Origin of the sequence: Rhodanobacter glycinis (genome assembly GCF_900114325.1) — a bacterium.
GTDB lineage: Bacteria > Pseudomonadota > Gammaproteobacteria > Xanthomonadales > Rhodanobacteraceae > Rhodanobacter_A > Rhodanobacter_A glycinis.
The window spans coordinates 282,188-339,524 of sequence record NZ_FOSR01000003.1; the positions used below are offsets into that span (position 1 = coordinate 282,188).

Here is a 57,337-nt window from a genome sequence, read left to right on the forward strand (position 1 = left end):
GATCACGGCATACACTGGGCCCACCTTGACCTGCAGGAGCCCGCGTCATGCGCATCCGTCCGCGTCACCTTCCGTGCCTGATTCTGCTCGCTGCCGTCACCTTGCCGGTGGCTGCCTCGGGCACCCAGTTCAAGGACCTGCTCAACAAGGCCAAACAGGCGACTCATCTCTCCGACAATTCGCAGGCTGGAGCCAACCTGCCCACCAGCGACATCGCCGCCGGTCTCAAGGAGGCCTTGGCGAAAGGCACCACCAACGCGATCAACAGCCTGGGTCGCAACAACGGTTTCTGGAACAATCCGAAAGTGCGTATTCCGCTGCCCGGCAAGCTGGAGCAAGTCGCCAGCCTGGCGCGCAAGATGGGCATGGGTGCCAAGGTGGATGCGTTCGAGTTGAGCCTCAATCGCGCCGCGGAAAAAGCCGTGCCGCAAGTGGCGGACATCTTCGGCGATGCGATTCGCAAGATGACCTTGAGCGATGCGCGCGGAATTCTCGGTGGCGGCGATCACGCGGCCACCGACTACTTCCGCCGCGTGGCCGGTCCGGCGCTCACGGCACGCATCAGGCCGATCGTGGACAAGGCCACCAACAGCGTCGGCGCCACCGAAAAGTACAAGGCGCTCACCGCCAGCACCGGTGGTGTCGGTGGCGGCGCACTGGGCGGGATGCTCGGTGCGTTGGGTGGACATCACGGAAGCAAGAGCAGCAGTCCGCTGGACCTGAATGACTACGTGACCGAAAAGACCATCGATGGCCTGTTCACCACCATCGGCGAGCAGGAAAAATCCATTCGCGACAATCCCGCCGCCCGCAGCACCGACCTGTTGAAGAAGGTGTTCGGCGGCGGCTGAACGGATCGCGACGTCACATAGCGATCTGTGCAGGAGCCCGCTCGCGGGCGATGTTTTTGTTTTCCGCTTACGGGAGCGCCAGAGCAAGAGCATCGCCCGCGAGCGGGCTCCTACGGGTTCCTGCACCTGTACGGCCGGGCGTTCACGGATCAGTACGCCGGCATGACGCCGTTCCGGCTAAAGTCAACGAAGTCCCCACCCGCGCACGACGAGGTTCCGATGATTCGCGAGATCCTGAAAATGGGTGACCCGCGCCTGCTGCGCGTGGCGCCACCGGTACCCGATGCGATGATCGGCAGCGCCGACCTGGACGCGTTGATCGCCGACATGTTCGACACCATGCACGCCGCCGATGGCGTGGGGCTGGCCGCGCCGCAGATCGGCGTGGACCTGCAGCTGGTGATCTTCGGTTTCGAGCATTCCGAGCGCTATCCCGATGCACCGGAAGTGCCACAGACGATCCTGCTCAATCCCGCCATCACCCCGCTTTCGCAGGACATGGAAGAAGGTTGGGAAGGCTGTCTTTCGGTGCCCGGGCTGCGCGGTGCGGTGAGTCGCTACACCTTGATCCGCTACCAGGGCCTCGATCCGAAAGGCGCGAAGATCGATCGCACCGCCGAAGGCTTCCATGCCCGCGTGGTGCAGCATGAATGCGACCACCTGATCGGTCGGTTGTATCCGTCGCGCATCACCGATTTCGCGAAGTTCGGTTTTACCGACGTGTTGTTTCCGGGACAGTTGCCGGCGGACGACTGAATGGTGCGCCGGAGTCGGGCCCATCCGGTGGGAGCCGAGCTTGCCGGCTGGTTCGCATGGCGCCAGTTCCCCGGCTTTCGAGATTCTGATACGGAGTCGCATCGAACATGAGCCGTTTTGACAAACCCGTGGTAGGCAGCAGCGTCGACTGGAGCGACCCCCAGTTGCAATCGCTGCTCAGCAAGACCGAAGGCTGGAGCCTGGACAATCGCGGCGTGTTTTCACCGGTGGCGTGCGAGCTGCACGTGGGCTGGGGCGCCGGCACGGGCCGACCCGCCACGCTGGTGTTCGAGCGCGGCAAGGTGATGGTGATCGAGGCTGATTTCGTCATTCCCCGCGACGAGCATGTACGCGTCGACCAGGTGAAGGCCGGCGTGCCTCGCTCGACCTGGGGCGTGGTGGTGGACCGGCGCACGGGACATCGTGCCGACGACCATGCCAAGGGCATCGAGGTGTACTGGGTGCACGCGCGCTGAGGCCATCGGGCCGCTTGGTGGTAGTCGGACCTGGTCGTGACGTGGACCACATGTCGCGTGTACCGCGTTTCGGCGGTGCGGCCGGACAGGCGGGTATTCGCGCTGGAACGATCGGCTGATCGCATGCCCGGGTGTCGTCGATTTCAGCAGACGCCAGTTCCCTGCCGGGAGTCGCCGGCCGACTCACTGAACGCAGGCGAAGATTTCGGGCAAGGCAGCCAAGTATTTCGGGTTTTCGGGCATATGCAACGCGCATTGGACCGCTGCACGGCGTAGTCTGCAGGGACTGGCATGAACGAAGGTCTCCGCAATGAAAAAAGATGACGTCAACCACGTGCGGATCGTTTCAGCCGACATCAGCTCCGAATCATTGAGCGGCATGGTCATCTTCCGGCCGCACTGCGTTCCGCGCACCAGCCACGATGCCAAGGCGGTGGCGGAACGCTGGTATGCCTTGCGTCCCGGCGAAGTGCGCAGCTTTGCGCGCGCACTGCTGGATGCGGCCGATACGCTGGATCAGAAGGCCAAGTCACTGCAGGCTGCGCGGATCGTGGAGAGCTGATCGCAGCAGCTGTCGCCGATTGTTCAGCCGTGGCGGTGCCGGTTGATCGTGTCGCGTAGCGTTTGTGCCGCCGCGCGTGCCGCCGTGGCGAAATCCTCGCCACTTCCGGCATAGAGAATGGCGCGCGACGAGCTGATCATCAGGCCGGTGCCATCGGCGGTGAGGCCATGGCGCAGCACGGCTTCCACGTCGCCGCCCTGGGCACCGATGCCGGGCACCAGCAGCGGCATGTCACCGACGCGGGCACGGACTTCGCCCAGTTCTTCCGGCCAGGTGGCGCCGGTGACAAGCGCGCAATTGCCATTCGCATTCCAGTCGCGGGCGATGGTTTCGGCCACGCGCAGGTACAACGGCGCGCCGCCGCAATCGAGTGCCTGGAAATCCGCGCCGCCGGGATTGGATGTGCGGCAGAGCAGGATCACGCCCTTGTCGGCATGATCGAGGAACGGCTGGATCGAGTCGCGACCGAGATACGGGTTCAGCGTCACCGCATCGGCCTGGTAGCGCTCGAACGCTTCGCTGGCGTAATGCTTTGCGGTGCTGCCGATGTCGCCGCGCTTGGCGTCCAGGATCACCGGTACATCCGGGTGGTGTTCGTGGATATGCGCAATCAGCCGTTCCAGCACGTCTTCGGCGCGCAAGGCGGCGAAATGCGCGATCTGCGGCTTGAACGCGCAGGCCAGGTCGGCGGTGGCATCGACAATGGCGGCACAGAAATCGAACACCGCATCCGGCGCATTTCGCAGGTGGGCGGGGAATTTCGCCGGTTCCGGATCCAGGCCCACGCAGACCAGGGTGCCATGCTCGCGCCAGCGCTTTTGCAGGGTGTCGTGGAAGCGCATCGCATGGATCTCCGGCAGGGAACGGGCCGTATAGTCTAGCGAAGCGGCCCGTTCGCGTGCTCCTTCGCCCGGTGGGTGCGTGGACGTGCCCGGGCCCTGTGCAAGGTCCCCGAAGGGTGTGTGAACTCCCGTCCAACGGGCCTATACGCGGATGTTTGCTCTGCACGGTGCCGCGGCGACGTCCGTTTCGCCGGCCGTCGGCGATGATCGGCGAAACGGTGGCTGCAGCCACTGATGGCCGTCAAGGTGGCTTCCCGCGGTCATCTTCGGTGGATCAGCCCTTCGCGGAGGGGGCCGGTTTCCGCATGGGGTTCCGGTTTTTTTGCGCCGCAGCGTGACATCTTTCGCCGTCGGCGTACTAATTGGCTCCAGGGAGCTTAGATCGATCCAAATTTATCGTGATCCAGATCATGCCGCAGTCCGAAAGACTCGCATGGCTGGATCGGTCCGAGGTGGGGAGGGGCAGGGCACGCCGACGCGTGTCGCCATGGCCACGACTTTCCGCCAGACAGATTCGAGGAGAGGTGGAAAGCCGCATGAAACCTGAATTCGCCCGCATTTCCGCGATGGCACGCCCGGACACGACCCGTGTACGGGTGTGGATCGCGATGCCTGCCGTCGCTTCCGGTGGCGCAGCGGACGACCGCCAGCGGCTTTTCCTGCACCCAGTCCGATCATTCGCCGTCGCGCAAGCGCGGTCCTGAAACATCCGGTGTCGATGCTGAGCCGCCGGAGCGCTGGTGGGTAAAATTTAGATCGATCCAACTTCATGAAAAAAGCAAGGCAACAACCGCAAGAATCACGCTTCCAGTTGCATGTGATCAAACGGGGGATCACCGCATCGAATCCGGAAGAACGCACATCAAATGGGGATCAAACAACATGACTGACCTGCTGCATGTCTCTACCCGCAAGCCGTTGTATACCGCGCTCGCCCTGGTGACCTTGTCATTCGGCGGCTACATGGGTGTACCCGAGGTTGCCTTTGCCGCGCAGACCACGCCTGCCGCGACACCGGCGACCACGCCGCCCGCCCAGGCGACCGACAGCGCGAATGCGAAAAAGAAGGCCGACAAGAAAAAGGGCAACGACGCCAACAATCCGGCCAACCTCGCGGCGGTCATCGTCACCGGCTATCGCCAGTCGATCGATCAGAACCTGCAGGACAAGCGCTATTCGAACTCGATCGTCGAGGTCATCAACGCGCAGAACATCTCGCAGTTCCCGGCCAAGAACATTGCCGACGCGCTGGCCCACGTACCTGGCGTGGTCATCACGCGCGAATCCGGCGAAGGCAAGACGGTCAGCATCCGCGGCCTGGCGCCCGAGCTCACGCTGACCGAATTGAACGGCAACTACGTGGCTTCGGCCGACACCTCGTCCGGCCTGACGCGTTCGTTCAATTACACCCTGATGCCGGCCAACATGTTCTCGGACATCAAGCTCTACAAGAGCCTGGAAGCACGTCTGGACGAAGGCGGCATCGGCGGCAATGTCGACTTGCGCACACGCCGTCCGCTGGAGATGGCCGCCAATGACGGTTTCGTCTCCGTCAATGGCGCGGGTGCCGACAACAACAGCAAGATCAAGCCGCAGGTGTCCGCCTTGTGGTCCTGGAAAAACAAGGACGAGACGTTCGGCTTCCTGGTCGCCGGTTCCTACCAGGAGCGTCACGACACCGATTACACCGCCAATGCGTCGAGCTGGCACTGGTGGTCCAACAACTGCACCGATTACGCAAGTTGCACCGCGCCGCCGACGAACGTGAGCGGCCAGGCCTACGGCCCCGACGTGGCGCCCAACCTGGCCCTGTGGCCGGGTGGTGGCGTGGTCGACCAGTCCGGCAAGGTCTACTCGGGTTACTGGATGCCGCAGCAGTTCAGCACCAGCCAGAACCAGCTGAGCCTGAAGACCAAGGGCCTGCAGGCCACCGTGCAGTTCAAGCCCACCGACCATTTCCTGCTGACCGGCAACTACTTCCGCTTCCAGCATCAGCAGACACAGATAACCAATACCCTGGAAGTGCCCGAGTGGGGCCTGCCCAGCAATCACGACTTCACCGACCAGCAAGGCCGCCTGCTTGCGCCGAACGGCCTGACCTTCGATCCGTCGGGCACCGTGGTCACCGGCGCCAATTACGTGTTGCCGCCGGCCGGCGTCGGCTGCAACGCGACGACGAATCCCAGCACCGGTGCGCAGCGTCAGGCGGTGAATGTCTGCTCCACCGAGATTCCGTGGCTCAACGGCAATTACTCGGTTGAAAAGGCGACGTCGCAGACCGTCAACCTCGAAGGCGAGTGGGACGGCAGTGGCAACCTCAGCGCCACGTTCAACGTCGGCCGCACCTGGGCAACCGGCGGCCCGTCGATCGAGCTGGGCATGGCTGCCAAGCCGCGCAACTTCGTCAACGGCCAGTGGGTGGACGGCAGCACCGGCGCCGCATGGACGCTGAATGGCAAGCCGACCATCATGGTCTCGCCCAACGTGTTGCAGAACATGCTGGCAGGCCAGGGACAGGTGGATCTGGGCTCGACCGGCTCCGGCATGGTCAACACCAGCACCTCGCAGAACTTCGCCCAGGCAGACTTCACCTGGGCCTTCGACGACAGCTGGATGCAATCGCTGCAGTTTGGCGTGAAGTACCGCGACAACCACGCCGAACAGCAGAGCAACGAATTGCGCTGGTACTGCAAGGGCACCACGCTGCAGTTCCAGACCTGCGACCCGAATGCCGGCCAGTTGCCGGCGGGCTTCCTGCTGCCGAATGCGCTGAATGGCAACAACGAGGCCTTCAACGACAACCTCTTCCCGGCGATCAATTTCCCGGCTTACTACAACCACCTCAACTCGACCTACGATCGGGTGCTCTACAACCACCCCGAAAACAAGTCGTCGATCCAGGAGAAGATTGCCGCGGCCTACGTCCAGGCGAACTTCGCCACGGATTCGTTGCGTGGCAATGTCGGCCTGCGTTTCGTCAGCACGCAGCAGGACATCACGGTGGCCGACGAGATCACCACCAACAATGCGGTGTATTACCACGATGCGAGCGGCAACATCCTGATCTGCCCGGCCAGTGGCGTGAACGCCGGTGGCGGACCGTGCGCACCGGGTGACTTCCAGTATCTGCCGCGCGAACAGTCGGTGATCCAGTCGTTCACCAACGCGACCACCAGCAAGCGGTACAACAAGCTGTTGCCCAGCTTCAACATCGCCTGGACGCTGCCGAACAACTTCGTGATCCGTGCCGCCGGTTCGCAGGCGATGGCTCGTGCCAACTACACCGACCTGGCTCAGCTGGGCAGCCTGACCAACAACACGCAGGCCTACTACAACGATCGCAGCCAGTTCGGCGCACCGCCTCCGGGCTGGTACGGCAGCGGCGCCAATGCGGACCTGAAGCCGTTCACCGCCACCCAGTTCGACCTGGCGGGCGAGTGGTACTACGCGCCGGAGTCCGTCATCGGCGTGGACCTGTTCCAGAAGAAGGTGAAGAACTTCGTCGTGCCGGTTACCGTCAACAACATCAACGTGGATGTGGGCGGCACGCAGCAGAACTTCCTGCAGTACAGCACCAACGCCAATGGCCGTTCGGGCACGTCCAAGGGCGTGGAGCTCTACACGCAGCACACCTACGAGTCGGGCTTTGGCTACATCGCCAACTACACCCTCAACAAGACCAGCGAAACGCCGGTTTCGCTGGGCGATACGCAGGTGGGCAAGTCGGAGCTGATCGGCAGCGCCAAGTACGCGGCGAACGTGTCGCTGTTCTATCAGAAGAACGGCCTGCTGCTGCGCGCCTCCGACAACTGGACGGGCCGCACCATGCAAGGTCTGTCGTCGGGTCTGCCGGTCTATACGCGGCCGTACCACCAGATCGATCTGAACGGTGACTACGAGTTCAACAAGCACTTCACGGTGACCGCGTCGATCATCAACCTGACGAAGTCCCTGGAGCGCTCCTACCTGGGTGGCGATACCTCGGCGCGACTGAACCAGCTGGAATACGCCGGACGCCAGTACTACGTGGGCGTCACGTACAAGTTTGGCGATGGCAAGTAAGTAGCAAGGCGCGGGCGCGGGGTCAGGCCCTCCCCCCTGACCTCGCGCGGATGCCGGGCCTCCCATGGGGGAGGCCCGGCATACCGGCAAGGCATCGAGCGGACGGCTCGATGAAAAATGGCCCACGTATCCCGACCCGGTCTGCGCGTCATCCGCCGCAGTCTCCGGCCGCCATGCGTCGGCTCCGGGCCCATGCATGGAGAAGGGCACACCTCCATCTTCCCACCGGAAAAACCATGAACACATCTGCAGCGAACCCCCGTTGCCGCACGTCATCGATCCGCAATCGCTCCAGCGCGCTGGCAGCCATGCTGGTGCTCTTCGCCCTGGGAGGCGCGAGTGCGATTCACGCGCATGACGACAAGGGATCGCAGCAGGCGATGCAGTCCGTCGACGAAGCCAACCCGCTGGTGGGCACCGCGCCGCTGGACAAGCAGTCACTGATCGGCAATGCACCGCCTCCGGGCGAGCCGCTGTATTCGGGCATGGATTCGCCGGGCGCGCGTTTGCCGCACAGTGCGGTCGAGGCAGCGCCGGTCAACAACAATCTCGATCTCAGCTATCCCACCGGCGTGGGCACGCCTTACTACTATCCCAACCCGACGATGATCGGTTTCACCGGCGGTGGCGGTTCGACCTACGGCGGTGGCGCCGAACCGATGATCATGCCGGTGGTGGGCGACTGGACGGTGCCGCCGGACTACGCGCAGTCGTATTACGACAAGACGCGCGAGAAAGCCTCGCCCGGCTACTACTCGGTCTGGCTCAACACATTCCGTACCCGGGTCGAACTGACGGCGACGCAGTGGACCAGCCTGATGCGCTTCACCTTTCCGGCGAGCCATCGTTCCAACGTCATCATCAACCTGCGTCGCCTGGGCGGCAACGTGGAAGTGGTCGGCGATCGCACCATCCGTGGTGTCGATGCAGGCTGGCATGGCAGGAAGGGTGAGTGGTTCGTCGCCGAGTTCTCGCGGCCGTTCGCCAGCTTTGGCACCTTTCACGCCATCCCCAGCCATGACGACTGGGGTATCGGCGACAAGGACGTGCAGGCCAATCGGCGCGTGACCTCGGGCAGTTACGCGGGCGCCTATGTGACCTTCGATACGCAGGCCGGCGAGCAGGTGCTGGTGAAGATCGCCCATAGCCCGACTGCCGCCGAAGCCGAGCAGCGACTGCACGAGGAAGACCCGGACTGGGACTTCGCCCGCGTGCACAAGCAGGCGCGCGAGGCGTGGGCGAAACTGTTTGACCGCGTCCAGGTCACCGGCGGCACGCCGAAGCAGCGCATGCTGTTCTACTCGACGCTGTACGCATCCTTTGCCAGCCCGCGACTGGTGGCCCGCAAGGGCCAGCGGTTCACCGACGTCGACGGCCAAGTCCGGGTGGCGAAGTACGACCGCTACGGCACCGTGCCGTTCTGGGATACCGGCCGCAACCAGATCGTGCTGCTGATGCTGCTTGAGCCGAAGATGGTGCAGGACATCATGCGCTCCGAGCTCGACATGGCACGCGAACGCGGCTACATGGACACCTCGTTCCATGGCGACAATGCGGTGTTCCTGTATGACGGCGCGTGGCAGCGCGGCATTCCGTTCGACTACGCCGCCGCGTACGTCTACCTGCGCAAGAACGCGACCGACCCGAACGGACCGCGCCATTATCTGGCCGAGTACGAAAAGAACGGCTGGATCTCCGACATCGTGCCACCGGGCAATCCCAGTCCGCCGTATGCCGGCGGCAAGGCCGGCGTCGCCACCACGCTGGAATACGCCTGGGACGACCACGCGATGGCCAACATGGCACAGCGGCTCGGCAAGACGGCCGACGCGAAGATGTTCATGGGTCGTGCGGCGAACTACCACAACGTGTTCGACGCGTCGGTGGGCTTCATGCGCGGCAAGACCGCGGACGGCAAATGGATTTCGCCGTTCGATCCCGACGAGCCGTACTACAACTTCATGTCGAAGGAAGGCTCGGGCTGGTCCACGCTGTGGCTGGTGCCGCAGGATGTGCAGGGCCTGATCGACCTGCTCAGCGGACGCGCAGCATTCAACGCCAAGCTCGATACGTTCTTCACCAAACCCTACCGGCCCAAGGGCATCTGCCGCGATTGCACCGGCGTGATCGGGCAATACGTGCAAGGCAACCAGCCCGACCAGCAGGCAGCCTACCTCTACGACTGGAGCGGCCAGCCGTGGAAGACGCAGGCGCTGGTACGGCGCATCCTCGCCGAGATGTACGGCAGCGATGCCAGCGGTTACGCCTTCCCCGGCATGGACGACCAGGGCTCGACATCGTCCTGGTACGTGCTGAGCGCGATGGGCTTCTATCCGGTCGATCCGTCCATGCCTGACTACATCATCGGCAGCCCGATCTTCGACACGATGAGTCTGAAGATGGGCAACGGCAAGGTGCTCAAGATCGTCGCGCGCAACAACTCGACCACGAACAAGTACATCCAGTCAGCCACGCTCAACGGCAAGCCGTGGAACAAACCCTGGTTCAGCCAGGCGGACATCGCCAACGGCGCCACGCTGGTGCTCACGATGGGACCGACACCGAACAAGGCCTGGGGCGCCGACCCGGCCGATGTGCCGCCGTCGATGACGGCGCAGGGGCATGGTCGCCAGTGACCTGACATCTTCCGCGAGCGGGCTCCTACACTGGCGGAAGACGCTCTCCATCTCGCTTTTTCTCCACAAGGAGTTGCACCATGCGTCTACTGCCGCGACTTTTCCTGATATCCGGACTCGCGCTTGCTTCGGGCATGGCCTGTGCCGTGCTGCCGCCGGGCACGCATGACCTTCGCGTGATGACTTTCAACGTGCGTTACGGCGAGGCCAAGGACGGCATCAATGCCTGGCCCAAACGCCGCGACCTGATGGTGCAGGTGATCCGCTCGGAGCACCCCGACATCCTGGGGACGCAGGAGCTGCTCTCGCCGCAGGGCGACTATCTGCAGCAACACCTGCCCGGCTACAAGTGGTTTGGCATGGGCCGCAACGGCAACGAGATCAACACGAACGACAACGAGCACATGGGCGTGTTCTACGACACCACGCGCCTGAAAGTGCTCAAGTCGGGCAACTTCTGGTTTTCCGATACGCCGGACAAGCCGGGCAGCATGAGCTTCGGTCAGCCGATGCCGCGCATGGTCACCTGGGCGGAATTCCAGGACTTGCGCAGCGGCAAGACGTTCTACTACTACAACACGCACTTCCCGTATCAGGATGGCGCCCGGACCGACGCGATCCGCGAGCGCTGCGCCGCGGAAATCCGGAAACGCCTGGCCAAGCTGCCGGCGTCACTGCCGTTCATCCTGACCGGCGACTTCAACACCACGCCCGACAGCAAGACGCATGCCGTGTTGACCCAGGTTCTGCACGACGCGCGCATCTCGGCGCCCCGGCATGAAGGCCCGGAAGGCACCTTCCACGGTTTCACCGGACATGCGACCGACCGCATCGACTGGATTCTCTATCGCGGCGTGAAAGCCGACGACGTCCGCACCATCACCACGCACCACGGCAAGGTCTATCCGTCCGACCACTTCCCCGTGGTCGCGGATTTCAGCTGGTAGGGGTCGGTACCATCACGCTGGCCTGCATCCCTTTCCCGCAGGAGGGGGCAGCATGCTCGAAAACCATCTAGGAGCGCACCCTGTGCGCGAATGCTGTTGGCTTCGATCAGACATCAGAGCATTCGCGCACAGGGTGCGCTCCTACAAAAACGGTCGTTACAAGCGGGTGTGCAGAAGGGGGAGTATTTGCTGCTCCCTTATCATGGATAGGGCGACCGGATCGGCCGCTCCTACCAGCATCAGTCAGGCCAGCTTCTTGTACTTCACCCGGTGCGGCCGTGCGCCTTCGTCGCCCAGGCGGCGCTTCTTGTCGGCTTCGTACTCGTTGTAGTTGCCGGGGAAGAATTCGACGTGCGAGTCGCCTTCGAAGGCGATGATGTGGGTGGCGATGCGGTCGAGGAACCAGCGGTCATGCGAGATCACCATCGCGCAGCCGGGGAATTCCAGCATCGCGTCTTCCAGTGCGCGCAGGGTTTCCACGTCCAGGTCGTTGGACGGCTCGTCGAGCAGCAGCACGTTGCCGCCCTGCAGCAGGGTCTTGGCCAGGTGCAGGCGACCGCGTTCGCCGCCGGACAGGTTGCCGACGATCTTCTGCTGGTCGGTGCCCTTGAAGTTGAAGCGGCCGATGTAGGCGCGCGACTGGATCTCGAAGTTGCCGATGGTGAGGATGTCCGAGCCGCCGGAGACTTCCTGCCACACGTTGTTCTTGTCGTCGAGCATGGCGCGCGACTGGTCGACGTAGGCCAGCTTGACCGTGTGGCCCAGCTTCACTTCGCCGGTATCCGGCTGTTCCTTGCCGATGATCAGTTTCATCAGGGTGGATTTGCCGGCGCCGTTCGGGCCGATCACGCCGACGATGGCGCCCGGCGGTACCTTGAACGACAGATCGTCGATCAGCAGGCGGTCGCCGAAGGACTTGCTGACGTTCTTGAACTCGATCACTTCCTGGCCCAGGCGCTCGCCCGGCGGAATGAAGATCTCGTTGGTCTCGTTGCGGTGCTGGTACTCGACCGAGTTCAGCTCCTCGAAGCGGTTCAAGCGCGCCTTGCCCTTGGACTGGCGGCCCTTGGCGGCCGAGCGCACCCACTCCAGTTCCTTCTCGATCGCTTTCTGGCGCGACTTCTCCTGGTTCGCTTCCTGCTTCAGGCGCTGATCCTTCTGCTCCAGCCACTCGGTGTAGTTGCCCTTCCACGGGATGCCGCGGCCGCGATCCAGTTCGAGAATCCACTCGGCGGCGTTGTCGAGGAAGTAGCGGTCATGGGTGACGGCCACCACGGTGCCCGGGTAGTCGTGCAGGAACTGCTCCAGCCAATCCACCGACTCGGCGTCCAGGTGGTTGGTGGGCTCGTCCAGCAGCAGCATGTCCGGCTTGGACAGCAGCAGGCGGCACAGCGCCACGCGGCGCTTCTCGCCGCCGGACAGCGGTCCGATCTTCGCGTCCCACGGCGGCAGGCGCAGGGCGTCGGCGGCCACTTCCAGCTGGCGCTCCAGCGCGTGGGCGTCGTTGGCGGCAAGAATGCCTTCCAGCGCTTCCTGCTCCTTGGCCAACTTGTCGAAATCCGCGCCTTCCTCGGCGTATGCCGCATAAACCTCTTCGAGGCGCTTCTGCGCGTCGAGCACTTCGGAAACGCCTTCCTCGACGGACTCGCGCACGGTCTTTTCCGGATCGAGCTGCGGTTCCTGTGCCAGGTAGCCGACCTTGGTGCCGGGGTTGGCGCGTGCTTCGCCCTGGAAGTCGGTATCCACGCCGGCCATGATCTTCAGCACGGTGGACTTGCCCGCGCCGTTGACGCCAAGCAGGCCGATCTTCGCGCCGGGGAAGAACGACAGCGAGATGTCCTTGATGATCTGGCGCTTGGGCGGGACGATCTTGCTGACCCCGTTCATGGTGTAGATGTACTGCATGTCGACTCCGGAGGCTGCACTGCGGCGGGCACCCGGCTGGGTGCCGCACAAACCCCCATTATAGCGGTTGCCGCGATCGACCGGCGCCCGCCTTTTGCCATGCCGCCGCACGGCACAAGCCATCTCTGCCAGTGATTCTGCCTGCTCAGCGGACTGGGGCAGGACACATGAACAGGAGCGTGGAACGGGGCGGGGTGCGGCTGGCGGCATTCGATCGCTGGCTGGGCTGGCGATCGATGGCGCGCGGCCGACTCGCCGTCTTCACCCATGAATTCGTCTGTTTTGGCCTGAAACAGGCCTCTGCCTGCCTGTTCGGCGGGCTGATGGTGGCCTTGCTGCTGGTGAGCTGGCGCTGGTATCCACGCGATGCCTGGCTGGCGCGCTACGATTTCCTCACCTTGGCCGCCGTGGCGATCCAGTGCGGCTTGCTGCTGGCCCGGCTGGAAAGTCGCGAGGAGGCGAAGGTGATCCTGCTGTTCCACGTGGTCGGCACGGCGATGGAACTGTTCAAGACCGCGGTGGGCTCGTGGAGCTACCCGGAACCCTCGCTGCTGCGACTGGGCGGCGTGCCGCTGTTTACCGGCTTCATGTACGCGGCCGTGGGCAGCTACATCGCCCGTGCCTGGCGGTTATTCGATTTCCGCTTCAGCCGGCACCCGCCATTTGGGGCGACGGTGGCGCTGGCCGTGGCCATCTACCTCAATTTCTTTACCCATCACTACCTTCCGGATGCCCGGCCGGTGCTGTTTGTGGCGGTGGCGGTGCTGTTCGGCCGTTGCCAGGTGCACTACCGGGTCCGACGGATACACCGGCGCATGCCGCTGCTGTTGGGCTTCGTGCTGGTGGCGCTGTTCATCTGGGGGGCCGAAAACATCGGTACATACAGTCACGCATGGTTGTATCCGGCGCAGCGGCACGGTTGGCACATGGTCCCGCCCGGCAAGCTGGGTTCGTGGCTGCTGCTGATGATCATCAGTTACGTGATGGTGTCGGTGCTGCACCGGCCGAATCGGGTGCCGGTGGCCGCAACCCGGCGGCGGCGCTACACTTTCGGGATTAACCTCCACCACCCACCCGCAGAGGCTCGAATGTTCACCAAGGACTGCACGATCGCCGGTTATGACGACGAACTGGCCAAGGCCATCGCCGACGAAGGACGCCGCCAGGAAGACCACGTCGAGTTGATCGCCTCGGAGAATTACGCCAGCCCGCGGGTGATGGAAGCACAGGGTTCCAAGCTCACCAACAAGTATGCGGAAGGCTATCCGTCCAAACGCTACTACGGTGGCTGCGAGTACGTGGACGTGGCCGAGAAGCTGGCGATCGAGCGCGTGAAGCAGCTGTTCGACTGCGATTACGCCAACGTGCAGCCGCATTCCGGTTCGCAGGCCAACCAGGCGGTGTACTTCGCATTGCTGCAGCCGGGCGACAAGATCCTGGGCATGAGCCTGGCCCATGGCGGCCATCTCACCCACGGCGCCAAGGTCAACATTTCCGGCAAGCTCCTCGACGCCGTGCAGTACGGCGTGGATGACAACGGCATCGTCGACATGGACGAGGTCGAGCGCCTGGCCGTGGAGCACAAGCCGAAGATGATCGTGGCCGGTTTCAGCGCCTATTCGCAGGTGATGGACTGGGCGCGTTTCCGCGCCATCGCCGACAAGGTCGGCGCCTACCTGTTCGTGGACATGGCGCACGTCGCCGGCCTTGTGGCTGCGGGTGTGTATCCCAGCCCGTTGCCGCACGCCCACGTGGTCACCTCCACCACGCACAAGACCCTGCGCGGTCCGCGTGGCGGCATCATCCTGGCCAAGGGTGCGGGCGAGGAGATCGAGAAGAAGCTGCAGTCGATCGTGTTCCCTGGCATCCAGGGTGGCCCGCTGATGCACGTGATCGCGGCCAAGGCGGTGGCGTTCAAGGAAGCACTGGAGCCGGCCTTCAAGGCCTACCAGACGCAGGTGGTGAAGAACGCGCAAGCGATGGCCAAGACCATCATCGCGCGCGGCTACAAGATCGTTTCCGGTGGTACCGAGAATCACCTGATGCTGATCGACATGATCGGCAAGGGCGTCACCGGCAAGGCCGCGGAAGCCGCGCTGGGCAAGGCGCACATCACGGTCAACAAGAACGCCGTGCCGAACGACCCGCAGAAACCCTTTGTCACCTCCGGTCTGCGCGTGGGTACGCCCGCCGTCACCACCCGCGGCTACCAGGAAGCCGATTGCGTGGAGCTGGCCGGCTGGATCTGCGACGTGCTCGATGCGCCGGAAGACGAGGCGGTGATCGCCGCCGTGCGCGCCAAGGTCGAGGCGCAGTGCAAGAAATTCCCGGTGTACGGCTGAGAGCTGGAAGTGAGTGAAGAGGAGTGAGAAGTGAGAGAAGGCCGCAGCTTCTGATGCTTTCCTCTCGCTCCTCACTTCTCTACCCTCACTCCTGACCCATGCATTGCCCCTTCTGCCAGCACGAAGACACCCGCGTGATCGATTCGCGGCTTGCCGAGGACGGTGCCACCGTTCGTCGTCGTCGTGAGTGTCCGCAGTGCGGCGAGCGCTTCAACACCTTCGAGACGGCGGAGTTGAAGTTGCCCGCCATCGTGAAAAGCGGCGAACGGCGGGAGTCGTTCGACGAACGCAAGCTGCGCATCAGCTTCGAGCGTGCGTTGCAGAAGCGGCCGGTAAGCAGCGATGCGGTGGACACGGCGGTACGCGAGATCATCAACGACCTGCGCCGCAGTGGCGAACGCGAAGTGGCTTCGCGTCAGGTCGGCGAACTGGTGATGCGCGAGTTGAAGAAGCTCGACCAGGTGGCTTACGTGCGTTTCGCCTCGGTGTATCGCAAGTTCGAGGACGTGCAGGCCTTCCGCGAAGAGATCGAGAAGCTCGAGCGTGATCTGCCGGAACTGGAGAAATTGCAGCTTTCGCTGCTCGGCGGCGACCAGGGTACGGCGTCGCGTCGCCCCCGCAAGGGCTGACGGCTTTCTTCTCCTCTCCACATGAGGAGAAGGATGGGTGAAAGGACGTTCTCGCCTCACCGTATGCTCGAAGCGCACTCCAGTGCGACACTATCGCCAGCCCGTCCCCTCACCTCGGTCCTCTCCCCGGAGGGGAGAGGAAGACAAGCATGACCTTCACCGTCGTCGATCACCTGCACATGGCGCATGCACTGCGTCTGGCCGAGCGTGGACTGTTCACCACCCAGCCCAATCCGCGCGTAGGTTGCGTCATCGCGCAGGGGGCCGAGGTGGTAGGAGCCGGATTCCACCAACGCGCTGGCGAACCGCATGCGGAAGTGTTTGCGCTGCGCGAAGCTGGCGAGCGTGCGCGTGGCGCCACTGCCTACGTCACGCTTGAGCCTTGTGCCCATCACGGCCGCACGCCGCCCTGCGCCGATGCGCTGGTGGCTGCGGGCGTGGCCCGCGTGATGATCGCGGCCGAAGACCCGTTCCCCAAGGTGGCCGGGCGCGGCATCGAAAAGCTGCGCACCGCTGGCATCGTGGTGGAAAGCGGTTTGCTGCGTGACGAGGCACGAGAGCTGAACATCGGCTTCTTCAGCCGCATCGAGCGTGGTCGCCCGTTCGTGCGGGTGAAGCTGGCCATGAGCCTGGATGGCCGCACCGCGCTGGCCAATGGCGAATCGAAGTGGATCACCGGTGCCGCCGCGCGCGCCGACGTGCAGCGCTGGCGCGCACGCAGCAGCGCCATCCTCACCGGCAGCGGCACCGTGCTGGCCGATAACCCCCGCCTCACCGCTCGATTGAACGAAGGTTTTTCCCTCTCCCCCATGGGGAGAGGGCAGGGTGAGGGGCGGGTGCTCGCGACAGACTCGCCTGATGCCGAGGCCATGGCCTCCGTTCCGCCCCTGCGCGTCGTGTTGGACCGTCACTTGCGCACTCCGCCCGACAGCCACGTGCTGGACGACTCGGCGCCGACCCTGTTGTTGCACGGTGTCGCCGCGGCTTGCCCGGACGATCGTTTTTCGCAGGTCGAACGCGCGGTTGTCGCGGAACGGAATGAGGCATTCGACCTGTCTGCGGTCCTCGCCCTGCTGGCCGCCCGCGACGTCAACGAAGTGCACGTCGAAGCCGGTCCGACCCTCTGCGGCGCGCTGTTCGCCGCGGGCTTGGCCGACGAACTGCTGCTCTACGTGGCGCCGATCCTGCTCGGTGACAGCGCGCGTCCGTTGCTGAAACTGCCGCCGTTGGTCGACATGGCGGCGCGCTGGTGCTTGCAACTGTACGACCAGCGCATGCTGGGGCAGGACCAGCGCCTGCGTTTTCGCCCGGCGAGCTGAGCGGGACGATCCGGCCCCGTGCGCCGGACGCAGCGTTCTCCGGCAGGACACAAGCGGCCGCGGTGGTAGTGCTAGACTGCGCAAGCCGGCTTCTGCCGGCATCAGTACGACGTCTTCAGGGCGGGGCGAAATTCCCCACCGGCGGTAGGCCTTTCGAGGCGAGCCCGCGAGCGCCTTCGCCGCAACGCGAGGGGTCAGCAGATCCGGTCGAATGCCGGAGCCGACGGTTGGTAGCGGGTGACCGCTGCCTCATAGTCCGGATAAAGAGAAGACGGTTCGACACGCGGCCTTGCGGCTTCGCGTCGGCCTCATGCCTTGGGGCGTTCTCGCATTCAACGCGGAGAACGTTTCATGATCACGATTCATCCGAAAGTTCCAGCCACCGCCCAGCGGGAGGTGCGCTGATGTTTACCGGCATCATCCAGACCGTGGGCCGCATCGCGCGGCTTGAACCACGTGGCGGCGACGTGCGCCTGCATGTCGACAGTACCGATCTCGATCTGACCGACGTGCAACTCGGCGATTCCATCGCGGTGTCCGGCGTGTGCCTGACCGCGGTGACGCTGGAGCCGCACGGCTTTGGCGCCGACGTCTCCAACGAAACCCTGGCGCTCACCACGCTGGGCGCGCTGAAGCCCGGCGATCCGGTGAACCTGGAAAAGGCGCTGCGCCTGGCCGACCGGCTGGGCGGGCACATGGTTTCCGGCCATGTCGACGGCCTCAGCAAGGTGGTTTCGATCACCCCGGACGGCCGCTCGCAACGCTGGACCTTCGAGGTGCCGGCGGCGCTGGCGCGCTATATCGCCGCCAAGGGTTCGATCTGCATCGACGGCACCAGCCTCACCGTCAACGAGGTTTCCGGCCTCCGTTTCGGCGTCAACCTGATTCCGCACACGGTCGAGCACACCGCCTTCCGTGCACGACGTGCGGGCGACGCGGTGAACATCGAAGTGGACGTGGTGGCGCGCTATATCGAGCGGCTGCTGTCCGGCGGCGAAGCACCGAAGCTGGACGAGGCGTTCCTCAAGCAGCACGGCTTCGCCTGAAAGCGGGGAGCGAGTGGAGAGGAGTGAGGAGTGAGAGAAAGCCTCGCGCGTGCAGCCTTTCTCTCACTCCTCACTTCTCGTTTCTCACTCCTTCAACAGCGAGCGGCATCAACCTTTCCCGGAATACACCCATGTCCTTCAATACCATCCCCGAAATCCTCGAAGACATCCGCCTCGGCCGCATGGTCGTGATCCTCGACGACGAAGATCGCGAGAACGAGGGCGACATCGTCATGGCCGCCGAAAAGGTGCGCCCGGAAGACGTCAACTTCATGGTGCGCGAGGCGCGCGGTCTGTTGTGCCTCACGCTCACCGAGCAGCGCACGCGCCAGCTCGGCCTGCGCCCGATGGTCAGCGACAACACTTCGCCGTACCACACCAACTTCACCGTCTCGATCGAGGCGGCCGAGGGCGTTACCACCGGCATCTCCGCGCATGACCGCGCACGCACCATCCAGGTGGCGGTGAACACCGACGCGAAGCCGCAGGACCTGGCCCAGCCAGGCCATGTCTTCCCGCTGACCGCGCAACCCGGCGGCGTGCTGACTCGCGCCGGCCACACCGAGGCTGGCTGTGACCTTGCCGGCCTGGCCGGGCTGGAGCCTTCCGCCGTGCTGATCGAAGTGCTGCACGAGGACGGTTCGATGGCACGCCGTCCCGAACTGGAGATCTTCGCCAGGAAGCACGGTTTGAAGATCGGCAGCATCGCCGACCTGATCCGCTACCGGCTGGAAACCGAAAAGACCGTGCAGCGCGTGCACGAGGAAGCCGTCGAGACCGAATTCGGCGCGTTCCGCCTGGTGGCCTATCGCGACGTGATCCGGCGCGGCCTGCATTTCGCGCTGGTGCGCGGTGCGGTGGACGACGGCGCACCCGTGCTCACCCGCGTGCACGTGCGCAATACCTTGTCCGACGTGCTGCACCTGAAGCGCGACGATCTTGGCCTCACCGTCACCTCGGCCCTGCGCCGCATCGCCGATGAAGATCGCGGCGTGCTGCTGGTGCTGTCCGGCGAAGACACTTCCGAAGCCCTGCTCGCGCATCTGCAGCGCCAGCCGCTGCAAGTGGCACCGGAAGATGCCCAGCAACAGGAGTGGCGCCAGCACGGTCTGGGCGCGCAGATGCTGGCCGACCTCGGCGTGCACCAACTGCGCGTGCTCGGCACGCCGCGCAAGCTGGTGGGGCTGGGTGGTTTCGGGCTGGAAGTGGTGGAGCACGTCTGACGCACTGCCGTACATGATGTGTGTAGGAACCCGCTAGCGGGCGATGCTCTTGCTCTGACGCTCCCGTAAGCGGAAAGCAAAAGCATCGCCCGCCAGCGGGCTCCTGCCGCAGCAATGGCTGCATTGGCCGACGCAGGACATGGTTTGGCCATGCAGCGACATGCTTGTCGCCGCATAATCCGGGTTTCTTCCATCGAGCGAGTCCATGCCCGCCATCCAGATCCAACTGATTGCTCCGTCGGGCTATCCGCATGATCGCGCCGCACTGGCGCGGGGCGTGGAACGGCTGCGCGGAGCCGGTTGCGCGCTGAGTGGCCTGGACGTGCTTGATCGCAGTGAGCTGCGCTTCGCCGGCAGCGACGCCGAGCGGTTGGCCGATATTAACCACCTGGCCGATTTGTCGACGCTACCGGACCTGGTACTGACTACCCGCGGCGGTTATGGGGCCTCGCGACTGCTGCCGCATTTGCGCTACGACGCGTTGCGCGAGCGCCTCGCAGAAACACCGGTTCCGCTGGTCGGCCACAGCGATTTCACCGCCTTGCAATTGGCACTGCATGCAAAAAGCGGTCTGTGCACTTTCAGCGGCCCGCTGCTGGCGGACCTGGGAACGGATGCCCATGACGACGACTTCAGCTGGCGGCACTTCTGGTCCACGCTGACGTCAGCGTCGACCGCGCTGGCATGGGCGGACGCAGGCGTGGCCGACGTCGACGCCAGCGGGCCGTTGTGGGGCGGCAACCTGGCCGTGTTGTGCAGCCTGCTTGGTACGCCGTATTTCCCCGGTGCAAAGGGTGGCGGGATCGACGGCGGCATCCTGTTTGTCGAGGATGTCGGCGAGCCGCCGTTCCGCATCGAACGCCTGCTGTACCAGCTGCATCTGTCCGGCGTGCTTGGCCGCCAGCAGGCGCTGGTGCTGGGTGGCTTCAGCCATTGCCGGCCCGGCCCCAACGACAACGGCTACGATCTTGCCGCGGCGTTTGCGCAGATCGAACGAGTCGCGGGCATTCCGGTGGTGCATGGCTTGCCGCACGGCCATGGCGCGCGCCAGCTCACCCTGCCGTTTGGTGCGCCGGCGCGGTTGCGGGTGGAAGGCGGGTCTGCGCGGCTGGATTTCCATGGCTATCCGCATTTGCCGCTTGGCTCCTCCCCAGCCGTCCCCGGCAGGCAGGGGAGGGAGCAAGGGCAAGCAGGATCAACGCCAAACCCGTAAAATGGCCGGTCTGCATGGGCCGTGCGTCCAACCAAGGAAATCCGCAATGAAGATCATCGAAGGCGATTTCGCCACGCCCAAGGGCCGTTTTGCCATCGTCGCCGGCCGTTTCAACGGCTTCGTCGTCGAGCCGCTGGTGGCCGGTGCCCGCGACGCGCTGGTGCGCCACGGCGTGAAGGACACGGCGATCGACCTGGTGCGCGTGCCGGGCGCGTGGGAAATCGCGCTGGCGGCGCACAAGTTGGCGAATTCCGGCAAGTACGCGGCGGTGATCGCGCTGGGTGCGGTGATCCGCGGTTCCACCCCGCACTTCGACTACGTGGCCGGCGAATGCGCCAAGGGCCTGGCCCAGGCCGCTTACAGCGCCGGCGTGCCGGTGGCGTTCGGCGTGCTGACCACCGACAGCATCGAGCAGGCGATCGAACGATCCGGCACCAAGGCCGGCAACAAGGGCGCCGACGCCGCCATGGCCGCGCTGGAAATGGTCAACCTGTACGGTCAGCTGTGATGAACAGCCGTCCCGAGGGTATCGATCTCGCCGCGCGCTCGCGCGCCCGGCGCCGTGCATTGCAGGCGCTGTACGCATGGCAGTTGAGCGGCAGCCACATGAACGCGGTGATCGACCAGTTCCGCCACGAACAGGACATGGAGATCGCCGACCTCGAATATTTCGAGGACCTGCTGCACGGGGTGGAGAAGAACGTCGACGCGCTCGACGAAGCGCTGCGCCCGCATATCGACCGCGAAGTCGCCCAGATCGATCCGATCGAGCGCGCCGCCCTGCGCCTGGCCGCGTATGAATTGAAGTTCCGTCCCGACGTGCCGTACCGGGTCATCATCAACGAGGCCATCGAAGTCACCAAGCGCTTCGGTGCCGACCATGGCCACAGCTACGTCAACGGCGTGCTGGACAAGCTGGCGACCGAACTGCGCGCGGTCGAGAAGCGCGGCTGATGCAGCACGCCAGCGCGGGGTCCGCCGTGGATGGCCTGGTGCCGGTGCTGGAAACCGAGCGGCTGCGCCTGCGTGGCCATCGCGCTGAAGATCACGAGGCACTCGCCGCGATCTGGGCCGACCCCGAAGTGATCCGCTACATGGGCGGTACGCCGTCCAGCTGGCAGGAATCGTGGATGCGCCTGTTGCGCTATCCCGGGCTGTGGGCGCTGCTCGGCTACGGTTTTTGGGCCATCGAAGAGAAGGCCAGCGGACGCATGATCGGCGATATCGGCTACACCGATTTCAAGCGCGAGATCGAGCCGCCGCTGGATGGCATGCCCGAACTCGGCTGGGCACTCGCCCGGGACACGCAAGGCAAGGGCTACGCCAGCGAAGCGCTGGCCGCCGTGCTGGCCTGGGGGCGGGCCCACTTCGGGGCGCACCGCGCCACCTGCATCATCGATCCGGACAATGCCGCATCCATCCGGCTTGCTACCAAGGCGGGGTTCCGCTTCTCACACGCAACCACGTATCGCGGCGACCCCACCCACGTGTTCGTCCGCGACGAAGCCTGACGACACGACGCCGATGGAATTCCGTCTGATCGATCGCATCCGCGAACTCACCGACCAGCCGCGCGACGACGTGAAGCTGGGCATCGGCGACGATGGCGCCGTGCTGGCCATGCCGGCCGGGCAGGAACTGGTGATGGCCATCGACACCATGGTGGAAGGCACGCATTTCCTGCCCGGTACCGCAGCGGCCGACCTGGGCTGGAAATCGCTGGCGGTGAATCTGTCGGACCTGGCTGCGATGGGTGCCGAGCCGGCCTGGGCCATGTTGGCGCTGACCTTGCCGCGCGCCGACGGAGATTTTGTCGAGGGTTTCGCCGAAGGCTTCGCGCAACTGGCCGGGCGGTATCGATTGGCCCTGGTCGGCGGCGACACCACCGGCGGGCCGTTGTGCCTGAGCGTGGCCGTGCACGGTTTCGTGCCGCCGGGACAGGCGTTGACCCGTGCCGGTGCGCGGATCGGCGACGAAGTGATGGTTACCGGCACGCTGGGCGATGCGGTGGCCGGGCTTTTTGCGTTGCGCGATCCGCCGCACGACGACGCGCACCGCGCCGCGTTGCGCCGGTCATTGATCGACCGCCTGACCCGGCCGGAACCGCGGGTTGCCGCGGGTATCGCCTTGCGTGGGCTGGCCACGGCCTGCGTGGATATCTCCGATGGCCTGCTGGCCGACCTCGGCCATATCTGCGAAGGCAGTGGCGTGGGGGCAGAGCTGGAGGCGGCGCAATTACCGCGTTCAGCCGCACTGCGCGAACTGCATGGCGACGATGAGTCGCTGCAACTGGCGCTGGGCGGCGGCGACAACTACGAACTCTGCTTCACCGTGCCGCCCGAACGGGTGGCGCAAGTGCAATCGACACTGGCCGGCATCGGCTGCCCGGTGACGCGGATCGGGCGTATCGTCGACGGCGCTGGCGTCCACGTGCGCGCGGCGGATGGCAGCCCGCAGGCCATCACGATGAAAGGCTGGGAGCATTTCGCATGAGCGCCAGGAAAACACTGAGCCCCGACCAGCGCCGCGCCTTGCTGGCCACGCCGGCCGGCTGGCTCGCCTGCGGTTTCGGTTCCGGCCTCACGCCCAAGGCACAGGGCACGTTCGGTTCGCTGGCGGCGTTGTTGCCGTGGCTGCTGCTGCGCCAGCTTTCGCTGCCGTTGTATGTGCTGGTGCTGCTGCTCGGATTCGGCGTGGGCGTGTGGGCCAGCAACGTGGCCAGCCGCGCGCTTGGCGTGGCCGATCACCGCAGCATCGTATGGGACGAATTCATCGGCCAGTGGATCGCCCTGATCCCGTTGCTGCTCCCGGCCTTCCAGCCAAGCTTCCAGTCAACGAGTCTGACGACGTGGAGTCCGGCGACGTGGTGGAGCGTCGCCGCCGGCTTCGTGCTGTTCCGCCTGTTCGACGTATGGAAGCCGTGGCCGATCAGCTGGCTCGACCGCCGCGTCAAGGGCGGCCTCGGCGTGATGATCGACGACGTGATCGCCGGCATCTTCGCCGCGGTGGTGCTGGGGATCGCGCTGCATTTCCTCGGCTGAATTCGGCCTCGGGACGGCTTCTTTGACACTCCCGGAAATACCTTTCGACGCTGGGTAGGAGCGCACCCTGTGCGCGAACGCCCTGACGCCCGATCGAAGCCAAAAGCTTTCGCGCACGGGTGCGCTCCTACCAGACTCGTCACTTTTCGTTGTGTCCCGGTCCGTAGCGATGGTCGGGGCCACGGTAAGCCGCTACCCGGGCCAGCTGCGGCGTGCCATAGCCGAATTCCAGCGACAGGCGTAGTTTGCGGGTGCGCACCGGGTCCATCCGGGTGAGCTTCTTGTGGCCGATGGTGGTGCCCCAGCACAGCGGCTTCCAGGCATCGTTCTCCCAGTGTTCGACGAGGTGGTTGGCGATGTTTTGCCCGTGAGCGATCGCTTCGCCCAGTTCCAGCGTGTCGAACTCGATTTCGCGGGGCAGCTCGAATTCCAGCCAACTGTCGCGGGCCGTTGAAGCCGCGCTCCAGTACGTGTCCGGGTCGGCGTCGAGCACATGCGCGGGAAGGTTGGGCGCGACGCTGCTGCTGGCGCGCACGTGGGCGCCGCGCAGCAGGTTGTGGGCGAACAGCGCCTCGCGTTGCGCGGTGAAGCCTTGCAACGTGGCAATGTCTTCGCTTTCGAACAGGCCGTCGCGATTGGGCGGCACGTTGAGCAGCAGTTTGCTGTTATGGCCGACCGAACTGAAATACAGCGCCATCAGGTTGTCCGGCGTGCGCACCTGGTCGTTCTGGTCGGCGTGCCAGAACCAGCCGGGACGGATCGACACGTCCGATTCGCCGGGCCGCCATGCACTCCCATGCGGATCGCCGTGGCCGAGCAGGTCGCCGACCCAGGGGCGGTCGTAGCCGGGGTAGGGCACGCTGGCGGGGTCGACGGTGGACCAGCAGGTGTCGGCGGCCTTGCCTTGCTCGTCGCCGATCCAGCGCACGTCCGGTCCGGCGTCGGAAAACATGATCGCGTCGGGCTGCAGTCGGCGCACGGTGGCGTGGATGCGCGGCCAGTCGTAAGCCTGCTTGCGGCCGTTCGGGCCTTCACCGTTGGCGCCGTCGAACCACACCTCCACGATCTTGCCGTAATGCGTCAGCAGTTCGGTGAGCTGGGCGATGTAGAAGTTGTTGTAGGCCTCGCCGGTGCCGTAGCTCTTGGCGTTGCGATCCCATGGCGAGAGATAGAGTCCCGCACCGAGGCCCTCGGCATGGCAGGCATCGACGAACTCGCGCACCACGTCGCCCTTGCCGTGTTTCCACGGGCTGCTCGCCACCGAGTGCGTGGTGGTTGCCGTGGGCCACAGGCAGAAGCCGTCGTGGTGTTTGGCGGTGAGGATCATGCTGCGGAAGCCGGCGGCCTTGGCCGTGCGTGCCCATTGCCGCGCGTCGAGCTTGCGCGGATTGAAGATCGCCGGTGATTCCGTGCCGTCGCCCCATTCCTTGCCGGTGAAGGTGTTCACCGTGAGATGCACGAACATCGCCAGTTCTTCGCGTTGCCAGCGCAGTTGTTGTGGGGAAGGGCGAGGTCGTGCGCTCGTCGGTGCGGGTGTCGTTGCGGCGGCGGTGGCCAGGCGTGAGCCACTGGCACCCAATACGGCGACGGCCGAGCCGGCAAGCAGAAAACGGCGACGATCCATGCATCTCTCCCGAGTTGGCTGCCCGCGGGGTTGCGACGGACACTCGGTGGAATATAGTCCGATTTAATCGACCCAAAAACCGCATGAGCATCGGTCGGGCGTGGACGACAACGTCTTTGCCCGGCATGCTCGCCCGTTACCTGTATCGATGAAGGATTTCCCCATGCAATACCGTCGCCTTGGTCATTCCGGCCTGCAACTGTCCGCGCTGTCGTTCGGCGCCTGGGTCACCTTCGGCCAGCAGGTGGGGCGTGCGCAGGCGCGCGAACTGCTGGCGCTGGCCTACGACAACGGCGTCAATTTTTTCGACAACGCCGAGATCTACAACCATGGCGAAGCCGAGCGGGTGATGGGCGACGTGCTGGCCGACCTGCGCTTTCCGCGCGACAGCTATTGCGTGTCCAGCAAGGTCTACTTCGGCGCGGTGAAGGACCCCAAGCCGACCCAGCGCGGGCTGTCGCGCAAGCACGTGATCGAGGCCTGCCACCAGGCACTGGAACGCCTGCGCATGGAGCACCTGGACCTGTATTTCTGCCATCGCCCCGATCCGGATACACCGATCGTCGAGACCGTGGCGGCGATGGACATGCTGGTGCGCCAGGGCAAGGTGATGTACTGGGGTACCAGCGAATGGCCGGCCGAGGCGATCCTCGAAGCGCATCGCGTGGCGAAGGAAAACCATCTGGCCGCGCCGACCATGGAGCAGCCGCAATACAACCTGCTGCACCGCGAGCGCGTGGAAGTGGAATACGCCTCGCTGTACGACAGTTGCGGCATGGGCACCACGATCTGGTCGCCGCTGGCCTCCGGCGTGCTCACCGGCAAATATAACGACGGCATCCCCGGCGATGCGCGTTTGTCGCAACCGGGTTACGAATGGCTGCGCGAGGAAGTGTTGGGCAAGGGCGATCGCATCGCCAAGGTGCGCCGCCTGCAACCGATCGCCGACGAACTGGGCGTAAGCCTCACCCAACTGGCCATCGCCTGGTGCCTGCTCAACCCGCACGTCTCCACCGTGATGCTGGGCGCCAGCAAGCGCGAACAACTGGAGCATAACCTGGGCGCGCTGGAGATCCTGCCGAAGCTGGACGAAGCGGTGCAAAAGCGCATTGAGCAAGCAGTGGCCTGAACCGGGATCGAGCCCGGACCTTGGCCTGGCTCGCGGTTTTTTTGAGTTTGCGGGCGTGGTGGTTTTTCAACCTCCATTGCAAGATGACCCTGCGAGCGGCTCGCGGATGATGCGATCAAACCTGACGGATTTCGGCATGCATGACTGACGAACTGGCCATTGAAACCCATGGTCTGACCAGGCACTACGGCAAGGTCGAGGCGGTGCGTGGCCTGAGCCTGGCGGTGGAGCGTCAATGCATCACGGGGTTCCTCGGGCGCAATGGTGCCGGCAAGAGCACCACGATCAAGATGCTGCTCGGCATGATCCGTCCCACGGCCGGCACCGGCCGGGTGCTGGGGTACAACATCGCCGATCCCGCGCAGAGTCTGCAGATTCGCCGACGCATTGCCTACGTGGGCGAAGACAAAGGCTTGTACGGCTACATGACCGTTGCCGAACTCATTCGTTTCACGCGCTCGTTCTATCCGGATTGGCAGCCGCACATCGAGGCGCGCCTGCTCAAGGCATACCAATTGCCGCCGGGGCGCAAGGTCAAGGCGATTTCCAAGGGCATGCGCACCAAGTTGGCCCTGCTGCTGGCGCTGGCGCGACGGCCCGAACTGATCATCCTCGACGAACCTTCGGAAGGACTCGATCCGGTTTCCATCGAGGAGCTGTTGCAAACCTTGCAGGAGGTGCGGGCCGGCGGTACCAGCGTGTTCTTTTCCTCGCATCAGCTGAGCGAGGTGGAGCGGATTACCGACCGTGTGCTGATGATCGATCACGGGCAACTGGTCATGAATACCCGGCTCGGCGACCTGCTCGACAACTACCGCAACATCGTCATGGAGTTCGGGGCGCAGGCCCCGGTGCCGACGGCGTTCGCGCTTGCGGGAGTCGAGCGGTTGCGAATCAAGGGGCGGCAGGTCTGGGTGCTTGCCAGCTCCAACGTCGAGGGCATCGTGGCCCATGCGCGTACGCTTGATGCCACCGTGCAGGTGACGCCCGTGAACTTGCGCGATGTCTTCCTCGACCTCGTCCGGGAAGCGCCCTGATGCTTTGGTACAAGATGTGGCGGGAGAGTCGGGTTCGCTTCGCCATCAGTGCGGTGGCCTTGTTGTGGATGTGCGGCGCCGTGGTGCTGTTGCAGCAACAAGTGCGTGCGCATGCCGATGAACCCTTGAGCTATGTGCGCTATATCTGGCATGCGGTTTACAAGGCCAACGCACTGGATCTGTACATCCTGCTGGTGATCGTGCTCGGGCTCGGCGGCGTGCAGCAGGAGCATGCCCAGGGTACGGCTGGATTTACGCTGTCACTGCCGCTAAGCCGGTGGCGATTGGTCGCCACCCGGGCCGTCACGGGATGGGTCGAGGTAGCAGTGCTCGCGCTGTTGCCGGCATTGCTGATTCCGTTGCTGTCGCCCTGGGTTGGGCAAACCTTTCCGTTCCTGCGTGCCTTGCAGTTCAGCGTGCTGTGGGCCGGTTGTGGCATGGTGATCTTTGCGCTGACGTTTTTCTTCTCGACCGTTCTGGCGGGGGCCTACTCGCCTGCGATCGCTTCGGTGGCGGCGGTGGTCGGGTGTTCCATGTCTGCGGGGCTGCCGCTGTTTGAGCGCTTTCCGGCGCTCGATTTGATCGACACCATGCACGGCGCGCAGCTGCTGCTCTCCCCGGGCAATGCATCGCTGGGCGCCTTTGCCGTTCCACTGCCTTGGTTGTCGCTGGGCCTGTATGCATTGCTGGCCTTGTGTCTGACCGGAGTGGCCGGCGTCATCACGGCGCGTCGGGATTTTCCATGAATGCCATGATGCCTTTGCTGTTCAAGGCCTGGCGCGAGAGCCGGGGGCGGTTCCTGCTCAGCGTCACGCTGCTGGCGACAATCTGCGCTGCCGGCGTCATCTTTCGCGGCAGCCTGATGAAGGTGTTTGTCCCGAACGCGTCGTTTGTCGGCGCGCCCTATGTGGGTTACATCTACCGCCTGGTCTACGGCGGCGCGGCGCGCGGCTTGTTTACCATCCTGGTCATGGTGCTTGCGTTGGGCGGCTTGCAGCGCGAGCGCCTGCATCGAGTGGTGGGATTCACGCTGGCGCTTCCCGTGAGTCGTGCGCGGCTGGCAGGTGCGCAGGCGCTGCTTGGACTGGGGCAGGTGGCGGCTCTGTCGGCGCTGCCCTTGATCGTGCTGGGCGTGGGCTCACGCCTGGCGCACGTGTCGTATCCGTTGGAGCAGATGTGGCGCTTCGGCCTGCTATGGCTTGCCGGCGGGGTGGTGTTTTTCGCCGTGGCGTTTCTGGCTGCGACGCTGTTTCGCAGCGAATATGCCGCATTGGCCGTGTCGTTCGTTTTCATGATTTTTTATCCCGTCACGGTGATGTTCCCTCCGCTGAATCGGTATCCGTTGAATCTCCACCACATCATGTCCGGCTTGGCCATGCCGTATTTCGATGCGCGTCGTGCGCTGCTGGTGGGGGCGCCGCCGTGGATGTTGCTGGTTTCGATGATGGCGGTGGCCGGTGCGTTGATCGTGCTGGCGGTTCAAATCACCAGCCAACGCGATTATTCGTAGCGATGGGTGCGTCGCTGGGTGCGGTGGAAAGCATCGCGGCTGAAACCATTGCTGCGCCGGAAGGGCAAGGAATGCAGTGGCACGGGCCGCGGTGCGGGAGATGTCGCGGAAAGCCTTGACACTTAAATGAGAATCATTATCATCAACTCCGCCCCTGACTGATGCGGAGTCCATCCATGTCGCTGTCCACTACCTTGAGCCTTCCCCTCGAAGCGGCCAGCTTGCCGCGTTCGTTCCGTCTGTTGTCGCTGAAGCGTTCCCCGACCCGCGAGGCGGAGAACGACATCAGGCGCATTTCCAGCCAGTCGCTGTTGGCTGGCGAGCGCGAGCTGGTGATCCAGCACCAGGGCAACGAATACCACCTGCGCCTGACTCGCAACGACAAGCTGATCCTGACCAAGTAAGTGCATGGCGGGCAGGGATGCCCGACTCTTCGCATGGCACGGCTCTGTGCCGCGCCTCTTCCTTCTTCCTTCCCCGACCAAGCCGATACCGCCCCCAGCGGTTGCCAGCCGGGCCATCCATGCATCCGTGGAGGTTTCCATGTTCGGCTGGCTGGCAACTCATCCCGTGGCGCTGTGTCGGCGTGCCTCTGCGCCACCGGTGCAGCGACGCTGCTTCCGCATGTCGCCCCTGCAACTGACCGAACATCTGCCGCGGCTGGGGCAGGTGCTGTACGTGGCCGATGCGCGTCCACTCGCGGCGCTGGACGAGCCGCCTCCTGGCTGGCTGGTGGAACAGTGCGAGCTGGCCCCGTTGCTGCACACGCATTGGTTGATGGCCGCCAGCGTGGTCAGTGACGACGGTCCGCGCGAATGGCTGGAATGCCTGGATCGTCGCGGCAATGCCTGTGCCCGGCTGCATCTGCTGCCCGATACCGATTATCTGGCGTGGGACGCCTTGCTGGCAGCGGCTGCACCGACGCCGGAAGCTGCGCGTGGACGCCACGCATTGCGCGCGGGCGATGCCTGCGTGACACGTTTTCGTCGCCGCCATCTGGCCGGGCTGCTGGCATTGGGGCGCGCGGCGGCCACGCCGATTTCGGCCCTGGGGCGGGATATTGCACTGCGCATTGCGCAGGCCGAAGCGGTGAAGCTGCAGTGGCCCGCGATCGGCTGAGATCGGCTTTCGCTTTCCCTGCGGAACATGTGCCGCCGTCCAGCCTTCAGGCTAGCGGCGGCCATTCGATCAAGTCGCGGGTACCGGCTCTGCTGTTGCAGCGATGACCGGCATGCCGAGCCGGCGCAGCAGGCGATAGTGCGACGCGATGCCGGCAGCGAACGTGCGGTTCTGCAGGTAGGGAATGCCGAACTCGTGGCAAGTCTCTTCCACGACGCGCGAAATCGCCGGGTAGTGCACGTGGGAGATGCGCGGAAAGAGGTGGTGTTCCACCTGGAAGTTCAGACCGCCGACCAGCCAGCTGAGTACACGATTGTCGCGGGCGAAATCCACGGTGGTTTCCAGCTGATGAATCGCCCACGGCGTGTCCATCTGCATGCGGTCGGCCCCTGGCTCCGGAAAGGCCGCCTCTTCCACGACATGCGCCATCTGGAACACCAGTGCCAGCAAGATGCCGGCGACCGCAGCCGTCACCGTGTAGAAAAGCAGCACCACGCCAAGCGGGTGAAAGACCAGTGGCAAGCCGAAGGCGAGCGTGAAAAACACCAGCTTGCCGAGCACGAATATCACCAGATCCCGGCCACGCGGCCGCGTAAACGGACGCTCGCCGATGGTGCCGGTGATGATGTCGCGGAAATCGCCATACAAGTGCCAGCGGATCGCGGTGACACCGTACAGCGGCCACAGATAGAAGTGCTGCCAGCGATGCCATGGCCGTCGCGGCTGTCGTGGCGACAGCCGCCCCAGCACGCCGAGGTCGATGTCGCTGTCGTGGCCGGCAACGTTGACCCAGGTGTGGTGGAAGCGGCCGTGCTTCCACTGCCAGAGGTAGGAGCTGCCGCCGACCATGTCCAGCGTGACCGCCGTTGCCTGGTTGATCCAGCGGTGCTTCGAATACGCCTGGTGGCCGCCGTCGTGCATGATGTTGAAGCCGATTTCCGCCATCGCCACCCCGAGCACGATGCTCAGTGGCGAGGCCTGCCATCCGCGGGTGGCGAAGAACACCAGGGCGATGTAGGAGAGCGCGAATACACCAAGGATGATGGCGGTTTTCAGGTACATCCGCGCGCTGTCGCGCTGGCTGTGTCCCGTGCGCTTGAGCTCGGCATCGACGCGCCGTCGCAGTTCCTGATGGAAGGCGTTGTCGCCACTGAATTTCAGTGGCTTCTCACGGGCACTGGAGGGGGCGGCGACAGGGTCCCCGCGATGTGGCGAATCGAGGGGCATGAGAAAACCTGACGGACGATATGCGCTGATCATACCTTGTGGCGCATAACGTGCGTGTTACGCATGTCGGCACGCGCCGGAAGCATCATGTCCATCGCGTGGCGGCTGCGGCATCGCTCGGGCAAGCCTCGCGATGTGCTTGCCGGGGAGCCGTCCCGGCCACGGCGGGTCAGGCGACCGGCAAGCGTTCTTTCCCTTGTCCGATGCCGGTACGGCGGACGTCCGGCTGTCCGCGAGAGTGTCCGCGGACGCCGAATGGTGCCCGGGGTGGTTTTCCAAGTGGATGATCTGAAAGAATTTTATGGGCGACGTCAGGCTGGCACGCGGATTGCTGTAGTGGGTGTGGGGTCGCACGGTATGCGGCCGGGACTGCATCATGATTCGCGACACCTCCGCTCAAGACCGCATGGTCGAGGTCAAACCCAACCGCAAGCGCCGCTTGCTGTTCATCGGTATCGGCGTGGCCGTGCTGGTGGTGCTGGGGCTGGCGATGCCCGGCATCCTGCGGCTGTTTTCCGCCCAGTCGTCGGTCAGCGCGTCGCGCCTGGCATTCGCCACGGTCGAGCGCGGCCCGTTCGTGCGCGACATTGCTGCCGAGGGCAAGGTGGTGGCGGCCAACAGCCCCACGCTGTATGCCACGTATGGCGGTGCCGCCGTGCTGAAGGTGCGTGCCGGCGACACCGTGAAGAAGGGCCAGATCCTCGCCGTGATCGACAGCCCGGAGCTGCACAACAAGCTGGCACAGGAACAGTCCAAGGCCGATGCGATGCAGGTGGATTACCTGCAGGCGCAGGTGGATGCGCGCACCAAGCGCGGCGACCTGCAGAAGTCCTTCGACAACGCGCGCATCGACGAGAAGAGCGCCGAGACCAATCTCGACCGTGAGCAGAAGGCGTTTGCCGCCGGTGCCGCCACCGGGGTGGAAGTCGACCAGGCCAAGGACGCGCTGGAGAAGGCACGCATTGCGCTGTCGCATGCCAAGTCCGACCTGGGCATGAACAACGATAGCCTGAACTTCAACATCCAGGCGAAGAAGCTGGCGCACGACAACCAGATGCTGGTGGTGCAGGACCTGCAGCGCCAGGTGAACGACCTGGACGTGCGCTCGCCGGTGGATGGCCAGGTCGGCCAGTTGTTCATCGCGCCGCAGGCCACCGTGGCCAAGGACGCCCAGTTGCTCAGCGTGATCGACCTGACCGCGCTGGAAGTGGAAGTGAAGGTGCCGGAAAGCTTCGCGCGGGATCTGGCCATCGGCATGACCGGCGAGATCAGCGGCAACGGCCACACCTGGAAGGGTCTGGTCAGCGCCATCTCGCCGGAAGTGGTCAATGGCGAAGTGGCTGCCCGCGTGCGCTTCGATGGCGCCACCCCGAAGCAGCTGCGCCAGAACCAGCGCCTGTCCGTGCGCATCGTTCTGGATCATCGCGACAACGTGCTCACCGTGCAGCGCGGCTCGTTCGTGGACGAATCCGGCGGCAGCTATGCCTACGTGGTGAAAGACGGCATCGCCACCAAGACACCGATCCGCGTGGGTGCGTCGAGCATCGACAAGGTGGAGATCCTGCAGGGCCTGAAGGAAGGCCAGCAGATCGTGATCTCCGGTACCGATAGCTTCAAGGGTGCTGACCGCGTGGCGATCAGCCGGTAACGATTTTTCCTTCTCCCTCCGGGAGAAGGTGCCCGACCTGCAGGCGCAGGATGCGCCTGCGGAACAGCGAAGCTGGCCCCGCAGGGGCGAGCGACAGGGATGTCGCGAGTAAGGGCGGATGAGGGTTCGGACGAAGCGCAGTGTTTCGTTCCAGCCGGACCCTCACCCCAACCCCTCTCCCAGTGGGAGAGGGGCTCCAAAGATCCACCACCACCAAGGAACGCCAACCATGCTGAAGATGACCCACCTGTCCAAGGTCTACCGCACCGAAGTGGTGGAGACCTACGCGCTGCGCGATTTCAACATCGACGTGAAGGAAGGCGAATTCGTCGCCGTCACCGGTCCGTCCGGCTCGGGCAAGACCACCTTCCTGACCATCGCCGGCCTGCTGGAAACCTTCACCGGCGGCGAGTACCACCTCGACGGCATCGAGGTGAGCAACCTCAACGACAACGCCCGTTCGAAGATCCGCAACGAGAAGATCGGCTTCATCTTCCAGGCGTTCAACCTGATTCCCGACTTGAACGTGTTCGACAACGTGGAAGTGCCGTTGCGCTATCGCGGCATGAAGGCGCCCGAGCGCAAGCAGCGGATCATGGACGCACTGGAACGCGTGGGCCTGGCCTCGCGCGCCAAGCACTACCCGGCCGAACTGTCCGGCGGCCAGCAACAGCGCGTGGCGATTGCCCGTGCACTGGCCGGCAGCCCGCGCCTGCTGCTCGCCGACGAACCGACCGGCAACCTGGATACGCAGATGGCCCGCGGCGTGCTGGAACTGCTGGAAGAAATCCACCGCGAAGGCGCCACCATCGTGATGGTCACGCATGACCCGGAACTGGCCGCGCGTGCACAGCGCAACGTGCACATCATCGATGGCCAGGTGGTCGATCTGGCCGAAGACCCGCGCTTCCACGGCAGCGTGGTGGCCGCGCGAGAAAACACCAACCCGGCCTGAGTGCCGGCATTGCCCGTCTCCGTGATCCCCGTCTGCGAGAACCACCCATGCGTGTGAAGTTGCTGCCCGTTCTGCTCCTGCTCGCCGTCGCCCCGTTTCCGGGGCACGGCGAGGACTTGATGGACGCCTACCACCAGGCCGTTGCCAACGACCCGGTGCTGGCGACCGCCAATGCGCAACGCCTGCTGGTGGCCGAAGGCGTGCCGGTGGCGCGCTCCGCGTTGCTGCCGCAGTTGTCCGCCGGGCTGGAGCTGGACCAGATCCACAGCGGCGGGAACAGCCAGACCACCGACGGCAACGGCAACATCGTCAATACCGGCGGCGGTGGCCATACCCGGGATCGCAGCCTCAGCGGCACATTGAGCCAGCCGATCATCAACCTCTCCGCCTTCGCCAACCTGCGTGCCGCGCATGCCGCCAGCGACGCACAGGACCAGACCTATCGCGCCGCCCTGCAGAACCTGTACGTGCGCGTGGCCTCGGCCTACTTCAACGTGCTGGTGGCGCAGGATTCCGTCGACATCAACAGTGCCTACGAGAACGCCTACAAGCAGGAATACGACCAGACCAGCACGCGCTTCAAGAATGGCCTGGCGATGGCAGCGGACGTGGCACAGTCGAAGGCGTACTACCTGTACATCAAGTCGCAGCGGATCAGCGCGCAAGACCAGTTGAAGGATGCGCGCAGGGCGCTGGAGCAGATCACCGGCCAGCCGGTCGGCACGCTCAAGAAGTTGCGTGACGATCTGCCGATGCAGCCGCCCAAGCCTGACGATGCGAAAGCCTGGGTGGATGCGGCGCTGAAGACCAACCCGGTCATCCTGGCCGGCCGCTACACGGTCAGTGCCGACGAGCACAAGGTTTCGGCAGCGCGTGCGCAACACCTGCCCACGCTCAGCGCCGGGGTCGGCTACAACAAGTTCGGACAGTGGTCGAACGCCATGCCAGGCACCTCCGCCTACGGGCCGGCAACTACCACGGTGGGGCTTACGCTCACCGTGCCACTGTTCAGCGGTGGTCTCACCCATGCGCAGGTGAAGCAGGCCATTTACCAGCGCGATGCCGACCAAGGCACGCTGGAAAGCCAGCGGCGCCAGGCCGCGCGCGACGCCAACAATTACTTCAACCTGGTGGTGGACGGCATCGAGCAGGTGGACAGCGCACGAGGATCGGTGGAGGCGGCGAAGAAATCGCTGGCCTCGATGCGTGCCGGCTACGCCATCGGCACCCAATCGCTCACCAACGTGGTGTTCGCCATCCAGACGCTGGCCAACGTGCAAAGCCAATACACCGTCGTGCGCCACCAGTTCATCCTCAACAAGCTGCTGCTGAAGCAGGCCGCCGGCACGCTCGACGTGCAGGACCTGCAAGCCGTCAACGGGTTGCTGCAATGAACGGCACATGCTTGCCAAGCCCTGTCCGCAGCTTCCCCTCTCCCTCCGGGAGAGGGTGCCGGCAGGCGGGTGAGGGTACGGGTGAAGCGTGGCGCCTCACTTCGGCCGAACCCTTACCCCAACCCCTCTTCCGACGGGAGAGAGGCATGAGCGCGAGGAGCTAGGAATATGTTTGCCTACTACCTTGAACTTGGCCTGCGCAGCCTGCGCCGCAATCCCGCGCTTACCGCACTGATGGTGATGGCGATCGGTTTCGGCGTGGCTGCGTCGATGACCACGTATTCCGTATTCCGCGCGGTGTCGGGCAACCCGATCCCCGACAAGTCGGCACAGCTGTTCACGCCGCTGATCGACAACTGGGGGCCGCAGCAGAACAACCAGGGCGAGCCACCGGATGCGCTGGATTACGTGGATGCGACGGCGTTGATGCGTGCGCATGAAGCGAAACGCCAGACCCTGTTGTATCAGGTGCAGATGTCGGTGATGCCGGGTGGCAATCGCGATCTGCCGCTGGCGGCGAATGGCTACGCCGTCTACGGCGACTTCTTTCCGATGTTCGAAGTGCCGTTCCAGTACGGCAGTGGTTGGAGCACGCAGGATGACAAGGCGCGCAGCGCGGACGTGGTGATCAGCGACGAGCTCAACCAGAAGCTGTTCGGCGGGGTGGACAGCGTTGGGCGCACGATCAATCTCAATGGCCACGATTATCGTGTGGTGGGCGTAACCCGGCACTGGAACCCCAAGCCGCGCTTCTTCGATCTGTTCAACACCGGTGGCTTCAAGGATGCCTCGGACTTCTACATGCCGTACACCCGTGCGCTGGACCTGAAAATGCGCAGCGTGGGCAGCAACAGTTGTCGTGGCAAGATCACCTACACCACGTGGGAAGATTTCCTGCAGAGCAATTGCGTGTGGGTCACTGCATGGGTGGAACTGGATAACCCCGCCGCCGTCGCACGCTATCGCCATTTCCTCGAAAGTTATGCCGCCGATCAGCAAAAGGCCGGTCGTTTCGCCTGGGCGCCCAACGTGCGACTGCACGACGTGATGCAGTGGCTCGACTTCCGCCAGGTGGTGCCGCCGGAAAGCCGCATCTCGCTGCTGGTGGCGCTGGGCTTCTTCGTGATCTGCCTGGTCAACACCATTGGTTTGCTGCTGGCGAAGTTCATGCGCCGCGCCGGCGAGATCGGCGTGCGTCGCGCACTTGGTGCGTCGCGCCGGGAGATCTACACGCAATACCTGATCGAGGCGGGCACGGTGGGTCTGGCCGGCGGCGTGCTGGGGTTGCTATTGACGGCTGCCGGGGTGGCTGGGGTGGGTGTGCTGTTTCCGCCGCAGATCGCGAAGCTGGCGCATCTCGACTTCTCGCTGGTGGGACTGACCCTGCTGGTGGCAATTCTTGCGACTGTGCTCGCGGCGTTTTACCCGGCCTGGCGCGCGGCGCACGTGCAGCCGGCCTGGCAGCTGAAGTCGAACTGAGAGGGCGGTGATGAACATGCAGATCAAACCCATCCTCATCGCATTGCGCCGGCACAAGGCGGGCACCTTTCTGATCGCGTTGCAGATCGCACTGACCCTGGCGATTGTCTGCAACGCGCTGTTCATCATCCACCAGCGGCTGGCCAACCTGTCCGAGCGCAGCGGCGTGGATGAGGCCAATGTGTTCGTGATCCAGAACCAGTGGGCCGGCGATCGGACGCAGCAGCAAATCGACGCGCAGATGCAGGCCGACGTGCTTGCGTTGCGACAGCTGCCCGGCGTGCGCGATGCCGCTCCCATCAGCGGCGGCTATCCATTGCGAGGTGGTGGTTGGGACAACTTCGTCACGATGACGCCCGATCAGGTCAAGCCGACCACTGATTCGGCGGTGTACCTAGGTGATGAGCATCTGCTCGATACGCTGGGATTGCGGCTGATCGCGGGGCGAAATTTTCGTTCCGATGAAGTGCATGGAATGGGTACCGAGCAAGTGATCATTCCCCCCGTAGTCATCGTGAGCAAAGCCTTGGCTGAGCGGTTGTTTCCCGATGGTTCGGCGTTGGGCAAGAGCTTTTATGCCATGGGTAGCACGCCAAGCACGATCATAGGCATCGTCGATCTCCTGCATCGACAGGGCGCGTCGCAATGGGACAAGGCCCATGCCGGGCAATCACTGATCTGGCCAGCGCGACTGGATGATGTGGCTGGCACCTTCTACGTGGTGCGCGCCAAACCCGGCCAACTCGCCGCCGCGATGCGCGAAGCACCCAAGGCGCTGTACGCACAGAGCCGCATGCGCATCATCGATCCGAAGGACGGCATCCAGGACTATGCCGAGATCCGCCATCGCGTATTCGACAGCGACCGCGGCATGGCCATCCTGATGGGCATCATCAGCGCGGTGCTGCTGGCGATCACTGCGGCGGGCATTGTCGGACTCACCAGTTTCTGGGTGGGCCAGCGGCGCAAGCAGATCGGCGTGCGTCGTGCACTCGGCGCTACCCGTCACGACATCCTCAGTTACTTCCTTACCGAAAACCTGTTGATTGGCATCGCCGGCGTGGCCGTGGGGACGGTGCTCGCGATCGGCATCAACCTGTGGATGGTGACGCGCTTCGAGATGGACCGGATGTCGATGGCCTACGTGGGTGTCGGCGTGATCGTGCTGTTGTTGTTGGGCCAGGGCTCGGTGCTGGCGCCGGCGCTACGCGCCTCGCGCGTGTCGCCGGTGGAGGCGACGCGTTCGGTATGAAATTTCCCCTCTCCCCTTGGGAGAGGGTGCCCGCAGGGCGGGTGAGGGTACGGGCGAAGCGCGATGTTTCGGCCTCGTCGCACCCTCACCCCAACCCCTCTCCCGACGGGAAAGGGGCGTTGCCATCTGGAGAGACGGAATGTTTGGCTATTACCTTGAATTGGCAATACGCAGCCTGAAACGCAGTCCCGGCCTTACCGCGCTGATGGTATTGGCGATCGGTTTTGGCGTCGCCGCGTCGATGACTTCGTGGTCGGTGTTCCGCGCCGTGTCGGGCGATCCCATCCCGTGGAAATCCTCGCAGCTGTTCGTGCCGCAGATTGACACGTGGGGGCCGAACGGTCGCAGCGCCGATGGCGATCCGCCCAATGCGATGGACTATACCGATGCGGTGGCGCTGATGCGCGACCACCGGGCCAAACTGCAGTCGGCGATGTATGAGATATCGCCCTCGATCGTGCCAGCCGATGCGGCCAAGCATCCGATCAATGTCAGCGGCCACGCGGTGTACAGCGAGTTCTTCCCGATGCTCGACGTGCCGTTCAAGTACGGCACCGGCTGGAGCGCCCGTGATGACCAGAATCGCGCCCAGGTGGTGGTGATCAACAGCAAGCTCAACCAGAAGCTGTTCGGCGGCGCCAACAGCGTGGGCAAGAGCATCAACCTCGAACGCCAGGATTACCGCGTGGTCGGCGTGCTGAACGACTGGAACCCGCAGCCGCGCTTCTACGACGTGGTCAACAGCGGCGGTTTTTCGACGGAAGGGGACGCGGTGTTCATGCCGTTCCAGACCGCCATCCAGGCAGCCATTCCGAACGATGGCAACACCAATTGCAATGCGGTGCCCAAGGAGTCGGGTTTCGTCGGGCTGCAACATTCCTCCTGTGTGTGGATCGCCTACATGGCCGAGCTGGACAGCGCATCGGCGGTGACGGCCTACCGCAATTATCTCAATGGTTATGCACGCGACCAGCAGCAGGCGGGGCGCTTCAGTTGGGCGCCGAACAATCGCCTGCGCAACCTGCCGGCATGGCTGGATAGCCAGCACATCGTGCCCAGCGATACCAAGGTGTCATTGCTGGTGGCGTTCGGTTTGCTGCTGGTGTGCCTGGTGAACACGGTGGGCCTGTTGCTGGCCAAGTTCCTGCGCCGCAGCAGCGAGATCGGTGTGCGCCGCGCGTTGGGTGCGCCACGTGCCGCGATCTATACGCAGTTCCTCACCGAAGCCGGCATCGTCGGCGCGGCCGGAGGCGTGCTTGGCCTGCTACTGACGGCGGTGGGCGTGGCCAGCGTGGGCTGGGTGCTGCCCAAGGACATCGCCGCGCTGGCACGGCTGGATGTCTCGTTGCTGCTGCTGACCCTGCTGGTAGCGGTGATCGCGACCATGCTGGCCGGCCTGTATCCCACCTACCGTGCCTCGCGCGTGCAGCCCGCGTGGCAGTTGAAGAGCAATTGAGGATGACGGCCATGACTTTTTCATCGCTCTCGCCATCTGCAGGAGCCCGCTTGCGGGCGATAAAGCAGGATGGAGAAAAGCATCGCCCGCCAGCGGGCTCCTACGGTTCGAACTGCGCCCCGTCGGTCCCGTTCAAGGAAACACAGCCATGAAATTGCATCCCATCCTCGCCGCATTGCGCAAGCACAAGGCCGGCACGGTGCTGATCGCGCTGCAGATCGCGCTGACCCTGGCCATCGTGTGCAACGCCATCTTCATCATCGGCCAGCGCGTCGAGCGGGTGAATCGTCCGACCGGTCTGAACGAGAGCAACCTGTTCCTGATCAGCCAGCAATGGGTGGGCGCGCCCAGCGCGGATGCGCCCGACGGTGTGGAAAAACTCGACGCGCTGCAGCGCGAGGATCTCGCTGCGCTGCGCAATCTTCCCGGTGTGGCTTCGGTCGCACCGATCAACTCGCTGCCGTTGCTCAACTCGTCGTGGACGGGGTCGGTTTCGCTCAAGCCGAGCGCTACGATCGGTGACAAGACCGGTACGCGCACGGCGTATTACTTCTCCGATGAGCAGGTGTTGTCCACGCTGGGTCTGAAGCTGATCGCCGGCCGCAATTTCAATGCCGGCGACGTGCAGCATCAGGGGTTTCGTGACAGTCCGCCGCGGCCGATCGTGATCGTCACCAAGGCGCTGGCCGACAAGCTGTTCCCGCAGGGCAGCGCCGTCGGCAAGGTCATCTACAGCGACGGCAGCAGTTCGCCGAGCACCATCATCGGTGTGGTTGCGCGCATGCAGACGCCGGCCACGGGCAGCTGGGGCAATGACTTCGCGTGGTATTCCACGCTGGTGCCGACCCGCATGGACGCGAACTTCGCGCGCTACGCCGTGCGCACCAAGCCCGGCCAACTGGACGCGACCATGCGTGCGGTGACGCCACTGCTGTACAAGGTGAACCCGCTGCGCGTGCTCGATGACAACAGCATCAGGCCGTTCTCCGAGATCCGCGCCAAGGCTTACCGCGCCGACAAGGGCATGGCGGTATTGATGGGCGTGATCTGCCTGATCCTGATTGCGGTCACCGCTGCAGGCATCGTCGGACTCACCAGTTTCTGGGTCGGCCAGCGGCATCGGCAGATCGGTGTGCGCCGCGCGCTGGGCGCACGCAAGATCGACATCCTGCACTACTTCCAGATCGAGAACCTGCTGATTGCCGGCGCCGGCGCGGTGATCGGCGTGGTGCTCTCGATCGGCCTCAACCTGTGGCTGATCACCCGCTACGAGATGGACCGGATGCCGGTGCTCTACGTGCTGGTCGGCGTGGTCGCGATGCTGATCCTCGGCCAACTCGCGGTGTTCGTGCCGGCACGGCGCGCCTCGAACGTGCCACCGGTGTCGGCGACGCGGGCGGCGTGAACTTGCTTTGCTCCCTCCCCTGCGACCGAAGGAAGTCCCTTTGGGACGCGCAGGGGAGGGCTGGGGTGGGGTGCTCTTGCCGCGAGGAAAAGCCGCCCATCCCGATCTCTACCTTGCTTGCAGGGGGAGGAGACAACCACGGGGAAAGGGAATGTTCGGCTACTACTTCAACCTGGCCATGCTCAGCCTGAAGCGCAACAAAGTGCTTACGGCGCTGATGGTGCTGACCATCGCGCTGGGCATCGGCACCAGCATGACCACGTTGACCGTGATGCACGTGCTGTCAGGCGACCCGATTCCGCAGAAGAGCGCGCAACTGTTCCGCGTGCGCATGAACGTGTTTCCCGATGACGCGTTCAAGCGTGGAGACAGGGTGCCTGACAACCTTACCCGGCGCGATGCCGAAGCATTGCTGCATGATGCGCGCGGCGATCGGCAGGCGGCGATGTCGGCGGGCTCGATGGTGGTCATGTCCGCACAGGGCGATCCACTTAACGTGGAGGCGCGTTACACCAATGCGGATTTTTTCCCCATGTTCGACGTGCCGCTGCGCTACGGCCATGCATGGAGCCGTGGCGATGACGCAGGCCATGCGCATGTGGCGGTGATTTCGGGCTCGCTCAACGAGCAGCTTTTCGGCGGCGCGGACAGTGTCGGCAAGGCACTGCTGGTTGGCGATCAGTCCCTGCGCATCATTGGTGTGCTGGGCGACTGGGACATGAATCCACGTTTCTACGATCTCAGCAATGGCCAGTTCGGCGATAGCGAAGACGTGTTTGTACCGCTGTCCACTGCGCTGGACATGAAGCTGCCAACCAGCGGCCAGACATGGTGTTGGGGCAACAACGGCAATGCACACGACGCCAATGCCCCCTGCATATGGCTGCAGTACTGGGCGCAACTGGATACACCCGCAAAGGCGGTTGCCTACCGTCAGTATCTGCAGAATTACATCGCCCTGCAGCAGAAGGCCGGACGCTTCACCCATTCCGGGCAACTTGAGCTGCAGGACGTGATGCAGTGGCTGGATGCCAAAGGTGTGGTGCCTTCCGACGTACGGTTGCAGATGTGGCTGGCGTTGGGCTTCCTGGGTATCTGCCTGATCAACACGGTGGGCCTGTTGCTGGCGAAGTTCCTGCGTCGTGGCAGTGAGCTTGGCGTGCGTCGCGCGCTGGGTGCGTCGCGCCGATCGATCTTCCTGCAATGCCTGATCGAGGCCGGCATGGTGGGGATGGTTGGCGGTGTGTTCGGGCTGGTACTGGCTGGCCTCGGTGTGCTTCTGGTGCGCCACCAGCCCACCGATTACGCCGCCTACATCCACATGGACCTGCGCATGCTGCTGGCCACTTTCGTGCTGGCCTTGTCGAGCAGCCTGCTGGCCGGATTGCTGCCGGCGTGGCGGGCGATGCAGTTGTCGCCTGCCATCGCGATCAAGTCGAACTAGGAGAGCGCTGCATGCATTTCCGCCACATTCTCAGCGCGCTTGGACGTCATCGCATCGCGGTATGCCTGTTGGTACTGGAAATCGCCTTCTCCTGTGCGGTGGTCTGCAACGCGTTGTTCCTGATTGGCACGCGGCTGGAACGCATGCAACGGCCCACCGGCGTGGACGAACGGCACATCGGGCAGGTGCACGTGCGCAGCGTCTCCGCTACGTCGCCCGAAGCGATCATGGCGCAGACGCGCACCGATCTCGCCGCGTTGCGCGCCCTTCCCAACGTGGTCAACGCGTCCATCGTCAACCAGACCTTGTTCGGCCACTCGTTCAGCGCCAGTGGAGTCAGCCTCAGCGATGCGCCGCAAGCCCCCACAATTCATGTGACCCAATACTTCGGTAATGCGCAACTGCCTGACACGCTGGGGCTGAAGCTGGCAGGCGGCCGCTGGTTCAAGCTGGACGAATTCGTCAGCGACGAGCAACTGGAAGGTGAGGGCGCTACCGTGCCGGTGATCATCACCCGCGCACTGGCCGAGCATTTCTTTCCGGGGCGGTCGGCGGTCGGCAAGGTGATCTATGCCTTCGGTACCAACCGCATCGTGGGGGTGGTGGATCGGCTGGTGCAGCCACGCGATTACGGGACTGCAGAGTCCTACGAATACGCCATGCTCTTCCCGGTGGATTTGCCGTATGCGCAAGGCACCTACCTGCTGCGCGTGAAGGAATCGGAGCAACGTGGCGAAGTGATCCGTAGCGCCCTGCACGCGCTGAAGACCGATGGTCCGCTGCGGCTCGTGTCGCCGAAGGATGCCACTACCCTGGAAGCGGCGCGGGCCAAGTACTACCGCAACGACCGTGCGATGGCATGGATGCTGGTGGGCGTGTGCCTGTTGCTGCTGATCGTCACGGCGGTGGGCATCGTAGGCCTCACCAGTTTCTGGGTGGCGCAGCGGCGCAGGCAAATCGGCATCCGCCGTGCCATCGGCGCGACCCGTGGCGACATCCTGCGTTATTTCCAGACCGAGAATTTCCTGATCGCCACGTTCGGTATCGCGTTGGGCATGGCGCTGGCTTACGGCCTCAACCTGTTGCTGATGCTGCACTACGAACTGGGGCATCTCCCGGCTTGGTATTTCCCGGTGGGTGCGGTGACGCTGTGGGCCATCAGCCAGATCGCGGTGCTTGGCCCCGCGTTGCGTGCGTCGAACGTGCCACCCGTGGTGGCGACGAGGAGCGTGTGATGAAGCGCGAAACCATGAGCCTTCCCATCTCCGGTAGGAGCCCGCTCGCGGGCGGTGCTCTTGTTCCGGTGCGAATCGTGGGTCGAATCAAAAGCATCGCCCGCGAGCGGGTTCCTGCCGAAAGCGCTGCAACTGTTGCAGGAGACTGACGATGTTCGGTTATTACTTCAACCTGGCCATGCTCAGCCTGAAGCGCAACAAAGTGCTTACGGCGCTGATGGTGTTGGCGATCGCGGTGGGCATTGGCGCCAGCATGACCACGCTGACGGTCATGCACATCCTGTCCGGCGACCCGCTGCCGGGCAGGAGCACGCATCTCTATTACCCGCAAGTGGACCCGACGCCAGACAATTCTTATTACGGGCATCACAAATACCCATTGCCAATGATGGACGACCGCTCGGCGGTGGACCTGTGGAGCGCGCACCGCGCCGACCGTCAGGCGCTGGTGGTGGACAGCGCGGTGAAGGTGCGCTCTCCCGATTCCAGCCTGCCGCTGATGATGCTGGGGATGACGTCCACTACGGCGGATTTTTTTCCGATGTTCGGCGTGCCCTTTGAATATGGCAGCGCGTGGACGCCTGCCGACGACGCGGGCCATGCGCGTGTGGCGGTGATTTCGTCGAACCTCAACGCCAGGCTGTTCGGCGGCAAGGACAGCGTGGGCAAGACGCTCCGCCTGAAGGACAGTGATGTGCGCATCGTCGGTGTGTTGAAGCCGTGGCGCCCTATTCCGCGCTTCTACAGCGTCGCGGGTGGCATCGGTGCAAACGGGCAGGGGGCCGATCCCTACGCCAAGCCGGAGGACGTGTTCACGCCGTACTTCACCGGTCTGGAAATCAACGATGGCAATTTCCAGCAATACACCTGCTGGGGCAATCCACCGGTGCCAGGTCATCTGGAAAATTCGCCCTGCGTATGGGTATCGCTGTGGGTGGAGCTGGGCAGTGCGGCGAAGGCTTCGGCCTATCGCGACTTCATGGCCAACTACGTGCAGCAGCAGAAGGCGCTGGGGCGTTTCCAGCAGACCGACACGCGCATGCTGGACCTGATGGGCTGGCTGGATGCCGAGCATGTGATTCCCAGCGATGCGCAATTGCAAATGTGGCTGGCGTTCGCCTTTCTAGCCATCTGTCTGTTCAACACGGTGGGCTTGCTGCTGGCGAAGTTCCTGCGCCGCGGCGGCGAGATCGGCGTGCGCCGTGCGCTGGGTGCTTCGCACCGGGCGGTGTTTGCGCAATGCCTCACCGAAGCGGGGTTGATCGGTTTCATCGGCGGCGTCGGCGGATGGCTGCTGACGCTGGTGGGTCTGTGGCTGGTACGCCGGCAACAGACACCGTATTCCGATCTGGTGCACATGGACACGGCGATGTTCACCATGACCATCGGACTGGCGATTGCGGTGAGCCTGCTCGCGGGCACGTTGCCCGCGCTGCGCGCCAGCCGCATTGCCCCGGCTTTGCAACTCAAGACGCTGTGAGGACGCCTGCCATGCACATCCGCCCCATCCTCGTGGCACTGCGCAAGCACAAACTCGCCACTTTCCTCATTGCCATGGAAATCGCGCTGGCCTGCGCAGTGCTGTGCAATGCGGTGTTCATCATCGCGAATCGCCTCTCCGCCATGAACATCGTCACTGGTGTGGACGAAGCTTCGCTCGGCGAAATCGTCGTCACGGGTTTCGAACCGAAGGAGGCGAGCGACTTGAACGCGCGCATGATCGCTGGCCTCGCTGCGATTCCCGGCGTCGAATCCGTCCACGCGGTTTCTTCCGTGCCATTCGGCCCGCAGGCGGGAGTGGCTGGCGTCACGCTGGATCACAAGCACTACGGCACCGTGATTGATTACTACGTGGGCGATTCGGGCACGATCAAGGCGTTGGGCTTGGAACTGGTTGCCGGTGCCATGCCCGATGCCGACGACTATCAGGCCATACCCGACAAGGCCTGGCTGCCGCCCTCCGCGCGCGTGCTGGTGACGCGCGCCCTTGCGGATCGCCTGTGGCCGGGCGAGAGCCCGCTCGGCAAGATGTTCTGGACGGGGCCGTACCAGTACCGAGTGATCGGCGTGGTGGCGAACTTCATGGGCGCGGCTGCAAACGGCGGCGGCAGGGCGGAATGGTCTGCGTTCGTGCCTGCGCTACCGGGTGGGACGCTGGCTGGCACGTACCAGATCCGTGCGAACCCGCAAGACCTGGAGCGCGTGATGACGGAAGCACGCAAGACAGTGGCGACCATCGCGCCAGACGTGGTGCTGGATCACGAAAACAGCCAATCGATACCCGTCTTGCGCGCGGCACACTTCGCCACCGACCGTGCCATGGCCGGCATGCTCATCGGCGTGATCGCGGCATTGCTCGGCGTCACCGCGTTGGGCATCGTCGGCCTCGCCAGCTTCTGGGTCGCGCAACGGCGCAAGCAGATCGGCATTCGCCGTGCCATTGGCGCCACGCGTGGCGACATCCTGCGCTACTTCCAGACCGAGAATTTCCTGATCGTCACGTTCGGCATCGTCATCGGCATGCTGCTGGCGTTCGTATTGAACGCGGTGCTGATGAAGTTCTACGAGCTGCCGCATTTGCCGCTGTATTACCTGCCGATCGGGGCGCTGGCGCTGTGGGGATTGGGACAGCTGGCGGTGCTGGGGCCGGCCTTGCGTGCGGCGGCGGTGCCGCCGGTCGTCGCGACGAGGAGCGTGTGATGACAGCCGATGAAGCTCCGTTCATTGGTAGGAGCCCGCTCGCGGGCGATGCTTCTGCTCTGGTGCGCGTCGTGATTCGAGTCAAAGGCATCGCCCGCGAGCGGGCTCCTACCAGAAGCGCTGCAGCTGCTGCGGTTGCAGGGGGCTGACAATGTTCGGTTACTACCTCGATTTGGCATTGCGCAGCCTCAGGCGCAACAAGGTACTCACCGGGCTTATGGTGCTGGCCATCGCGCTGGGCATTGGCGCCTCGATGACCACGCTCACCGTGCTGCACGTGCTGTCGGGTAATCCGATTCCCGGCAAGAGCGCGCAGCTCTATCACGTGCAGATTGATCCGCGTGACAGTTTCGGCTACCGGCCGGGCATGGAGCCGATGGATCAGGTGTCGTGGATCGACGGCATGAACCTGCTCCACGCGCAGGGAGCGCAGCAACAGGCGTTGATGACGGGTGGTCGCGTGGCGATCCAGCCGCCGCGCACGACGCTGGATCCGTTCTTCGAGGCTGCGCGTTACACGAGTGCCGGATTCTTCCCGATGTTCGACGTGCCGTTCCAGTACGGGCGTGCATGGACTGCCAAGGATGATCAGGATCGTGCACGCCTGGTGGTGCTGAGCCACGTCCTCAACGACAAGTTGTTCGGCGGCAAGAACAGCGTCGGAAAGATGCTGAGACTAGGCGGGCATGATTTTCTCATCATCGGTGTGCTCGGCGATTGGCGGCCGAATCCGCACTTCTACGACTTGAACGTGCAGAGCTACAACGAAGACGAGGGTGTCTATATGCCCTTGACCACTTCGCAGGACGCCGGGTTTGACCACGACGGCGGCACCGACTGCTGGGGCAATGGCGCCGATGGAAAGGACATGACCCGCAATGATCACTGCGCATGGCTGCAGTTTTGGGTGCAACTCGATACGCCGGCCAAGGCTACGGCGTACAAGCAGTTCCTGATCCGCTATTCCGAGGAGCAGAAATCCCTCGGACGCTTTCAGCGGCCGCCGAATGTGCGCTTGCGCAACGTGATGCAGTGGCTGGATTACAACCAGGTGGTGCCGTCAAACGTGCGCCTGCAGACGTGGCTGGCGTTCGGGCTTCTGCTGGTGTGCCTGGTCAATACGGTCGGGCTGATGCTGGCCAAGTTCATGCGCCGGCAAGGCGAGTTGAGCGTGCGCCGCGCGATGGGCGCTTCACGCCGCATGTTGTTCACGCAATTGCTGGTGGAGTCCGGCATGGTCGGGTTGGCAGGCGGCATTGGCGGATTGCTGCTGGCGTTGATGGGTCTTTGGGTCGTGCGTCACCGGCCCGCCGAGTATGCCTCGCTGGCGCATCTGGATCCGGCCATGCTGTTGATCACCTTTGTGCTGGCCATCGGTGCCAGCTTGCTGGCCGGCCTGCTACCGGCATGGCGCGCTTGTCACATCGCCCCCGCCTCCGCCCTGAAGAGTCAGTGACATGCAAATCCTGCCGATCTTCGCTGCACTGCGCCGCCACAAATTGGTGATGTGGCTGCTGATCCTGGAAATCGCGCTGACCTGCGCGATTGTCTGCAACTCGATGTTCCTGATTGCGCAGAACCTGCAGCGCATGCACATGCCCAGCGGCATCGCCGAGCACGAGCTGGTACAGATCCAGATGGCCTACATCGGCACGCGCCCGGACTCCGGGGCGCGCACGCAGGCCGATTTGGCTGCGCTGCGGCAGATTCCGGGTGTCACCCAGGTGGCGCTGGTAGACAAGCTGCCGTTCGGAAGTGGCAACAACAGCAATATCAAACTCAAGCCCGATCAACCGCAGCCTTCGATGAATGCGGGCCTGTATTTCGGCGAGAACCTGTTGCCGACCTTTGGGGTGAAGTTGATCGCCGGGCGGAGCTTTGCGCCGGAAGAATTCGTGACGCTCGATCAGGCATTGCAAGGGATCAACGACAACAGCCCTAACGACTTGCCGCACGTCGCAATCGTCACGCAGGCGATGGCGCAGCGGTTGTGGCCAGTACAAAACGCGCTGGGCAAGACGTTTTATATCGGCAAGGACATCCCGCTGCGGGTGGTGGGTGTCCTCGCGCGTTTGACACGGCCGAACACGCTTCAAGCAGGGCCTGCCTTCAGTTTTGTCGTGCCCATCAGCGAAAACCTGAGCGATGGTGGAGGCAGCTACGTCGTGCGCAGCAAGCCGCAGGATCGTGCACGGGTACTCCGCGATGCAGTCGCCAAACTCAAGGCCATCGACCCGAATCGCGTCGTACTGGCACATCGCACCTACGACGAGGCGCGCGCGGCATTCTTCCAAGCTGATCAATCGATGGCAGGCACCTTGGTTGGCGTGTGCGTGGTGTTGCTGGTGGTGACGGCGCTGGGGATTGGCGGATTGGCCAGCTTCTGGGTCGCGCAGCGACGCAAGCAGATCGGCATTCGCCGTGCGATCGGTGCGACACGTGGCGACATTCTTCGCTACTTCCAGACCGAGAATTTCCTGATTGTCTCGTTCGGCATCGCCATCGGCATGCTGCTGGCGTTCGTATTGAACGCGGTGCTGATGAAGTTCTACGAGCTGCCGCATTTGCCGCTGTATTACCTGCCGATCGGGGCGTTGGCGCTGTGGGGATTGGGACAGCTGGCGGTGCTGGGACCGGCCTTGCGTGCGGCGGCGGTGCCGCCGGTCGTCGCAACGAGGAGCGTGTGATGAGGCCGGGAACCGGTAGGAGCGCACCCTGTGCGCGAAAACAATCTGCAGCAGTGTCGCAACGTGCATTCGCGCACAGGGTGCGCTCCTGCGGACCATGCGGAACAGGAGTGATGGGATGATGTTCGGTTACTACCTCGACCTGGCCTTGCGCAGCCTGAGGCGCAACAAGGTGCTGACCACGCTGATGGTGCTGGCGCTGGCGCTGGGTATCGGCGCGTGCATCACCACGCTGACCGTGCTCAAGCTGCTGTCGGGCGATCCGATTCCGCAGAAGAGTGCGCAGCTGTTCTATCCGCAACTCGACCCCTATCCGGCGAACCAACCCTTCTCGCGCAGCGGGAAGCGGTTGCCGTTCCTGATGAGCTATGTCGACGCGATGAACCTGATTCATGCGCACAAGGCGGAGCGTCAGGCGGCGATGGCCATGTCGCAGGTCAAGCTGATGCCGCCATCGGGCGAGGGCAAGCCGTTCTACGCGCAGGGCGTGCTGGCTACGGCAGACTTTTTCCCGATGTTCGACGCGCCATTCCAATATGGATCGGGGTGGACGGCGGCGGACGATGACAGCCGCGCGCAGGTCGTGGTGATCGCCGGCTATCTCAATGACAAGTTGTTCGGTGGCGCGAACAGCGTGGGAAAGATGATCCGCATCGAGGATCACGACTTCCGCATCATCGGGGTGTTGCGCGCATGGGCGCCGCAACCGCGCTTCTATGCGCTGCACCTGGGCGGGCGCAGCTACGGCAAGGGTGATGCGGTGTTCCTGCCACTGCAGGGCGCGCGCGCCGATGGACTGATGCCGAGCGCGATGATGGGCTATGGCAAGTCGATTGATGTGGATCACCTGGAGTCGGCCGAGGCGATCTGGCTAGGTCTGTGGGTGCAGTTGCCGAACGCTGCCGCTGTCTCGACGTATCGATCATTCCTGGGCAATTACGCCAGGGAGCAGGTGAGTCTGGGCCGATTCCGGAAATCGCATACGGCGCTTTCCGGCCTGATGGAGTGGATGCGCAGCGAACATGTGGTGCCCGAGGACGTGCGCCTGCAGGCGGGTTTGGCCTTCGGCTTTCTGCTGATCTGCGTGGTGAACACGGTGGGTCTGCTGCTGGCCAAGTGTTTGCGGCGCTCGCGCGAGATCGGCGTGCGTCGTGCGCTGGGGGCATCGCGCGGAGCGATCTTCGCGCAGTTCATGGTGGAGGCGGCCATCGTGGGTCTGGCCGGCGGCGTGCTTGGCCTGTGCTTCGCGGAACTCGGCCTGCTCGGCATCCGCCATCAGCCGGCGCAGTACGCCAGCCTCGCGCACCTGGATCTGTCGATGTTCCTGTTTACCTTCGTGGTGGCACTGGCCGCCAGCCTGGTTGCCGGCCTGCTGCCCGCGTGGCGCGCCTGCGTGGTGGCGCCCGCCCCGCAACTGAAAGACGCCTAAAGGAGAACACCCATGGAAATCCGTCCGATTTTCTCCAGCCTGCGTCGGCATCGCATTCCGGCCCTGTTGATCGTGCTGGAGATCGCACTGGCCTGCGCGGTGCTGTGCAATGCGGTGTTCATGATCGGCCAGCGCATGGCGAACATCCATTGGCCCAATGGCATCGACGAGGCCGGCATCTCGGTCATCACGGTGAACGGCACCGATGCCAAACTCGCCGCCAGCAACATTCCGCGTGACCTGGCTGCCCTGCGTGGCGTTGCCGGCGTCACGGCGGCTGCAGCGGTGACCAGCATGCCGCTGGATCAGAGTCCGGCCTTGACCGGATTCACCACGACACCAGACGGCAAGACCACAGTGAACACGTCGGTGTATTTCATGGGGCGTGGCGGCGAGCAGGCGCTTGGGCTGCATCTTCTGCAAGGGCGCTTTTTCAACGCCGAGGAATATGCGGACAGCGGCTTGAAGGATTTCCAGTCCACTGCGCATGTCGCGCTGGTGACTGCCAGTGATGCGAAACGGCTCTGGCCCGGCAAGGATGCGCTGGGCAAGCAGCTGTATGCCAACGGCAAAAGCTGGACCGTGGTCGGCGTGGTCAGCGATGTGCTGGCGATGGATCCGACCACCAGTGGCCCCGGAGGTCGCTATTCCAGCGTGTTCTATCCGTCGCAACCCGACGGCATGATGGGCAACTACGTGGTGCGCAGCGCGCCGCAGGATCGCGACCGCATCGTGCGCGAAGCGGTGCAAACCATCAGCGCCCTGAACCCGGGAGCGGTGGTGGAAGGCAAGACCTATGCGCGGATGCGCAGCGACTATTTCGCCAACACCAGCTCCATGGTGTGGATGCTGGTGCTGGTGTGCGCGGTGATGCTGGCGGTGACCGTGTTCGGCATCGTCGGGCTCACCAGCTTCTGGGTGGGCCAGCGTCGGCGTCAGATTGGCATCCGTCGCGCCGTGGGCGCCACGCGCGGCCACATTCTTCACTACTTCCAGACCGAAAATTTCCTGCTCAGCACGGGCGGCGTGGTAGTCGGCATGCTGCTGGCCTTCGGCATCAACCTGTACCTGATGCAGCACTACGCGATGACGCGCATGCCCTGGTACTACCTGCCGGGCGGTGCGGTTGCACTGTGGTTGATCGGTCAACTCGCGGTACTTGGGCCGGCGTTGCGCGCCGCAGCGGTACCGCCGGTGGTGGCGACGCGGAGCGTGTGATGTTTTCCCTTCTCCCTCCGGGAGAAGGTGCCTGAAAGGCGGATGAGGGTACGGGTATAGCGTGGCGTTGCGCGTTGGCCGAACCCTCACCCCAACCCCTCTCCCGACGGGAGAGGGGCTTTGAATCAAATGTGAGGAGTAAGCGGATGTTCGGCTATTACCTGGATCTCGCATTGCGCAGCCTCAGGCGCAACAAGGTGCTCAGTGCGCTGATGATGCTGGCGATTGCGCTGGGCATTGGTGCATCGATCACCATGCTGACGGTGCTGCACAATCTGTCGGGCAATCCGTTGCCGCAGCGCAGTGGCGTACTGTTCCATCCGCAGGTGGATCCGCGACCGGCGAATCTTCCTGGTGCCTCCAAAGAGCCGCCGGACGGCCTCACATATCTCGACGCGGTGAATCTGTATCAGCTCGGCATCGCGCCGCGTCGCGCGGTGATGAGCGCCAACTGGCTACCCACGCGGCTCGATGCGCCGGACAGTCCGCTGGCGATGCGTACCGACCGCGCGACCACGGCGGATTTCTTCGCCATGTTCGACGTGCCGTTCGTCTACGGTTCGGCGTGGTCGGCACAGGATGACGCGAACCATGCGCAAGTCGTGGTGTTGTCGAAGGCGCTGAACCAGAAGCTGTTTGGTGGTGCCGACAGCGTTGGCAAGACGCTGGTGATTGCCACCAAGACCTTTCGCGTGGTCGGCGTGATCGGCGACTGGAATCCGCAGCCGCATTTCTATGACGTGGATGACGTTAATGATGGCGGCGCCTTTGCCGATGCCGAGCAGATGTACCTGCCGTTCTTTACCTGGCTGAACCTGCCACAGGACTACGGCTACGGGCCCATGCGCTGCTGGGGTAACGACCCGAACGCTGGCGGCCATGATCCGAAGGCGAAGCAATGTACCTGGGCGCAATTCTGGGTAGAGCTGGACACGGCGGCGCAAGTGGACAGCTACCGCTCCGCACTGAAGCAGTACAGCGAACAGCAGCACCAGCTTGGTCGCTTCCAACGCGCGCCCAATGTGCGTTTGCGCGGGCTGCTTGATTGGTTGGACTACAAGCACGTAGTCCCGGTGACGGTGCGTATGCAGACCTGGATCGCATTCGGCGTGTTGTTGATCTGCATGATCAACACGGTGGGCCTGATGGTGGCCAAGTTCCTGCGTAAATCCGGTGAGATCGGTGTGCGTCGTGCGTTGGGTGCCTCGGGCCGCGCGGTGTTCCTGCAGTGTCTGGTGGAGGCTGGAGTGGTGGGTGTGGCTGGTGGCCTGCTTGGCTTGCCGCTGGCCTGGATCGGGTTGTGGATGGTGCGGCAGCAGCCGGTGAGCTTTGCCGCTTCGGCGCACCTGGATCTCTCCATGCTGGGTGCGGCCTTGTTACTGGCGTTGCTGGCTACCTTGGGGGCCGGCGTCTGGCCGGCATGGCGTGCCTCGCGCGTAGCGCCCGCCTTGCAGGTGAAGTCGCTATGAGAACCTTTCGTCAGATACAGCCCATTCTTGCCGCGTTGCGCAGTCACAAGACAGCGGTGATTTTGCTGGTGTTGGAGATCGCGCTGACCATGGCGGTGCTTGGCAACCTGGTATTCATCGTGTACGGCACGATCCAGCGCTCGCACGTATCAACCGGGGTGGCGGAAAGCCAGATCGGCTTGATCCAGAGCATCACCGTGATCGGTGAGCAGTCGCAGGGAACGACGGCTGGTGATCTGGCGGCGCTGCGCAACGTGCCCGGTGTAACGCATGCGGCCTATGGAGGTCCGCCGCTGTGGTACGTCGAGCGCGACCCGGTGTTTCTTGATCCATCACGCCAGCACCCGGTGGCGCAGATGTACGAGTTCCAGGGTAGCCAGGACCTCAGTCGGACGCTGGGGTTGCACATTGTGGAGGGGCATGACTTCAGCGATGACGAATTGCCCGTGCTTGCCAAGATGAGCATGAGCAAGGATTTCCAGTTCCCGGTACTCATCACGCGTGCGTTGGCTGACCGCCTGTATCCGGGAGGCAACGCACTCGGCCGCGTGCTGTACGACGGCAATGCCGCCTCGCGGGTGGTGGGGATTGTGGATCACCTGCGAGGCGAGATTACCGGCCGCCCTGATGATGACTATTCGATGGTCTACGAGTACGTGGTCGGCGCACAGAACATGGGGGGCGGCTTCATGATCCGGGCCAGCGATCCGGCACGCTTGCCGCAGGTTTTGCATGCTGCCGCCGCAGCCTTGCAGAAGGCCGACCCGGCGCATGTGCAGAACAAGCTGTTCACCATGCCGGAACTGCGCGCCAAGTATTTTCGCAGCGACCTCGCTACCGGCCGCATGTTGCTGGCGATCATCCTGATCCTGCTTGTAGTCACCGCGCTTGGCGTGAGCGGATTGGCCAGCTTCTGGGTGCAGCAACGTCGTCGGCAGATCGGCATGCGTCGCGCGCTGGGTGCCACCCGCGGCGACATCCTGCGTTACTTCCAGATCGAAAACTTTCTCATCGTCACTGGCGGCGTGCTGCTGGGCGCGCTGTTCGCCTATGCGTTGAATCTGTTCCTTATGCATCGCTTCGAGTTGGCGCACCTGCCGGCGAACTACCTACTGGCGGGGGCCGTGGCGTTGTGGCTTCTCGGGCAGTTGGCGGTATTGGGTCCGGCGTTGCGTGCGGCGGCGGTACCGCCGGTGGTGGCGACGAGGAGCGTGTGATGACAACTGGAAGTGCGGTGATTCCCGTGATGGCAGGAGGCTCATGATGTTCGGTTACTACCTCGACCTGGCATGGCGCAGCCTGAAGCGCACGCCCGTACTCACCGGCCTGATGGTGCTGGCCATCGGCCTGGGCATCGGTGCGTCGATGACGATGCTGACGGTGTTGCACGTGATGACTGACGACCCGATGCCGGGGCGCAGTGCGCACTTGTACACGCCGCATCTGGATCCCTTGCCGCGGGACTACAAGCTGCGGGACGGCAGTCCGGACCCCACCGACGACATGACCTGGCCCGATGCGATGGCGCTGCTCAAGGCGCATCGCGGTGTGCGGCAGGCGGCGATGTCGGGCGGCTCGTTGCTGCTGCGTCCGGCGCGCGCGGATCTGCGCCCGTTCTACGTGAGCGGGCGCTACGCCACGACGGATTTCTTCGCGCTGTTCGGCGTGCCGTTCGAGCAGGGCAGTGGCTGGAGCGCGGCGGATGACGCGGCCGGTGCACAGGTGGTGGTGCTGTCCGAGACACTGGCACGCAAGCTGTTCGGTACGGGCAAGGCGGTTGGCCAGACGGTGCGCCTGGGTGAGCACGACTTCCGGGTGATCGGCGTCACTGCCGATTGGGCGCCCAAACCGGTGTTCTATGACGATCAGACTGGCACCCAGTACAGCGATGCCGATTTGTTCTTCCTGCCGCTGTCGGTGGCAGTGGACGAAAAGTTGCAGGTCAGCGGCAACCGGTCCGGCTGGGTCCACGGTGACGATACTTCGTTGACCAGCGCAAACATGACTTGGCTGCAGTTCTGGGTGCAACTGGACACACCGGCCCAGGTGGCGGCGTATCGGCAATACCTGGTCGACTACTCCGCGCAGCAGAAGGCGCTGGGCCGTTTCCAACGCCCGCCTACCAACGCCAAGCTGTACAGCCTGATGAGTTGGCTGGCGCACGAAAACCTGGTGCCAGGCGACGTGGACCTGCAGTTGTGGCTGGCGCTGGGTTTCCTGTTCGTGTGCCTGCTGAACATCGTGGCGTTGCTGTTGGCCAAGTTCCTGCGTCGCAGCGGCGCGATCAGCGTGCGCCGGGCGCTGGGTGCGCGGCGACGCGACATCTTCGTGCAGCTGGGCATCGAGTCCGCGCTGATCGGCGTGGCCGGCGGCGTGCTGGGCCTGGCCATCGCCCAGCTTGGCCTGTGGAGCATTCGTCAGCGCCCGGACGACTACGCCAAGCTGGCGCAGATGGATATGTCGATGCTGCTGGGCACGCTGGGGCTGGCCGTTCTCGCCAGCGTGTTGGCCGGCCTGCTGCCGGCGTGGCGTGCCTGTCGCGTGCCGCCGGCACTGCAACTGAAGGGAGGCTGAGACATGCCGATTCGACCGATTCTTTCCACGCTGCACAAGCACAAGCTCACCGCCACCTTGCTGACCCTGCAGGTGGCCTTCACCTGCGCCATCGTCTGCAACGTGGTGTTCATGGTGGCGCAGCGCGTGCAGCGCATCAGCGTGTCCACCGGCATCGCTGAAAGCGAGCTGTCGGCGATCCACAGCCGCGGCATTGAAAAAGGCGAGAACCCGCAGGCACGCCATACGGCCGACCTGGCGGCCTTGCGCGCGATTCCCGGCGTGCAATCCGTGGCGGCGGTCAGCTATGCGCTGCCGCTGGACCAGAGTGAATCCTCCAGCGGCATCTGCCCCAGCAAGGAGGCGCTGGACCGGGCGATGCAACGCAACTCGATCGACGGCAGCGGTTGCATGGAACCTGCCATATACGACGGCACGCCGGGCCTGGTCGGCACGCTGGGCCTGCACCTGGTGGCGGGGCGCGATTTCCTGCCGGATGAGTACGTGAGCAAGGGCAAGCCCGCGGTGGCGATCATCACGCGGGCCCTCGCGCAGAAGATGTATCCGGGGCAGGCGGCGCTGGGGAAGGACATGTATGACGGAGACAACTTCATCCGCGTGGTCGGCATCGTCGATACCCTGCTGCGGCCGGCCCCACGCCAGCCGGGCACCGCCGACGACAGCATGATCTTCCCGCAGTTGCCTGACCATGCCAGCGCCACTTATGTGTTGCGCAGCGCGCCCGGCGATCGCCTGCGTGTGCTCAAGGCGGCCGAGGCCGCACTGCTCAAGGCCAGCCCCAACCGCATCATCGATCCGAAGCAAATGGAGACCTACAGCCAGATCCGCGCTGAATATTTCCAGCGCGATACCACCATGATCGGCCTGTTGATCGCCTCGGCGCTGGGTTTGCTGTTCGTCACCGCGCTGGGCATCGCCGGGTTGGCGAATTTCTGGGTGCAACAGCGCACGCGCAGCATCGGCATCCGCCGCGCGATTGGAGCAACACGCAGCGACATCCTGCACTACTTCCAGGCCGAGAACTTCCTCATCGTTACCGCCGGCGTGGTGCTGGGCGTACTGCTGGCGATCGGCCTGAACCTGCTGCTGATGACCCACTACGAATTGCCGCGCCTGCCGTTGTGGTACTTGCCCGTGGGGGCACTGGCGCTGTGGGTGCTCGGTCAGCTTGCGGTGCTGTCGCCGGCGCTGCGCGCCTCGAACGTGCCGCCGGTGGTGGCCACGCGCAGCGTGTGAGCTTTTCCTTCCCCGTTAGGGTGGGGCGATATGCAAGGCCTCCCGAAGGGGAGGGAGTTTGGCAAGGAGAAGCGGAATGTTTGGTTACTACCTCGATCTGGCGCTGCGCAGCCTCAGGCGGAGCAAGACACTTGCCACCATGATGGTGATGGCGTTGGCCGTGGGCATCGGTGCCAGCATGACCACGTTGACGGTGGCGCATCTGCTGTCGGGCGATCCGGTGCCGGGACACAGCGCGACGCTCTATCACCCGCAATTGA

49 protein-coding genes, 1 pseudogene and 1 riboswitch (1 of these 51 only partly in view) are annotated in these 57,337 nt (G+C 64.2%); of the genes and pseudogenes, 46 read left to right on the forward strand and 4 right to left on the reverse strand.

From position 1 onward, the window contains the following. Positions 1-47 precede the first annotated feature (47 nt). The 4 genes from BMY90_RS05185 to BMY90_RS05200 all read left to right on the forward strand — a co-directional run bounded on the left by BMY90_RS05185 (position 48) and on the right by BMY90_RS05200 (position 2,645). Positions 48-851 (forward strand): DUF4197 domain-containing protein, encoded by an 804-nt coding sequence (locus tag BMY90_RS05185; RefSeq protein ID WP_092702199.1) that lies wholly within the window; start codon positions 48-50, stop codon positions 849-851. Positions 852-1,070: 219 nt separating this feature from the next. After that, positions 1,071-1,607 carry a peptide deformylase gene (gene def / locus BMY90_RS05190; RefSeq protein ID WP_092702201.1) on the forward strand — a complete coding sequence of 179 codons (537 nt, stop codon included), beginning with the start codon at positions 1,071-1,073 and terminating at the stop codon, positions 1,605-1,607. A gap of 107 nt (positions 1,608-1,714) precedes the next feature. After that, entirely contained in the window at positions 1,715-2,083 is a 369-nt protein-coding gene (locus tag BMY90_RS05195) for a hypothetical protein (protein WP_092702202.1), read from the forward strand. A 310-nt stretch (positions 2,084-2,393) separates the two neighbouring features. Further along, on the forward strand, positions 2,394-2,645 hold the full coding sequence (locus BMY90_RS05200; protein WP_092702204.1) for a hypothetical protein: 252 nt from the start codon (positions 2,394-2,396) through the stop codon (positions 2,643-2,645). A 23-nt stretch (positions 2,646-2,668) separates the two neighbouring features. Here the strand turns inward: BMY90_RS05200 and pyrF are convergent, their stop codons facing one another. Continuing rightward, positions 2,669-3,487: an orotidine-5'-phosphate decarboxylase gene (gene pyrF, locus BMY90_RS05205; RefSeq protein WP_092702206.1), complete on the reverse strand. Its 819-nt coding sequence runs from the start codon at positions 3,485-3,487 to the stop codon at positions 2,669-2,671. 536 nt (positions 3,488-4,023) lie between these two features. On the opposite strand from pyrF, the gene BMY90_RS17325 reads away from it, so the two are divergent. The 4 genes from BMY90_RS17325 (at position 4,024) to BMY90_RS05220 (ending at position 11,132) form a co-directional block, all read left to right on the forward strand. Next, on the forward strand, positions 4,024-4,191 hold the full coding sequence (locus tag BMY90_RS17325) for a hypothetical protein (RefSeq protein WP_217638552.1): 168 nt from the start codon (positions 4,024-4,026) through the stop codon (positions 4,189-4,191). Positions 4,192-4,369: 178 nt separating this feature from the next. Beyond that, entirely contained in the window at positions 4,370-7,549 is a 3,180-nt protein-coding gene (locus BMY90_RS05210) for a TonB-dependent receptor (protein ID WP_092702207.1), read from the forward strand. A 236-nt stretch (positions 7,550-7,785) separates the two neighbouring features. After that, positions 7,786-10,185, forward strand: coding sequence for a GH92 family glycosyl hydrolase (locus tag BMY90_RS05215; RefSeq protein WP_245734917.1), 2,400 nt, complete (start codon positions 7,786-7,788; stop codon positions 10,183-10,185). Between the two features lie 80 nt (positions 10,186-10,265). Next, positions 10,266-11,132, forward strand: a complete 867-nt coding sequence (locus BMY90_RS05220; protein ID WP_245734919.1) for an endonuclease/exonuclease/phosphatase family protein — start codon at positions 10,266-10,268, stop codon at positions 11,130-11,132. 243 nt (positions 11,133-11,375) lie between these two features. On the opposite strand, the gene ettA is transcribed toward BMY90_RS05220, so the two are convergent. Beyond that, positions 11,376-13,037: an energy-dependent translational throttle protein EttA gene (ettA, locus tag BMY90_RS05225; RefSeq protein WP_092702345.1), complete on the reverse strand. Its 1,662-nt coding sequence runs from the start codon at positions 13,035-13,037 to the stop codon at positions 11,376-11,378. 236 nt (positions 13,038-13,273) lie between these two features. Here ettA and BMY90_RS17190 point away from each other — a divergent pair. The 12 genes and pseudogenes from BMY90_RS17190 to BMY90_RS05280 all read left to right on the forward strand — a co-directional run. Then, positions 13,274-14,005, forward strand: a pseudogene (locus BMY90_RS17190) (DUF817 domain-containing protein); the annotation flags it as partial. Positions 14,006-14,125: 120 nt separating this feature from the next. After that, positions 14,126-15,379, forward strand: coding sequence for a serine hydroxymethyltransferase (gene glyA, locus BMY90_RS17195; protein ID WP_008214461.1), 1,254 nt, complete (start codon positions 14,126-14,128; stop codon positions 15,377-15,379). Positions 15,380-15,477: 98 nt separating this feature from the next. Continuing rightward, positions 15,478-16,008 (forward strand): transcriptional regulator NrdR, encoded by a 531-nt coding sequence (gene nrdR / locus BMY90_RS05235; protein ID WP_092702215.1) that lies wholly within the window; start codon positions 15,478-15,480, stop codon positions 16,006-16,008. 149 nt (positions 16,009-16,157) lie between these two features. Then, entirely contained in the window at positions 16,158-17,327 is a 1,170-nt protein-coding gene (gene ribD / locus BMY90_RS05240; RefSeq protein ID WP_245734921.1) for a bifunctional diaminohydroxyphosphoribosylaminopyrimidine deaminase/5-amino-6-(5-phosphoribosylamino)uracil reductase RibD, read from the forward strand. A 107-nt stretch (positions 17,328-17,434) separates the two neighbouring features. Continuing rightward, positions 17,435-17,604, forward strand: a riboswitch (FMN riboswitch). A gap of 127 nt (positions 17,605-17,731) precedes the next feature. Further along, entirely contained in the window at positions 17,732-18,373 is a 642-nt protein-coding gene (locus BMY90_RS05245) for a riboflavin synthase (protein ID WP_092702217.1), read from the forward strand. A gap of 131 nt (positions 18,374-18,504) precedes the next feature. Further along, positions 18,505-19,596, forward strand: coding sequence for a 3,4-dihydroxy-2-butanone-4-phosphate synthase (ribB, locus tag BMY90_RS05250; RefSeq protein WP_092702219.1), 1,092 nt, complete (start codon positions 18,505-18,507; stop codon positions 19,594-19,596). Positions 19,597-19,801: 205 nt separating this feature from the next. Further along, positions 19,802-20,809, forward strand: coding sequence for an LD-carboxypeptidase (locus tag BMY90_RS05255; protein WP_092702221.1), 1,008 nt, complete (start codon positions 19,802-19,804; stop codon positions 20,807-20,809). 46 nt (positions 20,810-20,855) lie between these two features. Next, positions 20,856-21,317, forward strand: coding sequence for a 6,7-dimethyl-8-ribityllumazine synthase (gene ribH, locus BMY90_RS05260; RefSeq protein ID WP_008214455.1), 462 nt, complete (start codon positions 20,856-20,858; stop codon positions 21,315-21,317). Next, positions 21,317-21,763 carry a transcription antitermination factor NusB gene (gene nusB, locus BMY90_RS05265; RefSeq protein ID WP_092702349.1) on the forward strand — a complete coding sequence of 149 codons (447 nt, stop codon included), beginning with the start codon at positions 21,317-21,319 and terminating at the stop codon, positions 21,761-21,763. The genes ribH and nusB overlap by 1 nt, the downstream gene beginning before the upstream one ends. Beyond that, positions 21,763-22,320: a GNAT family N-acetyltransferase gene (locus tag BMY90_RS05270; RefSeq protein ID WP_092702223.1), complete on the forward strand. Its 558-nt coding sequence runs from the start codon at positions 21,763-21,765 to the stop codon at positions 22,318-22,320. Before nusB ends, BMY90_RS05270 begins: the two co-directional genes overlap by 1 nt. A 13-nt stretch (positions 22,321-22,333) precedes the next feature. Continuing rightward, positions 22,334-23,302: a thiamine-phosphate kinase gene (thiL, locus tag BMY90_RS05275; protein ID WP_092702225.1), complete on the forward strand. Its 969-nt coding sequence runs from the start codon at positions 22,334-22,336 to the stop codon at positions 23,300-23,302. Then, positions 23,299-23,850, forward strand: a complete 552-nt coding sequence (locus BMY90_RS05280; RefSeq protein ID WP_092702227.1) for a phosphatidylglycerophosphatase A family protein — start codon at positions 23,299-23,301, stop codon at positions 23,848-23,850. Before thiL ends, BMY90_RS05280 begins: the two co-directional genes overlap by 4 nt. 139 nt (positions 23,851-23,989) lie before the next feature. On the opposite strand, the gene BMY90_RS05285 is transcribed toward BMY90_RS05280, so the two are convergent. Further along, on the reverse strand, positions 23,990-25,474 hold the full coding sequence (locus tag BMY90_RS05285) for an alpha-L-fucosidase (RefSeq protein WP_092702229.1): 1,485 nt from the start codon (positions 25,472-25,474) through the stop codon (positions 23,990-23,992). A gap of 163 nt (positions 25,475-25,637) precedes the next feature. On the opposite strand from BMY90_RS05285, the gene BMY90_RS05290 reads away from it, so the two are divergent. From BMY90_RS05290 to BMY90_RS05315, 6 genes are all read left to right on the forward strand, one after another. Further along, entirely contained in the window at positions 25,638-26,603 is a 966-nt protein-coding gene (locus BMY90_RS05290; RefSeq protein ID WP_092702351.1) for a potassium channel beta subunit family protein, read from the forward strand. A gap of 140 nt (positions 26,604-26,743) precedes the next feature. Continuing rightward, positions 26,744-27,640 carry an ABC transporter ATP-binding protein gene (locus BMY90_RS05295; protein WP_092702231.1) on the forward strand — a complete coding sequence of 299 codons (897 nt, stop codon included), beginning with the start codon at positions 26,744-26,746 and terminating at the stop codon, positions 27,638-27,640. 80 nt (positions 27,641-27,720) lie between these two features. After that, a complete protein-coding gene (locus tag BMY90_RS05300) occupies positions 27,721-28,386 on the forward strand; it encodes a hypothetical protein (RefSeq protein WP_139201694.1) in 666 nt (221 codons plus the stop codon). Beyond that, positions 28,383-29,150 carry a hypothetical protein gene (locus BMY90_RS05305; RefSeq protein ID WP_092702235.1) on the forward strand — a complete coding sequence of 256 codons (768 nt, stop codon included), beginning with the start codon at positions 28,383-28,385 and terminating at the stop codon, positions 29,148-29,150. The genes BMY90_RS05300 and BMY90_RS05305 overlap by 4 nt, the downstream gene beginning before the upstream one ends. Before the next feature lie 176 nt (positions 29,151-29,326). Further along, positions 29,327-29,554 carry a hemin uptake protein HemP gene (gene hemP / locus BMY90_RS05310; RefSeq protein WP_092702237.1) on the forward strand — a complete coding sequence of 76 codons (228 nt, stop codon included), beginning with the start codon at positions 29,327-29,329 and terminating at the stop codon, positions 29,552-29,554. Between the two features lie 139 nt (positions 29,555-29,693). Further along, a complete protein-coding gene (locus BMY90_RS05315) occupies positions 29,694-30,269 on the forward strand; it encodes a hypothetical protein (protein WP_092702239.1) in 576 nt (191 codons plus the stop codon). Positions 30,270-30,338: 69 nt separating this feature from the next. On the opposite strand, the gene BMY90_RS05320 is transcribed toward BMY90_RS05315, so the two are convergent. Next, the gene (locus BMY90_RS05320) at positions 30,339-31,496 is read right to left on the reverse strand and encodes a fatty acid desaturase family protein (protein ID WP_245734923.1); all 1,158 of its coding nucleotides are present in this window, start codon (positions 31,494-31,496) and stop codon (positions 30,339-30,341) included. Positions 31,497-31,872: 376 nt separating this feature from the next. On the opposite strand from BMY90_RS05320, the gene BMY90_RS05325 reads away from it, so the two are divergent. From BMY90_RS05325 to BMY90_RS05420, 20 genes are all read left to right on the forward strand, one after another. Continuing rightward, entirely contained in the window at positions 31,873-33,144 is a 1,272-nt protein-coding gene (locus tag BMY90_RS05325) for an efflux RND transporter periplasmic adaptor subunit (RefSeq protein WP_008214434.1), read from the forward strand. Positions 33,145-33,373: 229 nt separating this feature from the next. Then, positions 33,374-34,099: an ABC transporter ATP-binding protein gene (locus BMY90_RS05330; protein WP_008214433.1), complete on the forward strand. Its 726-nt coding sequence runs from the start codon at positions 33,374-33,376 to the stop codon at positions 34,097-34,099. Between the two features lie 47 nt (positions 34,100-34,146). Beyond that, a complete protein-coding gene (locus tag BMY90_RS05335) occupies positions 34,147-35,493 on the forward strand; it encodes a TolC family outer membrane protein (protein WP_008214432.1) in 1,347 nt (448 codons plus the stop codon). A 168-nt stretch (positions 35,494-35,661) separates the two neighbouring features. Next, positions 35,662-36,972, forward strand: a complete 1,311-nt coding sequence (locus tag BMY90_RS05340; protein WP_092702243.1) for an ABC transporter permease — start codon at positions 35,662-35,664, stop codon at positions 36,970-36,972. Between the two features lie 10 nt (positions 36,973-36,982). Next, complete coding sequence (locus tag BMY90_RS05345) at positions 36,983-38,224, forward strand: ABC transporter permease (protein ID WP_092702245.1); 1,242 nt, start codon at positions 36,983-36,985, stop codon at positions 38,222-38,224. Between the two features lie 139 nt (positions 38,225-38,363). Further along, positions 38,364-39,680, forward strand: coding sequence for an ABC transporter permease (locus tag BMY90_RS05350; protein WP_092702247.1), 1,317 nt, complete (start codon positions 38,364-38,366; stop codon positions 39,678-39,680). Between the two features lie 148 nt (positions 39,681-39,828). Next, positions 39,829-41,085 (forward strand): ABC transporter permease, encoded by a 1,257-nt coding sequence (locus tag BMY90_RS05355; RefSeq protein ID WP_092702249.1) that lies wholly within the window; start codon positions 39,829-39,831, stop codon positions 41,083-41,085. Between the two features lie 151 nt (positions 41,086-41,236). After that, positions 41,237-42,529 (forward strand): ABC transporter permease, encoded by a 1,293-nt coding sequence (locus tag BMY90_RS05360; protein ID WP_008216047.1) that lies wholly within the window; start codon positions 41,237-41,239, stop codon positions 42,527-42,529. 11 nt (positions 42,530-42,540) lie between these two features. After that, a complete protein-coding gene (locus BMY90_RS05365) occupies positions 42,541-43,764 on the forward strand; it encodes an ABC transporter permease (RefSeq protein ID WP_092702251.1) in 1,224 nt (407 codons plus the stop codon). Between the two features lie 151 nt (positions 43,765-43,915). Continuing rightward, the gene (locus tag BMY90_RS05370; protein WP_092702253.1) at positions 43,916-45,244 is read left to right on the forward strand and encodes an ABC transporter permease; all 1,329 of its coding nucleotides are present in this window, start codon (positions 43,916-43,918) and stop codon (positions 45,242-45,244) included. An 11-nt stretch (positions 45,245-45,255) separates the two neighbouring features. Beyond that, positions 45,256-46,464, forward strand: a complete 1,209-nt coding sequence (locus BMY90_RS05375; RefSeq protein ID WP_092702255.1) for an ABC transporter permease — start codon at positions 45,256-45,258, stop codon at positions 46,462-46,464. Positions 46,465-46,615: 151 nt separating this feature from the next. After that, positions 46,616-47,920: an ABC transporter permease gene (locus BMY90_RS05380; RefSeq protein WP_092702257.1), complete on the forward strand. Its 1,305-nt coding sequence runs from the start codon at positions 46,616-46,618 to the stop codon at positions 47,918-47,920. Between the two features lie 139 nt (positions 47,921-48,059). After that, complete coding sequence (locus BMY90_RS05385; RefSeq protein WP_342741500.1) at positions 48,060-49,151, forward strand: ABC transporter permease; 1,092 nt, start codon at positions 48,060-48,062, stop codon at positions 49,149-49,151. 121 nt (positions 49,152-49,272) lie between these two features. Continuing rightward, positions 49,273-50,580: an ABC transporter permease gene (locus tag BMY90_RS05390; RefSeq protein WP_037102178.1), complete on the forward strand. Its 1,308-nt coding sequence runs from the start codon at positions 49,273-49,275 to the stop codon at positions 50,578-50,580. A 12-nt stretch (positions 50,581-50,592) separates the two neighbouring features. Then, a complete protein-coding gene (locus BMY90_RS05395; protein ID WP_008216033.1) occupies positions 50,593-51,798 on the forward strand; it encodes an ABC transporter permease in 1,206 nt (401 codons plus the stop codon). 146 nt (positions 51,799-51,944) lie between these two features. After that, positions 51,945-53,267, forward strand: coding sequence for an ABC transporter permease (locus BMY90_RS05400; RefSeq protein ID WP_092702261.1), 1,323 nt, complete (start codon positions 51,945-51,947; stop codon positions 53,265-53,267). Next, positions 53,264-54,484, forward strand: a complete 1,221-nt coding sequence (locus BMY90_RS05405; protein WP_092702263.1) for an ABC transporter permease — start codon at positions 53,264-53,266, stop codon at positions 54,482-54,484. The genes BMY90_RS05400 and BMY90_RS05405 overlap by 4 nt, the downstream gene beginning before the upstream one ends. Before the next feature lie 46 nt (positions 54,485-54,530). Continuing rightward, positions 54,531-55,841 carry an ABC transporter permease gene (locus BMY90_RS05410; RefSeq protein ID WP_092702353.1) on the forward strand — a complete coding sequence of 437 codons (1,311 nt, stop codon included), beginning with the start codon at positions 54,531-54,533 and terminating at the stop codon, positions 55,839-55,841. 3 nt (positions 55,842-55,844) lie between these two features. Further along, on the forward strand, positions 55,845-57,077 hold the full coding sequence (locus tag BMY90_RS05415) for an ABC transporter permease (protein WP_092702265.1): 1,233 nt from the start codon (positions 55,845-55,847) through the stop codon (positions 57,075-57,077). Between the two features lie 76 nt (positions 57,078-57,153). Beyond that, on the forward strand, positions 57,154-57,337 hold the 5' end (the start) of the coding sequence (locus tag BMY90_RS05420; RefSeq protein WP_092702267.1) for an ABC transporter permease. The gene runs 1,145 nt beyond the window's last position; the window shows 184 of its 1,329 coding nt (coding positions 1-184); it begins with the start codon at positions 57,154-57,156; its stop codon lies beyond the right edge, outside the window.

Excerpts from the sequence above, each read along its gene's own strand:
- BMY90_RS05415 (WP_092702265.1), top strand. The coding sequence starts at position 55,845 with ATGCCGATTCGACCGATTCTTTCCACGCTGCACAAGCACAAGCTCACC.
- pyrF (WP_092702206.1), bottom strand. The coding sequence starts at position 3,487 with ATGCGCTTCCACGACACCCTGCAAAAGCGCTGGCGCGAGCATGGCACC.
- ettA (WP_092702345.1), bottom strand. The coding sequence starts at position 13,037 with ATGCAGTACATCTACACCATGAACGGGGTCAGCAAGATCGTCCCGCCC.
- ribH (WP_008214455.1), top strand. The coding sequence starts at position 20,856 with ATGAAGATCATCGAAGGCGATTTCGCCACGCCCAAGGGCCGTTTTGCC.
- BMY90_RS05380 (WP_092702257.1), top strand. The coding sequence starts at position 46,616 with ATGTTCGGTTACTACCTCGATTTGGCATTGCGCAGCCTCAGGCGCAAC.
- BMY90_RS05385 (WP_342741500.1), top strand. The coding sequence starts at position 48,060 with ATGCCCAGCGGCATCGCCGAGCACGAGCTGGTACAGATCCAGATGGCC.
- BMY90_RS05305 (WP_092702235.1), top strand. The coding sequence starts at position 28,383 with ATGAATGCCATGATGCCTTTGCTGTTCAAGGCCTGGCGCGAGAGCCGG.
- BMY90_RS05375 (WP_092702255.1), top strand. The coding sequence starts at position 45,256 with ATGCACATCCGCCCCATCCTCGTGGCACTGCGCAAGCACAAACTCGCC.
- BMY90_RS05315 (WP_092702239.1), top strand. The coding sequence starts at position 29,694 with ATGTTCGGCTGGCTGGCAACTCATCCCGTGGCGCTGTGTCGGCGTGCC.
- BMY90_RS05325 (WP_008214434.1), top strand. The coding sequence starts at position 31,873 with ATGATTCGCGACACCTCCGCTCAAGACCGCATGGTCGAGGTCAAACCC.
- BMY90_RS05185 (WP_092702199.1), top strand. The coding sequence starts at position 48 with ATGCGCATCCGTCCGCGTCACCTTCCGTGCCTGATTCTGCTCGCTGCC.
- hemP (WP_092702237.1), top strand. The coding sequence starts at position 29,327 with ATGTCGCTGTCCACTACCTTGAGCCTTCCCCTCGAAGCGGCCAGCTTG.
- BMY90_RS05355 (WP_092702249.1), top strand. The coding sequence starts at position 39,829 with ATGAAATTGCATCCCATCCTCGCCGCATTGCGCAAGCACAAGGCCGGC.
- BMY90_RS05395 (WP_008216033.1), top strand. The coding sequence starts at position 50,593 with ATGGAAATCCGTCCGATTTTCTCCAGCCTGCGTCGGCATCGCATTCCG.
- BMY90_RS05400 (WP_092702261.1), top strand. The coding sequence starts at position 51,945 with ATGTTCGGCTATTACCTGGATCTCGCATTGCGCAGCCTCAGGCGCAAC.
- BMY90_RS05410 (WP_092702353.1), top strand. The coding sequence starts at position 54,531 with ATGTTCGGTTACTACCTCGACCTGGCATGGCGCAGCCTGAAGCGCACG.
- BMY90_RS17325 (WP_217638552.1), top strand. The coding sequence starts at position 4,024 with ATGAAACCTGAATTCGCCCGCATTTCCGCGATGGCACGCCCGGACACG.
- ribD (WP_245734921.1), top strand. The coding sequence starts at position 16,158 with ATGACCTTCACCGTCGTCGATCACCTGCACATGGCGCATGCACTGCGT.
- BMY90_RS05340 (WP_092702243.1), top strand. The coding sequence starts at position 35,662 with ATGTTTGCCTACTACCTTGAACTTGGCCTGCGCAGCCTGCGCCGCAAT.
- BMY90_RS05335 (WP_008214432.1), top strand. The coding sequence starts at position 34,147 with ATGCGTGTGAAGTTGCTGCCCGTTCTGCTCCTGCTCGCCGTCGCCCCG.
- BMY90_RS05295 (WP_092702231.1), top strand. The coding sequence starts at position 26,744 with ATGACTGACGAACTGGCCATTGAAACCCATGGTCTGACCAGGCACTAC.
- glyA (WP_008214461.1), top strand. The coding sequence starts at position 14,126 with ATGTTCACCAAGGACTGCACGATCGCCGGTTATGACGACGAACTGGCC.
- BMY90_RS05215 (WP_245734917.1), top strand. The coding sequence starts at position 7,786 with ATGAACACATCTGCAGCGAACCCCCGTTGCCGCACGTCATCGATCCGC.
- BMY90_RS05320 (WP_245734923.1), bottom strand. The coding sequence starts at position 31,496 with ATGCCCCTCGATTCGCCACATCGCGGGGACCCTGTCGCCGCCCCCTCC.
- ribB (WP_092702219.1), top strand. The coding sequence starts at position 18,505 with ATGTCCTTCAATACCATCCCCGAAATCCTCGAAGACATCCGCCTCGGC.
- nrdR (WP_092702215.1), top strand. The coding sequence starts at position 15,478 with ATGCATTGCCCCTTCTGCCAGCACGAAGACACCCGCGTGATCGATTCG.
- BMY90_RS05370 (WP_092702253.1), top strand. The coding sequence starts at position 43,916 with ATGTTCGGTTATTACTTCAACCTGGCCATGCTCAGCCTGAAGCGCAAC.
- BMY90_RS05350 (WP_092702247.1), top strand. The coding sequence starts at position 38,364 with ATGTTTGGCTATTACCTTGAATTGGCAATACGCAGCCTGAAACGCAGT.
- BMY90_RS05290 (WP_092702351.1), top strand. The coding sequence starts at position 25,638 with ATGCAATACCGTCGCCTTGGTCATTCCGGCCTGCAACTGTCCGCGCTG.
- BMY90_RS05245 (WP_092702217.1), top strand. The coding sequence starts at position 17,732 with ATGTTTACCGGCATCATCCAGACCGTGGGCCGCATCGCGCGGCTTGAA.
- nusB (WP_092702349.1), top strand. The coding sequence starts at position 21,317 with ATGAACAGCCGTCCCGAGGGTATCGATCTCGCCGCGCGCTCGCGCGCC.
- BMY90_RS05270 (WP_092702223.1), top strand. The coding sequence starts at position 21,763 with ATGCAGCACGCCAGCGCGGGGTCCGCCGTGGATGGCCTGGTGCCGGTG.
- BMY90_RS05405 (WP_092702263.1), top strand. The coding sequence starts at position 53,264 with ATGAGAACCTTTCGTCAGATACAGCCCATTCTTGCCGCGTTGCGCAGT.
- BMY90_RS05345 (WP_092702245.1), top strand. The coding sequence starts at position 36,983 with ATGAACATGCAGATCAAACCCATCCTCATCGCATTGCGCCGGCACAAG.
- BMY90_RS05365 (WP_092702251.1), top strand. The coding sequence starts at position 42,541 with ATGCATTTCCGCCACATTCTCAGCGCGCTTGGACGTCATCGCATCGCG.
- BMY90_RS05285 (WP_092702229.1), bottom strand. The coding sequence starts at position 25,474 with ATGGATCGTCGCCGTTTTCTGCTTGCCGGCTCGGCCGTCGCCGTATTG.
- BMY90_RS05330 (WP_008214433.1), top strand. The coding sequence starts at position 33,374 with ATGCTGAAGATGACCCACCTGTCCAAGGTCTACCGCACCGAAGTGGTG.
- BMY90_RS05195 (WP_092702202.1), top strand. The coding sequence starts at position 1,715 with ATGAGCCGTTTTGACAAACCCGTGGTAGGCAGCAGCGTCGACTGGAGC.
- BMY90_RS05280 (WP_092702227.1), top strand. The coding sequence starts at position 23,299 with ATGAGCGCCAGGAAAACACTGAGCCCCGACCAGCGCCGCGCCTTGCTG.
- BMY90_RS05210 (WP_092702207.1), top strand. The coding sequence starts at position 4,370 with ATGACTGACCTGCTGCATGTCTCTACCCGCAAGCCGTTGTATACCGCG.
- BMY90_RS05200 (WP_092702204.1), top strand. The coding sequence starts at position 2,394 with ATGAAAAAAGATGACGTCAACCACGTGCGGATCGTTTCAGCCGACATC.
- BMY90_RS05390 (WP_037102178.1), top strand. The coding sequence starts at position 49,273 with ATGTTCGGTTACTACCTCGACCTGGCCTTGCGCAGCCTGAGGCGCAAC.
- BMY90_RS05255 (WP_092702221.1), top strand. The coding sequence starts at position 19,802 with ATGCCCGCCATCCAGATCCAACTGATTGCTCCGTCGGGCTATCCGCAT.
- BMY90_RS05360 (WP_008216047.1), top strand. The coding sequence starts at position 41,237 with ATGTTCGGCTACTACTTCAACCTGGCCATGCTCAGCCTGAAGCGCAAC.
- thiL (WP_092702225.1), top strand. The coding sequence starts at position 22,334 with ATGGAATTCCGTCTGATCGATCGCATCCGCGAACTCACCGACCAGCCG.
- BMY90_RS05220 (WP_245734919.1), top strand. The coding sequence starts at position 10,266 with ATGCGTCTACTGCCGCGACTTTTCCTGATATCCGGACTCGCGCTTGCT.
- def (WP_092702201.1), top strand. The coding sequence starts at position 1,071 with ATGATTCGCGAGATCCTGAAAATGGGTGACCCGCGCCTGCTGCGCGTG.